A 54,359-nucleotide genomic window follows, 5' to 3' on the forward strand; every position below is an offset into this window, starting at 1 on the left:
ATGATTATTAGGTAGTTACAAGGATTTTAAGCACATTTTTGTCATATAGCCCAAATTGTTCTCTGCAAAAATAGACATATTTATTAAAGCAACAACATAAATAATGACATTTTAACTATTTTTAATTTTAGAAGAGATGTTTTTGTATCTATGTATAATTATTGATAGAATGGTTCTCTCTGATTTGACTATGCATTTTTTAGTAGCATACTTTAGATAGCCAATTAGTTTCTGTCTATAGACTAGCAATCTACATTGAACAAATCTATCTAAAATGGTAGTATTAATTCTTACGAATTATTTTTATGAAACACGTAATTAACACATTCGTCAAGTATCTTAGAACCTAAAAGCTTCATAACCACAAAATAGGCTACAATAGCTAAGCTTATACGTACTAATAAAAGCACAATCAGATTGTGAATGCCAGTTGTAGTAAAATAAACGGCAGCCATAATCGCAGCCGAAACAACCATATATGGAACAATATCCAGCAATACGTCCCATAAACGGATAGAGATTTCGCGATGCGCAAAGTATTGCCAGACAAACAACCAAAGCACAGTTACCACTGTATAAGCACTTACCATGAACAACATTCCCTCGCTATTGCACAACAAAACAAGCAACAACTGAACCGCAATCAGCGAAGTTGTTACCCATAAATATACATCTGATTTGCCGCGACTGATCATTAAGTTCTGATATAATGTATAAAAAGGTAGGAAGGCACCACTAATACAAAGTATGCGAAGGAGCGGAACACTCTCTGCCCACTTCTCTGCAATGAGCACAATAATGAACTCTTGTGATACCATACCTAATCCAAACATAGCAGGAAAAGCCAAAAATGCAGTGAAACGAAGCATTTTTCGGAAAACAAAAGTCTGCCTTTCACGTTCTGATTTCATCTCTGCCAATATCGGTTGTGCCACTTGTGAAGTGGTACCTGATATTATTGTACTTGCCATTGTGTCCCATTTGAACGCTTGAGAGAAGTTTCCTACAGCGTTAGCAGTATATAATCGTCCGAAAATAAACGTTAATAGGTTCTGACTAATAACGTTAACTACCGATGTAATCAGTATTTTGTAGCTGAAAGAGAACATGCGACGCACAGGACCAAAGTCTATTTTCTTCAGCGAAGGCCGCCAAGGAATAAGGAAAAAGCGCCCTAAACTTGTCAAAGTAATATACAAAACCTGCTGCCAAGCTAAACTCCAATAGCCATAACCCTGTATTGCTAACACAACACTAACAATGCCTGAGATAAGCAAAGAGGTTACTCGCAGAATCGTTGTTTCCTTTACCATGATATTCTTAAATAGATATGCCGTCGGTGCAGTGCCGATAGCAGAAAATAATAAGGAAACAAATAAAAAGCGAGAAAGGTTTACCAATTCAGCATGATGGAAGAAATTGGCAATAAGAGGAGCGCTAAAGAAGAGTACAATATAAGAAAACCAGCTTACAAATGTACTGAACCAAAACACAGAATTATAGTCGTTATCGGTGGGATTCTCAAGGTTTGCTATTGCAGAAGTAAAGCCACTTTCTTGTAATGCACCTGCAATAGCTGTGAAAACTGCTAACATTCCAATCAGCCCATAGTCAGATTTAGAAAGTATACGAGCCAATAAGATGCCAATAAGCGCATTAAGAATTTGCATTGTACCATTGTTCAATGCTCCCCAAAACAACCCTTTTGCTGTCATTTCTTTTAATGTCTGTCCTGCCATTCTACCCTTATTTCCGCACAAAATGTGCTTATGTGTTCAACTTGTTCTGTCATTATATAAGTTGGTTTACTCTCCTTTATAATATCTTTCCACATCTTTTTCAATACATTCGGATACCAAACCCTTAATACTTTGCCCAGCTTCTATGCGCTCTCGTATATCTGTGCTACTTATATTGATAAGTGGAATGTCTAATAAAGTAACATTGACGGATGGTATTTTGCTGCATTTTTCTTCGGTTTCATCGTTCTTTCTTGGGTAAACGGCAACACGATAATTAGCTAATATATCTTCTGCGTGATACCACTTGTCGAAGGTTTGCCAGTTGTCGCCACCGATAAGAAGAACAAATTCATAGGTTGGGAAGTCGGAAGAAAGTCGTTGTAGCGTGTCCCAAGTATAAGAAGGCTTCGGTAATTGAAACTCGTAATCACAAGCTACCATACCTTTTTGTCCTGCTAATGCGCTCTTAACTAATTGCAATCGCAGCTTATCGTCGAGCAATTTGTCGTTAATTTTAAATGGATTCTGCGGTGAAACCATGAACCAAACCTCATCTAAGCCCACTTGTTGTAGGAATATTGCCGCTAACTTAATGTGCCCTTTGTGAATAGGATTGAACGAACCGCCGTATATTCCAACCTTCATTATAGTCTTATGCTTCTACGAATTGCTTAATAATATTGTATGCTTCCTCCTTAGCCTTGTCCAAATCGTCGTTCACTATGATATGGTCGAACTTATTAGCAAAGGTCAATTCGTATTCCGCCTTGGCTATTCTGCTCTCTATTGCCTCTGCCGAATCGGTCTGTCTGCCCTCCAATCGTTTGCGAAGTTCGGCTATTGAAGGAGGTTGTACAAACAAGCTGAGCGCCTTATCGCCATAAAATTGTTTGATATTACAGCCGCCTTTCACATCAACATCGAAGATAACATTTTGTCCTTCAGCTGCCTGTGCCTCCACTTGACTTTTCAATGTGCCATAGAAACGGTCGGTATAAACTTCCTCATACTCTAGAAACTCGTTGTCTTCTATCTTCTTTTTAAATGCTTCGGGGCTTAAAAAGATATACTCAACCCCGTGTTTTTCAGTACCACGAGGTGCACGTGTAGTACAGCTGATAGAAAAAGCCAACTTCAGTTCAGGGTGTTCGTTCATCAACCATTGTACGATGGTACTTTTACCAGCCCCAGAAGGTGCCGAAAATATAATGAGTTTTCCTTGCATCAGTTATCTTTTTATAGTGCGTTCAGCACTTGTTCTTTTATCTGTTCCAGCTCATCTTTCATCTTAACCACGATGTTTTGCATCTCAGCAAGGTTACTTTTAGAGCCAGTTGTATTGATTTCGCGTCCCATTTCCTGCGCAATGAAGCCCAGTTTCTTGCCAATGCCGTGTCCTTCTTCTGCAATAGTCTCGCGGAAGTAGTTTAAATGGTTTGTCAATCTTTGCTTCTCTTCGCTTATGTCCAGCTTTTCTATATAGTAAATCAGTTCTTGTTCCAGACGGTTCTTGTCGTAATCCACCTTTGCTACCTGTTCCAAACCTTCTATTATCTTCTCTTTAATCTTTAGAACACGGCTTTCCTCGTAGGGCTCTATGCTTTTCAGAAGTGCTTCTATATTGTCTATCTTTTCGTGGAACTTACGTTCGAGCGCTGCTCCTTCCTGTTTACGGAAGTCTAAAAGACTTTCTATTGCTATCTCAATGGCTTGCTTTGTTGTCTCCCATTCTTCTTCATCGAGCACCTCTACTTCAGTTTTCGTTGTTACATCTGGCATGCGTAACAAAGTAGTAAACCAATCGGCAGGCTCTGGAATGCCCGTTTGTGCTGCTATATCCTTTATCTGATGATAATAGTTTTCTACGAGTTTGGCATTGATAGGTGTAGCATCGAGCGCTGAATCTTTCTCTACCCACAACGAAAAATCGACCTTTCCACGCTCTAAACGTTGAGCAATAGTTTGCCTTATTTCCATTTCTTTCTCTCTATATAGAGGAGCAATGCGAGTTGAAAGGTCAAGGTTTTTGCTGTTTAGCGACTTTACCTCTACGTTTATTTTCTTTTCTTTGTAGGTTACGACGGCTTTGCCGTAGCCTGTCATAGATAGTATCATAATTCTAAAGTTTTATAAATGCAAAATTACAAAAAAGAGCTGAAAGCACCAAATTGCCATCAATTCCTTTTAAAAGTTGATGAATTGTAACAGCTTAAAGGCTTCTTACTACTGCTATAGCCACATGCGCCATAGGTAAAAGTCTTGAAAATCGGTGAGCATATGGAAGAATAGTCCTATTCCAATAGGACGAATCCACCACGGCAGTTTTAGTTTCTCATAGGGAAGTATACTCAGAAGTGCATAAATACCTGCCATAAAGTAGGAGTGGAGTGGGTGAAACCCTACGCTACAACGATATGGATTGAACATAGGTGTAGCCAGCAAGTGGTCTAAATCGACAAACATTGTTGCCAACATAATCCAGAATGCCTTTATTCTATGCTCACGTTTAAAGAATTGTGCAAACAGTAGAGGTGCAAGAAAATGAAGCCCATAGTGCACAATAGCCCTTAGTAATGCAATTGACATATTTTATCTCAAATCGTTACAAAGATGCAAATTTAGTCTATTTCAATAGAAATCCCATCGTTTTACCAAAAAGTTAGGATATTTTTACGTTCGGATTTACTCATAGAGGGAATGGTATTAGGGTTGCTCTTTATTTGCAAATAAAACTTAATATAATGGTGTTTTTAGTGTGAAATGTTAATTTTCAGAATGCAAGAAAAAAGCTTCTAAAAAGTGAACGGCAAGCTTTCGAAAGTCATTTCCTATGCCGTTGTTTTGCAAAACAGGTACTATTGGAATGCAAAACAATCGGTTTTATCGCACAAAATAGGCACTTTTGCATTGCGAAAGAGGCTCTCTTGAAGAGTAAAAAGGCGTCAATTGGTTCGTAAAAATGTCCATTTTATAACATAAATGCTGTTATAACATTGCACACTTATACCCAATTGATACACAAAAGCTTATGAATCAATAAATTATAATAGCACGCCAAGAATGCCATTATTTATCAATCACTTTTTCAAAGCACGGAAAATAGGCCGTAATTCCGAATATAAAGCACTAAAAAATTAACATTAGTACGATATATTTAGAAATATTAAGAAATGCAATATCTCTTGTTAGAGGAACAGGAAAAAGCTGATGAGGTTTCGCAGATAAAAGTTTAAGATAAATAGAATCGCCATGTTTGTTCACAAATAATTTGTGAACTATCTGTAAAAATGAACTCTTTTATTTGCTCTTTCCTTGATTAAAGTGTATCTTTGCAAAAGATAATCTTATTAATAAAGGGGGCGTTGATGATAGTTGGCAACCTCTATGATACACACCTAATTACATACACAGAATATGATTCTATTTTTCTTGGCTTCTTATGACACAGTAATTGCTACTGAAATCGACCACAATCCTGCACAGGAAGAGGTTGAAAAGTTAAGTTGGCTTTATGGCAACGCAAAGTTATTGAACGACAAAGAATTGTCGGGATACTATCTTGGGCCGCGCAGAGAGATGATTACTCCATGGAGTACTAATGCCGTTGAAATCACCCAAAACATGGGAATAAGTGGTATTTCACGTATAGAAGAATATTTTCCTTCGCAGTCTATGGAAGCAAATCCAGACAGAATGATATTCCGTAACTACGATGGATTGAACCAAGACATATTCACTGTGGACCTTCAACCAGCCGAAATACAACACGTTGATAATCTTGAGAAGTTCAATGAAGAGGAAGGTTTGGCCCTATCTCCAGAGGAAATAGAATACTTACACAACGTTGAGAAACAGAATAACCGTCCATTAACCGATTCAGAAGTGTTTGGTTTTGCACAAATAAACTCTGAACACTGTCGCCATAAGATATTCGGTGGTGAGTTTGTTATAGACGGAAAGGTAATGGAAAGCAGCCTTTTCAACCTTATAAAGAAAACTACTAAAGAGAACCCAGGAAAGATATTATCGGCTTACAAAGATAATGTGGCTTTTGCAGAAGGCCCAGAAATAGAGCAATTTGCACCCAAAAGCCAAAGCACATCGGATTTCTTCCGTGTTAAAAGCATTGATAGTGTAATCTCATTAAAGGCAGAAACCCACAACTTCCCTACTACAGTAGAACCTTTTAATGGCGCTGCGACAGGCACAGGTGGCGAGATTCGCGACCGAATGGGCGGTGGTGTCGGCTCTTGGCCTATTGCTGGAACGGCTGTTTATATGACTGCTTACCCACGTTTGCAGGACGAAAACGGCAAAACACCAGCACTGCGAGACTGGGAAGACATACTTCCTGTACGCAAATGGTTGTACCAAACACCGCAACAAATACTTACAAAGGCTTCTAACGGAGCAAGCGATTTCGGCAATAAGTTCGGTCAACCACTGATTGCAGGCTCTGTTTTGACATTTGAACACCAGGAAAACGGCGAGAAATATGCTTACGACAAGGTGGTGATGTTAGCTGGAGGAGTTGGCTATGGTACAAAACGCGACTGCTTAAAGAAGGAACCACATCCAGGAAACAAGGTTGTTGTAGTGGGTGGCGATAATTATCGCATCGGCCTTGGTGGCGGTTCTGTATCGTCGGTAGATACAGGTCGCTATTCAAATGGTATCGAATTGAATGCTATTCAGCGTGCTAATCCAGAAATGCAGAAACGTGCTTACAACCTCGTTCGCGCATTAGTAGAAGAAGACGAAAACCCTGTTGTATCTATTCACGACCATGGTTCAGCTGGACATCTCAACTGTTTGAGTGAACTGGTAGAGGAATGTGGAGGCAAAATAGATATGGATAAGTTGCCAATAGGCGATAAAACACTGAGCGCAAAGGAGATTATTGCCAATGAATCGCAAGAGCGTATGGGTCTGTTAATAGATGAAAAGCATCTCGATCACGTGCGTCGCATAGCTGAACGCGAGCGTGCTCCGATGTATGTAGTAGGAGAAACAACTGGCGATGCGCACTTCTCGTTTGTTCAAAAAGACGGTATTAAGCCGTTTGATCTTGACGTTGCACAAATGTTTGGGCACTCTCCAAAAACCATTATGAAAGACGAAACAGTGGAACGCAAGTACACTGACGTTACTTACAATATAGAAAAAATTGACGATTATGTTACTCGTGTGTTGCAATTAGAGGCTGTAGCTTGCAAGGATTGGCTTACCAATAAGGTTGACCGTTCTGTAACTGGACGCGTAGCACGCCAACAATGCCAAGGACAAGTGCAATTGCCACTTTCCGATTGTGGTGTGGTTGCACTTGACTATCGTGGCTATAAAGGTATTGCAACAGCTATCGGACACGCTCCACAAGCTGGTTTGGCATCGCCAGAAGCAGGTTCTGTGCTTTCTGTAGCAGAATCTTTGACTAACATTGTATGGGCTCCTCTTGCCGATGGCATGGACAGTATCAGTCTTTCAGCGAACTGGATGTGGCCTTGTCGTGCACAAAAAGGAGAGGATGCACGCCTATATAGTGCAGTGAAAGCATTGTCAGACTTCTGCTGTGCTATCGGTGTGAACGTACCAACAGGTAAGGATTCGCTATCACTTACGCAACAATACCCTAACGGAGAGAAGATAGTATCACCTGGAACAGTTATTGTTTCAAGTGGAGCAGAGGTAAGTAACGTGCGTCAAGTGGTTTCTCCGGTGTTGGTAAACAACAAAAGTACGCGATTATACCATATTGATTTCAGCTTCGATGAGCAGAGATTAGGTGGTTCAGCCTTTGCACAGAGCTTGGGAAAAGTAGGTTCTGATGTTCCTACCGTAAAAGAACCTCGCTACTTCTGCGATTGTTTCGATGCGATTCAAGAGATGATTCGCCGTGGTTGGATACTTGCTGGACATGATATTTCGGCTGGTGGTATGATAACAACGCTACTCGAAATGACCTTTGCAAACCCTGAAGGTGGTCTTAATATCAACTTGCACGATATACAGGGCGACGACATTGTTCGTAAGTTATTTGCTGAAAACCCAGGCGTAATCATTCAGGTTGCAGACGAACACAACGACGAAGTGAAGGCATTCTTGGAGGATAATTGCATTGGTTTCGCACGTATTGGTTATCCAAATACCAAAAATCGCACACTAAGCATTGCTGATGGAGCTTGGAAACACGACTTTGATATCGATGCTTTGCGTGAAGCTTGGTACGAAACATCTTACCTATTTGAGCGTAAGCAGGCTGCAAATGGTATGGCAGAAAAGCGTCACGAGAATTATAAAAAGCAACCTATCGAGATGAAGTTCAACGATAACTTCACAGGTAAGTTACAACAATATGGTCTCAATCCAAATCGTTGGAAGGACAATACACCTATAACACATCAGACTCCGAAGGCCGCTATCATTCGAGAAAAAGGTACAAATGGCGACCGTGAAATGGCTTATAGCCTCTATTTGGCAGGCTTTGAGGTGAAAGATGTTACGATGACAGACCTTATTTCAGGCCGCGAGACACTCGAAGAAGTCAATATGATAGTGTTCTGCGGTGGATTTTCGAACTCAGATGTACTTGGTTCAGCGAAAGGTTGGGCTGGTGCTTTCCTCTATAACCCTAAGGCTAAGCAGGCGCTCGACAAGTTCTATGCTCGTGAAGATACTCTTTCGCTTGGTATTTGCAATGGTTGTCAGTTAATGGTTGAGTTGAATCTCATCAATCCCGAGCACAAACATCGCTCTCGACTAACCCATAATGATAGCCATAAGTTCGAAAGTTCTTTCCTCGGATTGAACATTCCAGAGAACAAAAGTATTATGTTAGGCTCGCTAAGTGGAAACAAACTTGGTATCTGGGTGGCGCACGGAGAAGGAAAGTTCATGCTTCCTGAACCTGAAGACCGCTATAATATTGTTGCAAAATATAACTACGCACAATATCCAGGTAACCCAAATGGCTCGAATTACAACGTGGCTGGTATCTGTTCTAACGACGGAAGACACCTCGCAATGATGCCTCATCTTGAACGTTCGGTATTCCCTTGGCAACAAGCATGGTATCCATTAGATCGTCGTAACGACGAAGTTACACCATGGATAGAAGCATTTGTCAATGCGCGCAAATGGGTTGAGGAACGAATTAAATAATAATGTTAGACAACAAAAACAAAGAACTAAACAACGCAAGCCTGTCTTCTTCTGTATCAAACGGAAGAGGTGGGCTTGCTATTTATTGGAATGCCTTCAAGACATTCTTTAAGATTGGCGCCTTCACGTTAGGCGGTGGCTATGCCATGATATCTATTATAGAGAACGAAATAGTAGAAAAACAGAAGTGGATAAGTAAGGATGAGTTTGTCGACCTACTTGCTGTGGCTCAGACTTGCCCTGGTGTGTTCGCTATAAACATAAGTACTTTCATAGGATATAAGCTCCGTAAGACACCAGGGGCGTTCTGTACAAGTTTGGGAACAGCTTTGCCATCGTTCCTTATCATACTTCTTATTGCAACGTTCTTCCATAGTTTCATGGACGTTTCATGGGTTGCAGCGATATTTCGTGGTATTCGTCCTGCCGTTGTAGCACTCATTGCAGTGCCCACATTTACTCTTGCGAAGAGCGTAAAGATAAATCTTGCAAACTGTTGGATACCGATTCTTACTGCATTACTTATTGCCTATTTAGGCGTAAACCCTATTTACGTGCTCATTGCTGCCGCAGCAGGTGGCTATTTGTATGGTAAATTCATAACCCCAACCGAAGAATTATGATTTTCTTAGAACTCTTTTACACATTCTTTATTATTGGTTTATTTGGTTTTGGAGGCGGTTATGGCATGCTTTCCCTTATTCAGACAGAGACAGTGATACACCATCAGTGGCTAACATCGGCTGAATTCACCAACATTGTGGCAATTTCGCAAATGACGCCTGGCCCGATAGGGATAAACTCGGCTACTTATTGTGGTTACACAGCGACTCATAATGCAGGTTTTACAGGTGGAATGGCTGTGTTAGGTAGCGTTACTGCCACCATCGCATTGGTGTTGCCGTCGTTTATTTTAATGATTCTTATTAGTAAGATGTTCTTAAAATATATGAAGACTCCATTGGTTCAGTCTATTTTTATGGGCTTGCGTCCTGTTGTGGTAGGCTTGTTAGCAGCTGCAACCTTGCTGCTTTGCAATGCTGAAAACTTCTCGCGCCCAAACATAAACCTATGGCACTTCTGCATTAGCATCGCTCTTTTTGCTGCCACTTTTATTGGAACGATGTTCTTAAAGATAAATCCAATCCGTATGATTTGCTTTGCTGGCTTTGCTGGATTGGTGCTTTTATATTAGACAAAACCAACATTTAGACTATTAAGGATAGAACTTTAACGAAAGAATAAAAATAAAAAAGATTATGTTTAAACTAAAGCAAGTCCTGTTATTTACGGTCTTAGGCATGGCTATATCGGCCTATGCACAAGCTCCTAACAATACGGGAACGTACTACAAGGGCGCAGATGGTTTCTCAGGAAAGACACTAAAGACAAAGCTATACCAGATTATTGGTAAGCTACACACTACCGATTACAACGGATTGTGGCAAACTTACAAGACAACTGACGTACGTCCAGACGGCAAACTATGGGATATGTACTCTAAAACTACAAGCTATGAGGTTGGAGGAAGTATGCAAGGACACTCTTCGGGCGGCGAAGGCGGTGGTTACAACCGTGAACACTCTATGCCAAAGAGCTGGTTCAACAAACAAACTCCTATGCACAACGATGCCTTCCACGTAGTTCCTGCAGACGCATATGTTAATAGTGTGCGCAGTAACTTCCCTTATGGCGAGAACAATGGAGAGATGTTTACAGGTAAAGGCAACTTCGGAAAGAAGGGAAAGTGTACAACTCCAGGTTACAGCGGTACGGTTTTCGAACCTGGCGACGAGTATAAAGGCGACTTTGCACGTATCTATTTCTACATGGCAACGGCATACGAAGCAGCCATTGCAGGCTGGTCTGCGCCTATTATGAGTGGAAACGAATACAAACCATACGTTAAATGGCAGATGGATATGTTGATGCGATGGGCTAAAGAGGACCCTGTGAGCAAGAAAGAGATACTGCGCAACGAAGCAGTTGCTAAGATTCAAGGCAACAGAAACCCATATATCGACTATCCAGGATTGGAAGAATATGTATGGGGAAGTAAGGTTGACCAGAAGTTTAGCTACGATAATTATGTCAGCCCAACGCCTGCAAACCTTAACGATGAGGGTGGTGTGTATCCAGGACAAAGTGGAAGTAAAGACCCGACAGAGCCAGAAGATCCAACCCAATCTAACGATACATATACGTTTAAGAAGATAACTAAGAGCATCGAACTAACGATGGGAAAAGAGTATCTCATAGTTTGTGAAGCCGAAAATACAGCTTTGAGCAAACCAGATGGTACCAAAACTGCAAAGTTCTATGCTCCTGCTAACGTAGAAATAAAGGGTTCTACCATCACCACAAAGGTTGATGGAAAGAATACTCCACACAGAATTAAGATAAGCGGACAGGAAGGTGAGTATGCTTTATACGATATTGCATCGGATCTTTACTTGGTAAACAGAACGAAAAAGAATGTATTGGATGGTGTAAAAGAGGAATCTGCAACATGGAATATCACCTTTACAGCAGAAGGAAATGCAGACATTAAGTCTACCTTATCAGAGTATCGGTCTATCTTCTATAACCCTCAGATGGCACGTTTTGCAACATATACCACAACAACGCAGAAGCCAGTACAACTCTATAAGTTTGAGAAGGTTGTAACAGGCATATCGTATGTAAATGCAACAACCAGTCAGAGTAAAGATGGTATCTACACACTTCACGGACAAAAAGTCAGCAATAACACCAATACAGCAAATCTTCCAAAAGGCGTTTACATCGTTAATGGAAAGAAAGTGTTGGTAAAGTAAAATACAACATATAAGCTGTTTTAAGGCTACAACTTAATGGATAAAAGGCAACACACGATATTTCTGTTGCTAATCACCATAAAGTTGTAGCTTTTTTTATTGTATTCAACTAAACAAAGTAATTGAAAAGATGTCGTAAAGTAGTTATTACGAAAAGATAAAGCGAGCCATTTTTCAACTTCAAAAGTTGTCTTTTGCAGTTCTAACTTTCCTATTCAAACACCTTATTCGTATTGAGAAAAACTGCATTATACACATGAAAAAGTTTTACATGACGTTGTGTTGTGCAACTATCTAACTTTCAGTAAATTACAATAGTGCCTGTTTTGCACTGCAAAAGAGCCTGTTTTGCACGATAAAAGTGCCTATATTGCAACGCAAAACAGGCACTATTACAATGCGAAACCGAAACGATTGTATTTTAATCGATTTTTGTTAAGAAATCAGATCCACTCATTATGCACTTTTACACCTTTTAATTAAAAGATTAAAGGTGGCATAAATAGGATAAAAACACCTTGAAAATGAAAAATAAGGGCATAGATCTTCATATTTAACATAGTGCGAATAGAATTATAAGAAAAATGATGAATAATTACCGAAAAATAATTACCTTTGCGCAATTAGCGAATAATAATTTTTAATCTAACGTATAATAATGAAACTGAAACATTTCCTTTTTGCAGCCTTATTCTTCGTTGTAGGAATGGCAAACGCACAACAGTTTGGCCCAATTCCCGTGAATAAGAATGTAAGGCAGGGTAAGCTCAGCAATGGACTGACTTATTACATCTTGCGCAACAACTGGCCTGAGAACGTAGCCAACTTCTATATTGCGCAGCGTGTTGGCTCTATTCAAGAAGAAGAACCACAACGTGGTTTGGCTCACTTCCTTGAACACATGGCTTTCAATGGCTCTGAACACTTCCCAGACTCTACTTTGTTGGAGTTCACACGCTCACTTGGCGTACAGTTTGGTAGCGATTTGAACGCTTATACCTCTATCGAAGAGACTGTTTACCGCATTAGTAACGTACCTACTAAGCGTCAGTCAGCACTCGATTCTTGTTTGTTGGTGTTGAAAGACTGGTCTAACGGTCTGACACTTGACGATAAGGAAATAGACAAAGAGCGTGGTGTTATCCACCAAGAGTGGCAGTTAGGTCAGAACGCAATGATGCGTATCTACGACCGTTCATTGCCAAAACTCTATCCTAACAACAAGTACGGACTTCGCTTGCCTATCGGTTTGATGAGTGTGGTAGACAACTTTAAGTATCAAGCACTCCGCGATTACTATCATAAATGGTATCGTCCAGACAATCAATGTATCATTGTTGTAGGTGATATAGACGTAGATCACACCGAAGCACAGATTAAGAAGCTATGGGCTAATGCTACTGTGCCAGCTAATGCAGCGCAAGTAACAAAGCTTCCGGTTGAAGATAACGAGCAAGCTATCTATGTTTTCGACAAGGATAAGGAGATGCAGAACACTAATATCGGTATTTTCATGAAGCACGACGTATTCCCTGAAGAAATGAAATCAAGTCAGGCGTACTATATCGACAGCTATATGAAGACGATGATATCTATGATGTTGAACCAGCGCTTCAGCGAAATGAAGCAGAAAGCAGATTGCCCATTCACCAGCGCACATGGTTACGACGGCAATTTCATGCTCTCAAGCACCAAAGATGCGTTCTCATTGAGTTGTAGTGCTAAGGAAGGTAAAGACATAGAAGCACTCAAAGCTATTTATCGCGAGGCTCTCCGTGTACGCCAATATGGTTTCACTCCTTCTGAATTTGAACGTACAAAGCAAGAACTTCTCTCTCAATTGGAGTCTGAATACACCAATCGTGATAAGGTAACTAGTAGCCAGTATGGCGACGAATTGCGCGACCACTTCTTGAAGAACGAACCAATCCCAAGTAAGGAAGACGAGTACAAGATTATGAAGCAGTTCATTGAGATGCCAGCTCTCAACTATCAAGTAGTTAACGAGTACGCTAAAGAACTTATTTCTGATAACGATCGCAACCTTGTTGTGTACATCTTCTCACAGGATAAGCCTGGAAAGGTAGATGCAACTGAGGACAAGATGGCACAAGCTATTAAGGAAGTGCGCGCAGAAAAGATTGAACCATACGTTGATAACGTCAAGTCTGAACCTCTCTTGGACGTTAAGAAGTTGCCAAAGGCTGGTAAAATCGTTAAGGAAACAGAGAATAAGAAACTCGGTTATAAGGAACTTACATTAAGCAATGGTGCTCGTGTTATCCTTAAGAAGACTGATTTCCAAGCTAACGACGTTCGTTTCTACGCTACAGCTAAGGGTGGAAGCAGCTTATATGGTAAGGCTGACTACGACAACCTTAAGCTCTTCAACTCTGTTATGGGTAATAGCGGACTTGGAAACTTCTCTAAGCAAGAGCTCACAAAGGCGCTTTATGGTAAACAAGCAAGTGCAAACTTGGGACTTGGTACATACGAACAGACTGTAAGCGGCCAATCAATACCAAAGGATATCGAAACAATGTTGCAGTTGGTTTACCTCAAGTTTACAAAGGTTACCAAGGATCAACAGGCATTCGACGCTATGATGAAGCAGTACGAAGAGGCTTTGAAGCACAAAGACCTTTCTCCTGAGAGTGTATTTGGCGACTCTGTTTCGGTTACTCTCTACAACCACGAACTTCGTTATGCTCCTCTTTCTTTGAAGACTCTCAAGGGAGTTAACCTCGATCGCATACTTCAGATTTGGAAAGAGCGTTTTGCTAACCCTGGACAGTTTACCTATTACTTCGTAGGAAACTATGATGAGGCTGCTCTCCGTCCACTTATTGAGAAGTATATCGGTAGCTTGCCAAAGGGTAAAGCAGAGAACTGGAAGGAAGTTCCTGGCTTCGCTAAGGGCAAAGTGTTGAATCATTTCACCTTCAAATCAGAGACTCCAAAGGCTATGAGCGTAGAAGTATGGCATCAACCTACGAAGTACACAATGGAAAATATTGTACTTGTAGATGCTGCAGCACAGGTATTGTCTATGGTTTACTTGAAGGATATTCGCGAAGACCAAGGTGCTGCTTACTCAGTAGGTGCAGGTGGCTTCTTGAATAGAACTGCTGATAAGACCTTTGCAGTAATTCAGGCACAGTGCCCAATGGACCCTAACAAGGCTGAATTGGCTGTTAAGCTCCTAAACGAAGGCATTAAGAACAACAGCGTGAAGGTTGATTTGGATAAGCTTCAGAAGGTTAAGGACTTCATGCTCAAGCAGGCTGACATCAGTGCAAAGAGCAATGGCCACTGGCTTAACGTTCTTGACGAGTATGTTAGAAATGGTGTAGATATTCAAAACGGATACAAAGCTGCTGTTGAAGCTTTAACTCCAGAGAAGATTGCAGCATTCTTGAAAGGATTGCTCGCTACTGGCAACCACATCGAAGTGGTGATGACACCTGCAAAATAAGAATAGTTGCGCAAGTCTTGCAATGGTAAGACTTGTGCAATAAGCACATTCAATTATACAGAAGCCCACGATTTGCAAAAGCAATCGTGGGCTTTTCCTATTTAAAGACCAACACATTAATGGTTTGAAGACTTATTCTTTCCCTTTCTCTTTAACCTCTTTTCGCACCTCCTTTACACCCTTTTAGCTTACTACTAAACACTTTTTCTAAACGATATATAACACCTATCGTTGGGGGTGTATACACACCTATCATTGCAGATGTATATACACTTACGTTCATAGGTGTATATACACCTACAAGCACAGGTGTTATACATCTATAACGATAGATGTATAACACTCTTAATACCAACTCTTTAATATGTGGTTGATAAGTTGTTGAAAAGGTGCAGCCATGCTTCAACAGTGATGTATGGGCTTACACCACGGATAGAAGACGAACAAATGCCATGTGCGAGGTATGAATTTACCTTACTAATAAAGTGTGAAAGCAATTACAAAGAAGTCAAAACAACCGATAGAATGAGCCGAAATTATGTTCTTCTCATACAAAAAAATCTCACCCCTGCTATCTGCAGAGGTGAGATTATAAGTTTCAATAAAGTGTTTTATTTACACCTTATATATATTAGAGCTGTGGACCAGCTGCTACGAGAGCCTTGCCAGCCTCGTTAGTTTCGTACTTCTTGAAGTTCTTAATGAAGCGAGCTGCAAGGTCTTTAGCCTTCTCTTCCCACTGAGTAGCGTCTGCATATGTATCGCGTGGGTCAAGAATGTTAGTGTCAACACCTTCCAACTTTGTAGGAACAGTGAAGTTGAAGTAAGGAATTTGCTTTGTTGGAGCAGCATCAATAGAGTGGTTCAAGATTGCATCAATGATACCACGAGTATCCTTAATAGAGATACGCTTGCCTGTACCATTCCATCCTGTGTTCACTAAGTAAGCCTTAGCACCGCTCTTTTCCATCTTCTTAACCAATTCTTCAGCATACTTAGTTGGGTGAAGTTCCAAGAAAGCCTGACCGAAGCAAGCAGAGAATGTTGGAGTTGGTTCAGTAATACCACGCTCTGTACCAGCCAATTTAGCTGTGAAACCAGAGAGGAAGTAGTACTTAGTCTGCTCAGAATCGAGGATAGATACTGGAGGAAGAACACCGAAAGCATCAGCACTCAAGAAGATAACCTGCTTTGCAGCTGGGCCGTGAGATTCAGGACGCTGAATGTTCTTGATGTGATAGATAGGATAAGAAACACGAGTATTCTCAGTAACGCTCTTATCTTTGAAGTCAATCTTACCATCTTTGCCAACAGTAACGTTCTCAAGAAGAGCGTCGCGGCGGATAGCGTTAAAGATATCTGGCTCTGATTCCTTGTCAAGGTTGATAACCTTAGCGTAGCAACCACCTTCGAAGTTGAATACACCATTATCGTCCCAACCATGTTCGTCATCACCGATGAGCTTACGCTTAGGGTCGGTAGACAAAGTAGTCTTACCTGTACCAGAAAGACCGAAGAAGATAGCTGTGTTCTCTCCGTTCATATCTGTATTAGCAGAACAGTGCATAGAAGCGATACCCTTCAATGGCAAGAAGTAGTTCATCATAGAGAACATACCCTTCTTCATTTCACCACCATACCATGTATTTACGATAACCTGCTCCTTAGAAGTTACGTTAAACATAACGCAAGTTTCTGAATGCAAACCAAGTTCTTTCCAGTTTTCAACCTTAGCCTTAGACGCATTGTAAACGATGAAGTCTGGTTCTTGTTCGAAATCAGCCTCTGTCTTAGGACGGATGAACATATTTGTAACGAAGTGAGCCTGCCAAGCAACTTCTACAATGAAGCGAATCTTCATGCGAGTGTCCTTGTGTGTACCGCAGAAACCATCTACAACAAACAAACGCTTGTTAGAAAGTTCTTTCTTTGCAATATCCTTAACAACAGTCCATGCTTCCTTAGATGCACGATGGTTGTCGTTGTGATACTCTTCAGAATCCCACCAAACAGTGTCGCGAGAGTTCTCGTCATCAACGATAAACTTATCTTTAGGAGAACGACCAGTGTAGATACCAGTCATTACATTGATTGCGCCAAGCTCAGTTTCTTGACCAACTTCAAAGCCTTGAAGACCTTCTTTTGTCTCTTCATTGAACAATACTTCGTAAGAAGGATTGTAAACAACTTCTGTTGTACCTGTGATACCGTACTTAGAGAGTACGCTTTTATCAAATTTTGCCATTTGTTATAATATAATATTGATATTAAACTTCGTATCTTATAACGACTTTAATTTAAAGTACCGCAAAGGTAATAATTTTATGATGCAATGCAAAATGATACATATAAAAAATGCATTGATAAGACGTTCGTATGGTTAAAGAAATTAAAAAATAATAAGGCGAGCAGATATTTGCTATTCAGACGTTGCAAATAATAAACTATTTTCTTAATTTTGCCACAATTTTGGGCGCATAAAAACAGCTCCCCCTATATAACCATACTATTAAAAAGAAAAAATGGAAATCATTAACTTCTCGGAACAAAACTCCATTGTTAACCAGTACATGGCAGAGATCCGTGACAAGGACTACCAGAGAAACCGTCTCCTTTTCCGCAATAATGTTATGCGAATAGGAGAGTTTGAGGCATTCGAAATCTCTAAAACACTTCAGTATGAAATGAAGGAAGTGCAGACACCATTAGGCGTTTCAAAGATTAACGTACCTGTTGATAAGATTGTGCTTGCCACTATCTTCCGTGCAGGACTTCCTTTCCACAACGGCTTCCTTAACATTTTCGACCATGCTGGAAATGCTTTCGTAAGTGCATATAGAGAATACAAGGACAAGGAACACCACGAAGTGGGCATTCACGTTGAATATTTGGCAACTCCAAATATAGACGGCAAGACACTTATTATTGCTGACCCAATGTTGGCAACTGGTGGTTCAATGGAGCTTGGCTATAAGGCTATCCTCTCAAAAGGAACTCCTCGTCACGTTCATGTTGCTTGTGTTATTGCATCTCCAGAAGGCATTGATCATGTTAAAAAGACCTTCCCCGACAGCAATACCACCATTTGGTGCGGTGCAATAGACGAAGGTTTGAACGAACATAAGTATATTGTACCAGGCTTCGGTGATGCTGGCGACCTTTGTTACGGAGAGAAACTCTAAGTACAAATAATAAAATCACACTATTGCAATGGTCAAAACAGACCATTGCATGATTTGTTTTTTCTATAAAATAAAGTGGAGTAGCAACGTAAAAAGCTACTCCTTCTTACTTTATTTTTTCTTTTTCATTCTCTACAACCCCTTTTCAGTTAACCACAAAATAGTATTTCTCTAATTGCAAATATATCCTAAATTGCTATCATTTTTGTTAAATACTAACGCATTAACTCTCAAATTACGGGCACTTTTCTACTCTTTCACCTATTTGTTTGCAAATAATGCCAGCATTTGTGTGCTACTATAAACTGCTTATATACACTATATTGCGTACTTATTGGGTAGTATTGTGCAACGCTATCTTCGTTTTTGCACGACAAAACAAACACTTTCATGCGCATACGAACCACTTTTTCGTTGTCAAAGCAGCAATATTGGTTTACGAAAGAGCTTGTTTTATCATGTAAAAGTGCCTGTTTTGCAGTGCAATAGTACCTATTTTGCATCGTAAAACAGGCGCTTTTGCTTTCTCGAACCTATTTTTTTAGTTCAAATTTTTCTATTTCCTGCTTTCTGCTTGTGTTAATTTTATCCTTCCATTTGCTTGAATATAGAACAAAAAATAAGAAGTGGTGTAAGGTAGAGTAGGAGCTATTTGCATGTCATCTTATAGATGAGTAGTTCAATTCTTAGTATTTTCTTATTGAATAAAGGCTTAAAATTTACTTTAAAATTACTACTTGTGCATCAGTAAACAAAGCGTAATATAATTTAATCACAAATGAAGTGTGTGCCGATAGTATCCATCGCAATATTTAGAAATAATTATTTTAAACCTATACAAAACAACTATGAGTTCATTTATTCTGTACAAGAGGTAGACGTAAAGTTCTTTGAGCTTATCATGAAAGATATAATAAAGGCCGCAGTGCAATGGTGGATACAAAATAGAGATAGGCTTCGTAATCCCTTAATTGCGTACTGGACTGACGTGGCTAAATAGTTCTTATTAGTTTTGAAGGTATTACTAACAAAACAGCAACGGCTCTGTGTATAGAACACAGAGCCGTTGCTGTTGTATAATGTAAAGGATAATTAAGTCTGAAAACCTTATTTTAATACAGGCATTAAGCTTTTTCTATTAAGCAAACAGCGTAGGCTGCCATGCCTTCTTCCCTACCAACGAAACCCATTCGTTCAGAAGTAGTGGCCTTGATAGATATATCGTCCTCATCGCAACCGATTATTTCAGCCATGCAAGCCTTCATTGCTGGTATGTGCGGGTTTATCTTTGGACGCTCAGCACATACTGTTGCATCAATGTTTCCTACACGATAACCTTTCGTTGCAATCAGTTCTATGGTCTGACGGAGTATCACCTTAGAATCTATATCAAGGGTTTCGTTCGCCGTATCGGGGAAATGATAGCCAATATCGCGCATGTTGGCAGCACCTAATAGTGCATCGCACACTGCATGAAGCAGTACATCGGCATCGCTATGGCCCAGTAAGCCGAGCGAGTGGTCAATCTTTATTCCTCCTAAATAGAGCGCACGACCTTCTACAAGCTTGTGGACATCGTAGCCCATTCCTATTCTTGCCATGTCAATGTGGTTTTATAGGTAAGCAAGTTTCCTTGTTTAAGGATTATCTTCTATTGAATAAGTCCTTCAATCCATCCATATCGAATGTCAGCGAGAAGCGTAAAGTCTGGTCGAGCGGATTGCTCTTAGCAGTTGCAATAACGTATCCTGCATCGAGAGAGAATACGCTCATCTTGAAGCCAGCGCCCACAGTGAAGTACTTGCGGTTACCTTTGTTCTCGCTTTCGTTATGGTAACCCGCACGAAGAGAGAACTTATCGTTATACACATATTCTGCTCCAATACTCCAATTTATCTCTTGTAGCTCTTCCTTTGCACCACCTGGCGCATCGCTTAAGCTCTTAAAGATACCTGAAATAGACGATACATCGTAGTATTCCTTCTGCAAACGGTCTTGATAATCAATTTCCGACTCGTCCGTTCTACGCTGTGGATATGTAGGAACCAACAACTTATTGGCATCAGCAGCAATGGTAAAGCGGTTGAATTCATCAACCGGAATCATCAGAGACGCACCCAAACGCAAATTGGTAGGGATAAATTCAGCGCGGTTATCGCCACCGAAAGTAATCTTTGAACCAATGTTTGAGATATTCATACCTAAGCCTAACTGGCATTCGCGGCTACCTAAATTGATGTAATTCTGATAGTATGCAGAGATGTCAGCTGCGAAAGCAGAACCCGGAGCAGTTTCTTCGTTGAAGTCGTAAGTAAGGTCTGAATATATCCAACGCACTGCTGCACCCAATGAGAACTTCTCGCTCAACATCAAAGAGTATGCAATATCAGCAGAAAGTTCGTAAGGTTTAATGACCATTGCAGCTGAGCCATCGGTGCTTCCGTTCGCCTGAACCTCGCCTAAAGAGAAGTAACGTAGAGAACCAGACACTGCGCTATAGTCGCCAATACGATAGTAACCAGAGAGATAAGCAAGGTCCATGTCGTTCACTAACTGGCGCAACCAAGGTGTATAGTTGAGTGAAACACCAGCACGAGAGATATTAAACGGATACTTAGCAGGGTTCCAGAACTGTGAGTTTACGTCTGGATCGGTAGCTACACCTACGTCTCCCATACCAGCTGCACGAGCATCTGGTGCTATCATTTGCGAGGTAACGGCATGGTTTACTGGGTTGAAAATATCTTTCTTGTCCTGCGCCAATGCAGCCGAAGCAACTAAAGAGAGCAAGAACAGGCTTAATATTCTATAAGACTTCTTCATTCTTTCTGTATTGATTTCTGTTTGTTTGCGTGATAGTCTAATCTCTATGTTTGCGTAAACGTTCGAGAACAATCGTTCAAGAACTTCATTAAAACACAAACGTAGGGTAGACCTTATTTATTGTTTATAACGATGAGTTTCTTTGCTTTCGACTCTTTTACATTACCACCACAGCTTAATCTAACTCGATAAAGGTAGACGCCTGTTTGTAAACGCGCGCCAGAATTGATGGTTAAGTCCCAATTCACGGTGTAGGCGTTACCTGTTGATAAGCCACTTTCGACATGTCGCCACAGCAATCGACCCGATGTATCAAGCACTTCAAGCTCTACATCTACATTCGAACCAACATAATTGTGAGTTACAATGAAAGATGTTTCGGTCTTGGCAGGGTTGTTTGTACAGTTCACATCTTCGATATCTGGTGCCAATCCCTTCTCTACAGTGAAGTCGAGAGTAGCTGTAGAAGGATTGTTAAGAACGTCCCAAACACGGAACTTCAACTGATGTCGTCCTTCAGAAAGCTCTGGAATGCTGAAGTAAGTAGTTCCTTTTGTATAGCTTCCGAAGTCGAAACGGAAGTTATCGTTAAGGTCATAAGTGCGCATCATGTTGCCATCGATGATGAGTTGCATATTGTGTCCGACACCATTGCCTGCTGCGTTGATGCCGTCTGCATCGCTAATCTGTGCTACAAAGTAAGGTGTGCTATTCACTTTTCCACCATTTACAAACGATGGAGTGTTGAGATAACAATAGATAGAAGGTCCTATTGAATCGTTGCTTACCTGCACTGAGCCATTAATATCGAAATTATCTTCGGCTCCATTTGCTAATAAAGTACGGTCGTTGCTAACTGCATAGACATTGATAAGACCTGTTCCGTTAGCATAATTCAAGTCGCGAGGCACTGCAAAAGTAAAGCTAAACTCACCATTTCGAACGCTGTCTGAACCATTATATAGTACCTTCTGACGGTCGTAGTAGTTGAAAGGTGCACTCGTATTATCTTCTTGTGCCTTGCAAGTAATAAGTTCTTTTGTATCACGAACAGTTGCAGTCATCAGCCCATTAAAGCTTGTTACCTTATTAGAGTCTTTCGCTATATGCCCCTTCACAGTGGTAATAGTACCTCCTTTCAGCGTTATTTGCTGACCAGAGCTTAGTGCTATGCCATTGATAGAGTCGATAACAACATTGAGCGTAGGCAAATTAAGCGATAAAGCAGGGTCGCCCAAAAGGGAATACTGCAGTTTATTGCGTGTCTTATCCTTCTCACTATTTATCATATCAATCTTTGCCAAACGCTGTGCCTCGCCCACTGTGGTTGGTTTATCATTTTTAAAGCTCAGCACGTGCTTCATAAAAGCGGTGTTTATGTGCTTATTGTAACTTGCATATACAGTTCTAGTTGTTCCCCAAAATGCCCATGCACCACCTTTTTTATTTAATACTGCTTCTTCTCCAATGGTTGGAATGATGCCATCGAAAGGCATAATGTCGCAACTTGCAGTTATCCAAAGCGGCAGATTAGCGTTGGTAAAGTTTTGAAAATCGGTTATGCGTAGAACAGCTTCGTGGGATATTTGTATTTCAGAACCGTGCCCAGCATAGTCCATAACGAGTGCGCCTTGAGCCTGTTGTTGCTTTATGATAGAGCTAACTTCAGGATATGAAAAGCCAGTAGAGTTACCAATACGGTTATAAGCGTCCCACATTACTTTTTTAACCATATAGTTCGGGTAGGCTCTCATAATGGTTTCTGCAGTTTCATTAACGTCGTTCATGTGGAGATTGTCGTTTCCATCGTCGCCCATAAACATGATAACATTCTGCCAATCACCCGCGTTCTTGTTGCTAGCGTAGTTGATTGTCTTGTCAACCATGGTCTGTGCGTCTGCAATAGTGGTAACAGGGAAGCGTCCAACCCCAATATCTTCCTTGTCACTGCTAGTTAAGTTCACGCCTTCTCCCTCGTCCATGAGTGTGTACCAGCCGTCGTTGACGTAGCAATCGGTTAAACTAAAGGAGTTATCGCTTTCGTATGCGAGTAGATAATCGTTTACATCAAACTTCTTACATTCAGGAGTTATCATTCGATTATCCCATACACAGTCGCCAAAAAGTAGGAGCGAACTTGGTATTTCCGCTTCTGTTGTAGCACGGTCGTATAGCATTTTCATATAACGACGATAGGCCATAGCGTCTGGAGTGCCGCTTGAGAACTCGTTAAATATCTCGTCTGCAGGTACAATACGTACCTTCATGCCATCACGTTTCTCGTGTAAAGTTGCTAAACGCTGTGCTTGCACCAATAGTTTTTGACTGGTTGGAATGATAATAACAAGGTCTACTGGAGTGTGACTGTGCAAGTCTTGATTGGTAATATTGTACACATATTCTGGCACAGGGAATGTTCCTTCTGCCAAATTAGGTGCAGCACGTGGAGTATCGTAGGTCATTGACACGTAGTCAAGGCGTGCAGGACCTCCTGAAAGTGTAGTTATTTTGATAGAATCTACAGGGTTCAGATTAGTCAGTTGGTATCTTCTTTCAGCTTCTGCACCATAATCGAACTCGCCAGTAGATAGTCTTAGCTCGTCTTTTTTCTCACCATTTACTTCTACTTGTACTGTTGTACTCCCCTTGCCAGCCGTGACGCTGATGGCAAGTGTACCATTAGTAGCCTTCGCCACATTCGTTAGAGTGTATGTATGCGACTTCCCTACAGGGATAGGAGTGTTCTCAAAGAACCGTCGTCCACCTGGAAACCAACTAAAGTTGTCTATTTCGTGCAGACTGTGATAGTCGTCTGCGAGAGGATAAACCGATGCGAGAAAGGCGTCAGCATCTACCGTTAAAGGTGCTTCGGCGCTTTCTGTAATGAAGTAATAGCCATAGTCGGAATAATGATTGCGGGTGCGTATAACTTCGGTATTGCTTTCCCAGCTTAGTGGTCCGCGTCCATAGAAGAGGCGTTTGCCACCAATATAGCAGCTTGGAACTTCTTTTAAATCATCTAATTTCTTCAATTTCTCTACCGATAACTTTTCGTTTTGTAAGTTACCACCATATCCATAAATGCGCACTTTGCTTAAATCGGAGAAACCAGCACGGCGCACCACATCGGCAGTAAGATTGTAAATGCCATTGGCAGGTACGCGAATTTTTGCCCATTTTCCTGTTGATAACACTGAATGAGCCGCATAAATCTGTGAATTTGAAGTCGCTGCAGCATGGTTAGCACGCATCTGGCGTGCATTACGAGGCTTTGAAGTGAGTGCAACCATGAAGCTAACCATGAATTGTTTCTTGCCGTTTCGCTCTACAATAGGGACAAGTGAGAATTCAAGAATACCTTTTTTGCGTGACACTACAATTTGCTGTTCGATCTTAGGTAAGGTAGGTAATGGAGCACCCGACAGTGTATTATAGCGTGCAATATCCGCTGCGTTCATGTCAAGGAACTCAGGATATCGTATTTCTAACTGATAAATAGAATCCGAATAGTTTTCTCCGATGGGGATAGCATAGGCGAAATGCGGAATCACAGAGTCTATTGTAACATCTTCAACGGTAAGATTGAAGAAGCGTTGCTTTTGTGCTTGCGATGAAACAGCAAGCAAAAGAAGAAGAAAACTTAAAATTCTACGTTTCATAGGTGTCTTCGTTTGAAGTTGGAGAGAGCTCTCCAACACGTTATTTGCAATTAAAGTCGAGGACTTTTCGGTCTTCAACGTAACCTTCTAAATGGTCATTTATAGCCACAGAGGCACACCCTGTGGGACAACCGGTATAGAGGATGTCGCCCGTTTTCAGGGTAAAGTACTGGCTAATGTAGCTGATTATCTCGTCAACCTTATGTAGCATGTCGCTCGTACAGCCTTCTTGAACAGTCTTGCTATTGATGTCGAGGTGGAAATGGATACGCTGAATGTCTAAGAATTTATCTTTATCAATCCAGCTTCCTAATACTGCTGCACCATCGAAGCTTTTGGAAAGTTCCCAAGGAAGACCCTGTTCTTTCAGCTTTTTCTGCAATTCGCGGGCAGTAAAGTCTATTCCTACCGTAACAGCATCATAGTAACGATGAGCAAATCGTTCTGGTATGGTCTTACCTAACCGACAGATACGCACCACCAATTCGGTTTCATATTCTATTCTTCCTAAGTCATCGGGAATGAAAAATGGTTTGTTGTCCTTCAGTAACGACGAATCAGCTTTCAAGAATATCACCGGTTGTTCTGTCTTATTTAACGTTCCATGTAGCGATTTATTGTGCTCGTAATAGTTCATTCCTATTGCAAATATCTTCATTTCTTATTTGTTTGCGATTTTCTTATCCTTTATATTGATAAATAGATAACAAATTGCTGATGTGCAATTGCTATTTATTTAATCTGCAAACTTACATAAAAAAAATCGTAATCGAACGTTGATAAGATAAAAAATACATACTCTTTTGAATCCTTTATTTCATATTTTCACACTTTAAATAACTCTTGCGAGTGAGAGAGAGAGAAGTTATTTTTCTATGTCTGTAATGTGGGAATTTATGTATAAGTAACTGATATTAAAAGTTTCATAATACTTGTTCTTTTTGTAAAGATAGTACATGTGGTAAAGTCGCAAATATACTATTACATTGCAAAAGCGCCTGTTTTGCAATGCAATATAGGCACTTTTATCGTGCAATATAGGCTCTTTTACAATGTAAAACAATAGGTATTGTAATTCATTGATACACTGCTGGTTCCAAGAAATTGGATGTAGTATAAAATATTTACAACTTTATTTTTATCCATTGACTTGCAGTTTGAGGGTTAAGAATTGTGGAAAGGTAAAAAATAAGTATCCGAATACTTAATACACAATGATAATAAGATGTTTCTTATTATCTTGAAATTAGTTTCAAAGAAAAATCTTTGAGGGTAGAAAAGAATAGATTGATGGAAATGAAAAAAGGAATCGCAAGGGTAAAAACCGCTTGGATTCCTTTTCTATATGTTTATAGAAGCTTTTACTTCTATGTATTTTGCTTATTCTGCTGAGAGTGTAAAGCGTTTGTAAGCAACCACTGCAAGATCCTTATCTTGGCTCTTCAACCAGTCTGCAACATTTACTTTGTCGCCTTCTGTGAACTGGAACTCTTGGTCAACAAGGCAGTTATCCTTGAAGAACTTGTTGAGACGACCCTTAGCAATGTTCTCAATCATGCTTTCATTCAAGTTAGCAGCCTTTTCAGCAGCTACAGTCTTCTTAATCTCAATAGCCTTGTCTGCATCCTCACGTGTAAGCCATCCCTTGTTGATATTAGACTCAATGTGGTCGTCACTGTCAACTAAGTTTGCGTTGATACCAGCCTTCTTGATTGCTGCAACAACAGCCTTTTCAACTTGCTCTTCCTTAGTTTTCTGGATAGCAACCTTATATTCTTCGTCCTTAACTTCTTGTGGAACTGAAGCTTCGTCCAAAGCTACCGGTTTCATAGCAGCTACCTGCATAGCTACTTTGTGACCTGCATCTTCGTTATTCTTATTGAGTTGAACGATGGTAGCGAGAGTATGCTTACCCATATGGTCATAAACATAGAGGTTTTCGCCCTCAATGAAGTTATAACCATCAAGTTCCATCTTCTCACCTGTGATACCAGAACGCTGTTGAACAGTAGTAGCAGCATCGTCACCGTTAGCCAACTTCAAAGCTTTAACTTCATCAAGTGTCTTAACTCTTGCAGCAACTGCAGCGTCAAGAATTTCTTGTACCATAGCGATAAAGTCCTTACCGTTAGCAACGAAGTCTGTTTCGCACTTAACAGCTACCATGGCAGCAAAGCCATCAACAGCCTTTACAAGTACACAACCATTTGAAGTTTCACGGTCTGAACGCTTAGCTGCAATAGCCAAACCACGTTCACGAAGAATTTCTTTTGCCTTATCGAAGTCGCCTTCAGACTCGTTGAGTGCATTCTTCACGTCAGCAAGACCTGCGCCAGTCATAGCACGCAGCTTCTTTATATCTTCAATTGATACAGCCATTTTCTATTTTTCTTTTATATTATGGTTAAAAAAATATAGACGTTGAGGAGCGTTAATGGATTATTAATAAATCCATAAGCGTTCACCAACGCCTATTTTATAATGTCTAATAATTATTCTGCAGCTGGTGCTTCTTCCTCGTTAGCAGCTGCTTCTTGAGCAGCAGCCTTGCGTGCAGCACGCTTTGGTTTTGCTTCAGCTGCTTCTTCAGCTTGCTCTGCAGCGGCTTTCTCATCAGCTTTTTCAGCCTTACGCTCTTCAAGACCTTCTGCAATAGCAGCGCAGCAAGCACCAAGAATAACGTTTACAGAGTCTTTCGCATCGTCGTTAGCTGGAATAACGTAATCGATATTCTTAGGATCAGAGTTTGTATCAACGATACCAAACACTGGGATTCCCAAACGATTAGCTTCCTTAACAGCAATGTGCTCTTTCATTACGTCAATAACAAAGAGCGCTGAAGGCAAACGAGTAAGGTCTGCAATAGAACCTAGGTTCTTCTCAAGCTTTGCACGTTGACGTGAAATCTGAAGGATTTCGCGCTTTGAGAGGTTAGAGAATGTACCATCATTCATCAATCTATCGATGTTCGTCATTTTCTTAATTGCCTTACGAATAGTAGGGAAGTTGGTAAGCATACCACCTGCCCAACGCTCGTTAACGTATGGCATATTAACCGATGCTGCCTTTTCAGCAACAACGTCCTTAGACTGTTTTTTAGTAGCAACGAACAAAATCTTCTTTCCGCTCTTAGCGATTCCCTTGAGAGCTTCAGCAGCTTCGTCAATCTTAACAACGGTTTTGTGAAGGTCGATGATGTGGATGCCATTACGTTCCATATAGATATATGGTTTCATAGCTGGGTTCCACTTACGATGGAGGTGTCCGAAATGACAACCAGCCTGCAATAATTGGTCAAAATTTGTTCTTGACATTGTCTTCTTTTCTTTTTGTTTTGTTTACTTTCTTTTTAATTCTTTCTTGGCGAATGAGCTTCGCCTGGCTCGTTAGAATCAATCAATGAGTAGTTCCCGATTTTGAAATCTCACTGATTTAGATACTAAACTCAAGCGCATTTCAATACTGTTGAAAACGCAAAGCAAATCTCTTGGCTACGTTCCACAGTATATATAATAATGTGTTTAACGCTTGCTGAACTGGAAGTGAGCACGTGCTTTTGGCTGTCCTGGCTTCTTACGCTCAACCGCACGGCTATCGCGTGTCAGGAATCCATGGTCCTTCAAGTTCTTCTTATCTTCTGGGTTAATCTCTACAAGTGCGCGTGCAATTGCAAGACGGAGCGCTTGGCTCTGACCTGTAAAGCCACCACCATTGAGGTTTACCTTAATATCGTACTGACCTTCTACACCGAGCAGCTGCAATGGTTGTTTAACAACGTACTGCAAAATTGCTGATGGGAAGAAATCATTAATATCTTTTTTGTTGATTGTAATCTTGCCTGTACCTTCTGTAAGGTATATACGAGCAACGGCGCTCTTGCGGCGTCCAATTGTGTTTATTACTTCCATATCTTTCGCCTTTATTATTTATACTGGTTAATGTCTATTGACTTTGGCTTCTGTGCCTCGAGTCCGTTCAACTCTGTACCTTCAAATACATAAAGGTTATTAAGCAAATGACGACCGAGGATTCCCTTTGGTAACATACCTTTTACTGCGTGGCGCACCATTTTCTCTACACCATTCTTCTTTGTGCGAAGTTGTGCTGGGGTGTTGAAACGTTGTCCACCTGGGTAACCAGTATAGTGGGTGTAAACCTTATCGGTTTCTTTCTTGCCTGTAAATCTAACCTTATCGGCATTGATAATGATTACATTGTCTCCACAATCAACGTGTGGAGTAAAAGTTGGCTTGTACTTTCCGCGAAGCAACTTAGCGACTTTAGAGCAGAAACGACCAACAACCTGGTCTGTAGCATCTACTACTACCCACTCTTTCTTAGCTGTTTCCTTGTTTACGGAAATAGTCTTATAACTTAAAGTGTTCATTTTTAATTTTAAAATTTTACTACTAAAAAACGTTTTTAATTCTTGCTCGTTGGATTCACTAACCATGCAGCCCGGCCAAAAGCGGCACTATTAACACACAACGTGCTGAGAGCTCTAAGTTCACCCTCGAAATAATCGGTCTGCAAAATTACTCATTTTTTATCAGCTACGAAATGTGTAGCCGCATGAAAGTATTTGTATTAAATATTATTAACATAGTTTAGGTGTTGTAAAACCTTTATCTTTGCATCAGCTTATTATTTCTTTGAACAATAAAGTGCAGTCAGATTAGAAGTGATAAGCAATGCCTAGTTTCACTTCAAAGGTTTCTGCATGAACCTTTTTATGGTAATAGTATCGCGTGTTCCTTATATAATAAGAACTGGAAATCATGGCGCTCATGCGTTTATTGAGGTCGAATTCCCATATTGGTTTCAGCACAAATAAGTCGGAATTGCCCTTATCTCCTTGTGCATTCAAATATAAAGGGTCGATGGTTCCAAGTTTATCCTCGTCGTATCCCTTCCATGTATAGAGGTGATAGAAGTCAGCATGCATGATGAAACGTCCTAATTTGCGGAACTCCATAAAGGTTTTTGTCTTCACAGAGAATCCCGAGCCCATGTTGTAATCGCGGTCTATCACATTATAATAATCGCTTTTTGTACCTCCAAGTAATATTCCCGATAGAAAAACGCGTTGTTCCAACTTCGCTAAACCACCCATGTTGAGGAACGAAATTAGCACACCCGGTCCAAGACTGGCAGCTTCCGAGATGCGATAAGGAGTTTGATTGCTACCTTCTTTTACAGGTTTTGAATTGTAATAGTTAAAGTGTTGGAAGATACCAACCTGTGCTTTAAAGTTCTTTCCTGTGAAAACGGGTGCAGCCCACAAACGTCCCAGCATGTGAATAGCGTTTATAGAAGATTGTTCTCCAACTACTCCTATTGTTGTTTCCAGCGAAAAAAAGTCGTAAGGCTTGCTGGTTTCTTCGTTCAAAGGGTCGCCATATTCCAAGAAGAAGTTTAGAAACATATTGTGGTCGCCACGAAACATGGCACCGTTATCAGCTAAATAGCGAGCTCCAAGCGAGATAGAGAAATCTATTGGCAGTGCTTCGTAATCGTGATATTTGTAGTATTGATTCTTCACACGCCATGCTTTGCCCGTTAAAATTCGGTCTAATCCGTTCATAGGGTCAATGATTGTAGCACCAAACTCTCTTAGGAAGCGACGGAACCCTCTGCTTCTATCGTTCAGTAACAGGCGTGATATGCGGTGCGTAATTTCGCCAAAGCATATTCCTCCCATCGTTGTTGCCATGACATCGTTAATAGCTGGTGGCTCTGTTTCGCCCATAAACTCCCACATTAGCGAGCCTCCCAAAGCGTAAGGCGCTGATTGCCAGAACGACAGATTGTGGGAACGTGCTGAATTAAAATACAAATTACCATGATAAGGGTGGGCAAACAAGTTGGTAGAAAACTTATCGTTATCCCATACAAAGCCTTCTTTAAAGTTGTCAACAATATGCCTAAAGTAAACTTTAGCAAAGTCACGTTTCAGTACAAACCTATCAAAGCTATGCACAAGAGCGTTGATTCCCGTTGCTTGAACTGCCGCTAACCATGGTCGTTTTTTTTGTTCATTAGGGTCGTTGTTGGCATATTGGAGGTTATGAATGTGCAAAGCCGAGTCGTTTTCCATTAATGTTTTGTATCGTTTTGCTATGCTTTGTTCGGTAGAACCCATTGTCCCGCCATACGAATGCGTACTCTCTGGTTTAAACCGCATAACCAATCCTGCCTCCAAAAGTACCTTATTTCTATAAAGTTTGTGTCCTCCGTAGTAATGTGTAGTACCAACTCCAGTTGAAACGAATGCGCCTAATTGATTGTTTATACGATAGTCTAAGTTGATACGACCCTGTAAAGAGTAGAGTCGTTTAGGCTTATTGGAAGACTCTTTCTCGAAGGTTTCTATGTGCGAAAAGCCTAAATCACCGCTCAACATCCACTTGGACGATAGTGTTTTATAGCGACCTATTCGGTAAGTCAGTGCACCTGAAAAGTCGTTATCGAAGCCCATGTAGTGTGTTCCTAAGGAAAGTAGCGAGTAAGTGTTTCGGTTTCTGAAGCGTAAAGCCATATTTATGGTGGCTACATTGCTCCAGTAAGCCAATACATCTATCTTTGTTTGCGGTCCAATGTTCACCAATCCAATCTTGTTTGTCAATGTGTCGCGACTATAATTGATAATACCAATCTGCAAACCCTTAGGTTGTTGTAATGCAATATTGAGCAATCCAATCTGTAAACCAGTTAGTGTGTCAGCGTAATTGTAGGTTCCCAACTGCAAACCGCGCATTGTTTCCGATGCAATATTGGCCAATCCGCCTATCTGTACACCCTTTTTCACTCCCATAGCAATATTCGTAAAAGGGCTGAATTGCAGTCCTCGGAAGGACGATTCGGTAATATTGGCAAATCCAGACAGCTGAACTCCGTCTATATAACGCGCTACATTGGAGATGCCTGCCACTTGCCAGCCACGCATTTTTCCTCCAAATACATTCATTCCTAACGATGTTTGCACACCTTTAAGGCGTCCGCCACCAGCTGTAAATAGTCCTGCAATGCCCACACCCTTCATCTCTTGTTCGGTGATACTGCTTATTCCGCCTATCTGAAGACCATGTAGCGTATCCACAGCAGAGAATATGCCGACGTTTACACTACGCCAACGCGACGAGTCAGCTGCATTATGACCTACGCCTAAAGCCCAGTTGAAAAAGTTTCGCTTACGCATTTGCGTATCGGTTTGCGCATATAGAGTAGCTGATGTTACCATTAACAAGATAACAACTGCCCACGTTCTTCTATTAATTTTGATAAAACGGGTCGATTCTTTTGGCTTCATAAACAACGAAAGGATACTATTATCGTGAATAAATAAGAAAACTTCTAGTTAGGAACTCCGTGCAAAGATAATGAAACAAAACTAAAAAACCAAAACAAACGTATAACTTTGTTTAATAAAAAATAGTTATTTGGTAGAATTTGAATTTTAGCGATACACATTATTATATATAGGGTAAGAAAGTAAAAACAATGTAAAGATTTCGGATAATAAGTCTTATGGTGTAACGCTTTTATTATCAATGCATTACAATAGAGGCTGTTTTGCATTGCAAAAGTGCCTATTTTACCGAGCAAAACAGGCGCTTTTGTTTCGCAATATAGGCACTATTGCAAAACGAAACAATTATTATCGTTTTCCATTGTAATTTTCTTTACAAAACGAAATAGAGAAAATTACTCTTTATTTTAGCTTTTCTATAAAGCTATTCAGAATGATAAGATAGACTCAAATTGTAATGAACGTTCTTTATGCAACATAGTCTGTATTCTCAATGCAATAATTTTGCGCTAAGAATACAGACTATGTTGTTTAGCAAATCTGTACAGGCGATGCCGCCTATATTATATTATGAAAAGGTTATACATTCTGTTTGTCCTTGATAATCGTTACCGATAGTGCGCCAGCAAATAGGGCAACACCTGCTACAATCAGCATATTGCTTTGCACAGAACCTACAAGGTGCAGAACAACACCGCCAAGCGCAGCTGCAATAATCTGCGGTATACAGATGGTTCCGTTGAACAAACCGAGGTAAGCACCCATGTGTCCGTAACCTTCAAGAGCATTGGTAACGAAAGTGAAAGGCATGGCAAGAATAGCAGACCAAGCACAACCGATGAGTACGAAAGGTACGAACATAACGTATTGGTCGTGAATGAAAGGAGCCATAACAAAACCAATACCACCCAAGATGAGCGAAAGCGCATAAGCAAACTTTCGATTTTTAAAGGTTGGCAATGCCATAGCCCAAAGCACCGAGCCTATAGCTTGAACGGCAAAGAGAATACCTACCCAGTCGCCAGCCTTTTGGTAGTTTTCCGTTGCAGTGGCATTGATGGCGTTCATGTCCACACCAAAGCAGTTCGGAGCAATGGTTCCATTAGTGTAAGTCCACATATACATGAAGGCAAACCAAGAGAAGAATTGAACCAAACCTACCTTCCAGAATGTTGAAGGTGCATTTTTAAGAAGTTGTATCCAATTCGATTTCGTTTCATTTGCAGCCTCATTAAGGTTATGATACGCTGCATATTCCTTCGGAGGCATCTCCTTTACCTTCATCGCAGTGTATAGAACGCACAACATAAGAATTGCAGCACCTATGTAGAACGAGTAAATTACCGAGTCAGGGATTATACCTTTCGGTGCTATTCCCGAAACACCTATAGCCGCAAAGATAAAAGGAAACGCATAGCCAACGAGCGAACCAGCGTTGCTAAGGAAGCTTTGGATAGAGTAGGCCAAGCCCTTTTGCTTTTCGTTTACCTCGTCGCCAACAAGCATTTTAAAAGGTTGCATCGCCATGTTGATGCTTGTATCAAGAAACATCAAGGCGATTAAGCCGAACATCATAGCCGTAGAAACAGCCATACCGAACGAACCAGAGTTGGGCAAAAGACACATAACGATGGTGGCAACAAATGCGCCCACAAACAAATAAGGTATGCGGCGTCCAAAGCGAGTCCATGTCTTGTCAGACAAAGTTCCTACAATCGGTTGCACAAGGATACCCATCAGTGGTGGTAAAATCCAAAAATAACTTAGGTTATGTGGGTCTGCTCCTAATGTAGCGAATATACGTGAGATGTTCGCACTTTGTAAAGCGTAAGCTATTTGCACGCCGAAGAAACCAAAACTAAGGTTCCAAAGCTGCCAAAAACTTTTGTTGGGGCGAGTCTTTAATTCTGTATCCATAGTTGAAAGTGTGTAAGTTGCAGTTTATTTATTTGTTTTTGATTTGTTATATGCTGTTATTTTGTTGTACCTCTGACAATAAGTCGTGTTCTCACAATGCGCTTTTCGATAGAGTTGATAGGCAGTGCTCCTTCCACTTTGTCTATCAATATGCTTGCAGCCTCTTCTCCAACACGTGTTCCGCGTTGCTCAACTGTTGTCAGCATAGGGTCACACGACATTGCGTGAACGCCATTGGTAAAACCGCAGATAGAAATATCTGCGGGAATTCGCAAGCCCATTCGTTTGCACGAATAGAGAACACCGAGAGCCGTTTCATCGTTTACGGCAAAGAAAGCGTCAGGCGGATTCTGAATGTTCATGAGATCGGGGGTGATTGATTCCGCATCGCTACGGTTGTCACACATACGAATAAGCTGTTCGTCGGGCTGTATTCCGTGTTTCAGCAAAGCGTCTTGATAACCATTAAAACGATTCTTCCCGATTTCCAAATTTAAGGACATTCCGTAGTAAGCGATACGTTTGCAGCCAGTGTTTATGAGATAGTTAACTGCTGCAAACGCTCCCATATAATCGTCAATAACCACACGACTGGCATTAACACCAATGCTTACGCGATCGTAAAATACGAGCGGAACGTGTTGTTCTACAAGGAATTTAAAGTGATCGAACTTTGTTGTGTTCTTTGCTTGCGATACAATTACACCACAAACCTTGTTCTCGTAGAACGATCTGCATATCTCTACTTCGCGTTCATAGCGCTCGTCGCTTTGTGCAACCATTAGCTGATAGCCACGAGCAGAGGCCTCTTCTTCGATACCTGCTAATATAGATGAAAAGTAATAGTGCGTAAACTGTGGCACAATTACTCCTATAATTTTTAATGGTTGCACTTTACTTTTGCGCAACGCTTCGGCTATTAGGTTTGGAGTAAAGTTATGTTCACGGGCATAACGCTTTATTTCTTCTCGCTTTTCAGCAGAAATACGTGGACTATCCTTTAATGCACGTGAAACAGTTGCAACGGAAACACCAAGCTCCCGCGCAATATCTTTCATCGTTACAGTTCCACTTTTCATCATATTCAGGTGAGATTTGTTTCTGATTTTACTATTTCTATGGCAAAAATACATATTTTTACATTAATGTTTGACACAAGTCAAGATTTTATTTTCATATTGATGATGCAATCGTTTGCACGTTTTAATTTATGTTTTTAACGACCAAAAAGTGCTAATATAAAATTATCGGCCTATCTTTGCAACAATAAACCCTATATTTTAAAGGTAAAAAGAAAGCCATATTGGCCTATTACAGAGATAATAATTTACTCAATATTAATACTTTAACAATAAAACGATGACGCAGGTAAAAAGCAAAATCCCTGTCAGGATAATGACGCTAGTTTTGGGTCTATTCCTGTCTATCAGTGCGTTTGCACAATCAACAATCAAAGGTATCGTACAAGATGCTTCTGGCGAACCTATTATTAGTGCAACAGTTCTTATTACAGGAACTTCAAATGGTGCGCAGACTGACCTTGATGGCAACTTTGAGCTCAATGTTGCACCAGGTACTCAACTAACTATTTCTTACATCGGTTACATTAAGCAGCAAGTTGCTGCGAAGGATGGAATGGTGGTTGTTCTTCAGCCAAATGCTGCACAACAAATGCAAGAAGTTGTAGTGATCGGTTATGGTGCTGTGAAAAAGAGCGATCTTACAGGATCAGTTCTCGCAATGAAACCGGACACAAAAAACAAGGGTCTTGTGGTTAACGCACAGGACATGATGCAAGGTAAGATGGCTGGTGTGAACGTAACAAGCGATGGCGGTACTCCTGGTGGTGGCGCACAGATTCGTATTCGTGGTGGTTCTTCTTTGAATGCATCTAACAATCCGCTTATCGTTATTGATGGTGTTGCAATGGATAATACTGGTATAAAGGGTATGGCAAACCCTCTTTCTATGGTGAATCCACAGGATATTGAAAGCTTCAACGTTTTGAAAGATGCTTCTGCAACAGCTATCTATGGTTCTCGTGGTTCTAATGGCGTTATCATTATCACAACAAAGAGAGGTCGTGCAAACCAACCTATCGCTGTTTCGTATGGTGGTAGTGTAACTGCTAGCATTAAGAAAAAGACAATTGATGTTATGAATGGCGACCAATATCGTAAATTCATTACCGAAATGTTTGGTGCAGGTAGCAAGCAAGTGGCTGCACTTGGCACCGCTAATACAGATTGGCAAAACGAGATTTATCGTACAGCATGGGCTCAAGACCATAATATTACCATAACTGGTTCAGTTGGTAATAGTGCTAATTCATTGCCTTTCCGTATATCTGCAGGTTATACAAATAACCAAGGTATCTTGAAAACATCTAACTTTGAGCGTTATACTGCTTCTGTTAACTTAAATCCATCATTATTGGATAACCACTTAACCATGAACTTTAACGTGAAAGGTATGTTTGCAAAGAATCGCTTTGCTGATGGTGCTGCTATTGGTGCTGCTGTATCTTTCGACCCTTCTCAAAGTGTTTACGACTATACATCAGCTGATGCTGCTAACTTTGGTAACTATTTCGAATGGCGTGGTGCTGGTCTTGCTACAAACGAAGACCCAACATGGCCAACTACTTTGAACACTCAGGCAACAAAGAACCCTATGGCTATATTGAATTTGAAGAACGACCGCTCTCGCAGCCGCGACGTAATAGCAAATGCAGAGTTCGACTATAAGGTTCACGGATTTGAAGACTTGCGCTTGCACGTTACTGCTGGTGCCGACATTGCACAAGGACAGCAGGATACAGACATCGCACCAACTTCTCCATTGGCTTCTTACTATGGTTACAATGGTTGGAGCAAACAGTTGAAGCGCAACCTCACTTTCAACGCATACGCACAGTACTATCACGACTTTAAGGACGCTGCGAAGAACCACTTCGACATTATGGCGGGTTACGAGTGGCAACATTTCTGGAAAAAAGACAAGAGTCGCGCTAAACAATACTATCCTTCTACCAACTCAAAGGCTGGCCAAATCTACTACGATAGTGGTAAAGACTACAACAAAGACGGTATTTTGGAAGATTATGTATATTCTACTGAGAATTTCCTCGTATCATTCTTCGGTCGTGCTAACTGGAGTTTGATGGATCGTTACTATGTTACAGCAACCTTCCGTGCCGATGGTGCATCACGTTTCCAAAACCATTGGGCTAATTTCCCTTCATTCGCATTTGCTTGGAAAGTTAAGGACGAAAACAAATTCCGCGACATTAAGTGGTTGAGCGACTTGAAACTCCGCTTAGGTTGGGGTATGACGGGTCAGCAGGAAGGTATTGGCGACTACAACTACTTCGATATATATCAAACAGGTAGCGGTACAAATAACGAATATCCAGTAACAGACGATGGAACTGTTGTTCGCCCACAAGCTGTAAACAAGGCTTTAACTTGGGAAACAACTACAACTTACAACGTCGGTCTCGACTGGGGTATATTCAACCAACGCCTCACTGGTAGCATTGATTGGTACTACCGTAAGACCACAGACCTCTTGAATAACAGTGTTACAGTTTCTGCTGGTTCCAACTTCCGCAACCAAGTTCCTTCTAACATCGGTTCGTTAAAGAACACTGGTGTTGAAGCAGCTTTGCGTTGGAGAGCTATCGAATCAAAAGATTGGTATTGGACTATCGATTATAACTTCACATACAACAAGAACGAAATTACCGACCTTACAGGTGGTAAGGACCCTAACTTAGTTGTTGCAACGGGTGGTATTTCAGCAGGTACTGGCGGTAATGTACAAGCACACGCAGTAGGACACCCTGCCTCTTCATTCTACGTTTATCAACAGATTTACGACAAAGATGGTAAGGCTATTGAGGGTGCAGTTGTAGATAGAAATGCTGATGGTCAAATTACTGAAGCTGATAAATATTTCTATAAGAGCCCAATGGCTCCTGTAACAATGGGCCTTTCTTCTCGTTTAGAGTATAAGAGATGGGACTTTGGTTTCTCTCTTCGTGCTAACATAGGCAATTATGTGTTCAATGACTTAATGGCTGGACGAGCTAATGTTTCTCCTGCTGTTGTATGGGCACCAACTGAATTCTTGTCAAACCGACCAATCGCATCAGTTAAAGACAATTGGCAGACAAGTCATACTACAGCTATTCTTTCAGACCGTTGGGTACAAAATGCCTCATTCTTGAAGCTTGACAACATTACATTGGGTTATAGCTTTGCCGACCTCTTCAAGACTGGTGGCTGGCATGGTTTGAGCGGACGTGTTTATGGTACTGCTTCCAACCTGCTTACACTTACAAAATATAAAGGTATAGACCCTGAAGTATTTGGCGGTATTGACAATAACCTTTATCCTCGCCCAATGTCATTCATTGTAGGTCTTAACTTAAATTTCTAATTCTATTTAAAAAACAATAACAATGATACAATATATTAAGAAAATAGCTCCTGTAGCAGCTTTGTTGCTTTCCTTGAGCATTACTTCTTGTGTAAAGGATTTGGATGTAAAACCAATTGACCCAAACCTCCAAACGGAGATAAATCCAAATCATTTGTTTAATAAGTGCTATGCAAACTTTGCTTTAGCAGGAAACAGCGGTCCTGATGGTGATTGCGACATCGATGGTCTTGACGGAGGTACAACAGGTTTTATCAGACAGTTGTTCAACTCTAATGAACTTACTACCGATGAGGCAATCTGTTGTTGGACACAAGACGAAGGTATTCCAGAGTTTAACTTCAATGCTTATGGTAGCTCTCATCCAATGCTTAAAGGATTCTATTATCGCCTTTACTTTGGAGTTACTATTTGCAATCAATATATTAGTAACTTTGGTGATTTGGATAAGCAAAAGACCGCAGAAGTACGTTTTATCCGTGCACTCGACTACTATTTCTTGATGGATGCGTTCGGCAATATTCCTTTCACAGAAGTAGTTTCTGCTAAAGCCGCACCGCAATACTCACGCAAGCAGATGTATGATTATATTGAAAAGGAACTCTTGGCTATCGAGAATGACTTGATGGAACCTCGAGCAAAGAAATCTACTGATGCAAACTATGGTCGTGTAGACAAGGCTGCTGTATGGATGTTGCTTTCTCGCCTCTACTTAAATGCTGAAGTTTATACTGGTACAGCTCAATGGCAGAAGGCTGCAGACTATGCTAAGAAGGTTATCAATTCACCATATCAATTATATACAGGTGCAACAGTAAACGGCTGGACTGCTTATCAACAACTCTTTATGGGTGATAATGGCGAAAACGGTGCATCTGTTGAAGCTATCTTCCCTATCCTTCAGGACGGTAAGCGCACTGCTGCTTATGGTGGTACAGTATTCTTGATTAACGCTTGCTACGACAAGGCTGCAACAGTAAACATCAATGGTTCAGCTGGTGGCAACCTTTACGATAATGCAAACTGGGCGGGTGTTCGTGCTCGTAAGGACCTTATCGACAAGTTCTTCCCCAACAACAATGCCCCTTCAGTTACTGGAGCAGTTATGCCTACAGAAGCTGGCGATGATCGTGCATTGTTCGATGGTGTAGACAGAACTATCACACAAGAGAATTCAAAAGACCTTTCAGTATTTACTAAGGGCTTCGCAGTAGTGAAATACAACAACTTCTACTCAACAGGCGCAACTGCAAAAGACCTCCGTTATGCTGATACCGACTTCTTCTTGTTCCGTGTAGCAGAGGCTTATCTTACCTATGCAGAGGCTACGGCTCGCTTAAATGGTGGCCAAACTACAACAGAAGGTACTGATCTTATCAATCAACTTCATATTCGTGCTCATGCAACAGCAAGAACTTCTGGCGCTTATACACTTAATGATATTCTGAATGAATGGTGTAAAGAGTTCTACTTTGAAGGCCGTCGCCGTGTAGACTTAGTTCGTTTTAACAAGTTTGGTGGTAATGTAAACTACAACTGGGCTTGGAAAGGTGGTGAACTTAACGGACGTAACTTTGCTACAACACGCAATGTCTTTGCAATTCCAAATAGCGATATCATCGTAAACAAGAACTTGATACAGAATTCTGGTTATTAATTCAATATAAGTTGAGGAGGAAACTCCTCAGCTTTTACAACACAAAAGATAAGAATAGTATGACAAATATATTAAAGTCTGCGTTGCTGTTACTCTGCTCTGTTTGCTTCTTTACAGCATGCAGCGACGACAATGACGAAAACCCAGTGATAAAGACGCCAACAACTTTCCACTTAAATACGCCCGCACTTGCGGCAAGTGGTGTTTACGATTTGGCAAATTCTAAATCTATCGAGCTTACTTGTTCACAGCCGGACTATGGTTATCCTGCTGTAACTAAGTACACTGTAGAAGTTGCAACCAGCGCTGATATGTCAGATGCAAAGAGTATGGCAACAACTTTCACTACTGCTAAGATGGAAATAGATGCTGCTGAGTTGGCAAGTTTGCTTACTGATTTGCATGTAGCAAAGGGCTTGAGAGAAGAGCAATTCCCTATAACAGCTCCTGTTTACATTCGTTTAAAGGCTGTTCAGACAACTGCTGATGGTCATGAAATAGAAGGAACATCAATTATTTCTAATGTTATTACATTAAGTAATGTATATTTGACCTTCTCTCTTCCTCCTGTAACAACACCTGAAAAGCTTTATCTTGTTGGTAACTTCAATAAGTGGTCCTGGGATAGCGCATTGGAAATGACACCTGTACATAGTGCAACCAATATTTTCTGGCATCTTGTTTATATTGACGGACAAGGCGAAAGTGCTGGTGTTAAGTTCAATAGCAATAAAGCATGGGACGGCAATGATATTGGCTTCAGCAAGATTACAATTAATCCTGCAAGCGAAAAAGCCTCAAATATAGTTAACGCTAATGGTAATATAGGTTCATCTCAGGCTGGTTGGTACTTAATGATTGTTGAGTGCACTGTAGAAGGTCGCGACATTAAATATAACGTAACCTTCAACGAACCTAAGGTTTATCTCCAAGGATTGTGTACCGCATCGGGTGGTTGGGACCTTCTACCAGAAAACCTCTTCACTGTTCCTACAACGGCTGACGGCGAATTTGTATCTCCAGCCATTGGCAATACAGTTTCAGGTGGTCCTACAGCCGGCGACCCAGGTGTACGTATCTGCGTGAAGATACCAGGTTCAGACTGGTGGAAGTCAGAGTTTATCATCTACAACAATAAGATTTCTTATCGTGGCTCAGGTGGCGATCAAACACCGCGTGTTGCTGGTGCAGTTGGTCAGAAGATATACTTGAACTTCACAAAAGAGACCGGTGAAATAAAGTAATAACAACTTATTATCATTTTAGAAAATAGATATGAAGAAATTATCATTATATATTACACTCGCACTTGTAAGCCTCTTTTTGGGGGCTTGCAGTGGTGAGTACGAGCCATGGGGCAACCCTCAGTCATATTCAGAAGAAGGCTCAATTACTATTCCAGGTATAAAGGCAAATGCTGTTGCAACGCAAGACTTAGCCAATGCAGGAGAAAAAGTTTCTCTTTTCACCCTTACTACAGCTGAACTCCCTGATGGTTACACTTTGCAAAATGCTCGTATACAACTTTACCCTGAAGATCTTGATGGTGCAACCGCTACTACTATCAACACAACGATAGAAGGAATGGCTACTAAAACAGAGGTACAAGCAATGGTAGAGAAGTACTTTGGCAAGCGTCCAGTAGCTCGTAAGTTCAAAGCACACGTATTTCTAAATGCTGTAAAAGATGGTCAGGCAGCGCTTATTGATGCTGGTACCATTGCAGTAACGGTTATTCCAGATGCTCCATTTATTGATTCAGCTTACTATTTGATTACCGATGCTTCGTCATGGAGCAAGAACAATGCTAAAGTATTCAGCCATAGCGACGCTGATGTATATAAAGATCCTGTATTTACACTCTTTATTACAACTACAGCACCAAACACTCGTTGGAAGATTGTTACAAAAACAAACTATGATGGCGATCTTTTAGCTGAAGGAAAGACTGGTGTTCTCGGTACAACTGTAAAAGATGACACCAGCATGGAAGGTACACTTACCACAACAAACCCACAAGCTGGTATGATTAAGAATGCAGGTATGTATCGCATTACCATCAATATGTTGACCTACACATACAAGATTGAGAAGTTAAACTTCACAGAATTCCTCTACATGGCAGGCGATGCGAACTCATGGAGCCACTCTGATATTCTCCATGGACCAGCATTCGATGGTAAGTATCATGGTTATATGTACCTCACACAGAACGGCTTTAAGTTCTCAACACAACCAAACTGGAATGGTACAAACTATGGTAAGGGCTTCAGTACAGATGGTGGTGCTGACAACATTATGATGACAGAACCTAATGGTTTCTACAAGGTTGAATTAGATTTGCAAGCTCTTTCTTATAAGCTTACACCTATTACAACCATCGGTATAGTTGGTGATGCAACAGGAAGCTGGGACAATGACGTCGTAATGTCTTACGATGCAGCAACTCACAAATGGGTAGCACAGCATGTAACTCTCTCAAATGGAGAAATAAAGTTCCGCGCTAATGGTACATGGAACATCAGTTGGGGTGGTACAGACCTTACTAAGCTTACATCAAATGGTGGTGCTAACATTGCAGTTACAGCTGGAACATACACCATTAAGTTGAAACCATCTTATGATGGTAACACTGTAGCTGAACTTATTGCAGAATAAACCGACTTCAAATACTTTAAATTTATTTTTTTAAGAGGGGAGAATGCACCTGCGTCCTCCCCTTTTATTTACACAAAAGCAATGTTGCAACCGTTTGTTCCTACTATTTTGAGTAGTCAATGTCAAAGGTTGTGCAAAACAATAAAATAACTCTGAATATTTACGAAACCATAAATAACTAGGACAAACAATATCAAATTATGAATATGAAACGTACCTCAACTCTGTTTACGGCTTTGCTTCTTGCAGCAACCATGTTTGCTCAAGGCTGGAAAGCCAACTATGGCGGCGTAATGCTGCAAGGCTTTTATTGGGATTCATATCAGGATACGAAGTGGACAAACCTCGAATCGCAGGCCAAAGAACTATCTGAATATTTCGACCTCGTGTGGCTTCCACAAAGTGCGCAGGCTCGTAACACAACCTCAATGGGCTACGACGACTACTATTGGTTTACTAATTACAATAGTTCTTTCGGTACAGAAGCTGAACTGTTGAGCCTCATTGGCACTTTCAAAGCGAATGGAATCAAGACCATTGCCGATGTTGTTATCAATCACCGTGCAACTACTGCTGGCTGGTTCGACTTCCCAACTGAGACATATAATAATGTAACGTACTCCATGACATCGAAAGATGTTGTTAAAAACGATGATGGAGGTGCTGCACTAACACAAGCACAGAAGGACGGTGTACAGCTTAGCGACTTCATGGACACAGGAGAAGACTGGCCTGGAATGCGCGATCTCGATCACAATAGCACGAATGTGCAGACCATAGTAAAGGCATATTTGCAGATGTTAAAAGATAAATTCGGCTACGCGGGCTTCCGTTACGACATGGTAAAGGGCTACGCTGGCAAATTTACAGCGCTCTATAATAATGCAACGAAGCCAGAATTCTCTGTTGGTGAATACTGGGACGGTGATATAAATAAGGTGAAAGCATGGGTTGAAAGCACTAAATCGAATAATGTTCCTACGAGTGCTGTGTTCGATTTCCCTATTCGTTACACTGTTCGCAATGCTGTAAACAATGGTAATTGGGCCGCTTTAGATGGCGTTGGCTTGGCTAAGGAGGCAGAATATGCCCGCTATGCTGTTACCTTTGTAGAGAATCATGATACTGAAGACCGCGGTGGCAACAGTCATCAAGACCCTATTCGTAAAGATACATTGGCAGCGAATGCCTATATTCTTGCTATGCCAGGAACACCAACCATATTCTTGAAGCACTATCAAGCTAATAAAAATGACATCAAGAATATGATTAGCGTGCGCAAGTTGATAGGCATTAACAACGAAAGTAAGGCTGTAAAATACAGCAGTAGTTCCGATTTCTATGCCTTTACCACTACTGGAACAAATGGTAATATGCTTACTGTACTTGGTCCAGCAAAGAGTTTCTCTAACACAAACCGCTGGGTTAAGCTCACAGGAGGATACCATTGGGCTTACTATGTAGAGAAGAACAAAGCCAATTTTGTATGGGCAAGTCTTGCAAGCGGCACCTATGACGGTGAACAAAGTGTAACGCTGACGGCTGTAAGTAACGATGCGAATGCACAAATAGTGTATACAACCAATGGAAACGAGCCTACGGCAAGCAGCGCAAAGGCTACAAACGGTCAAGCATTGACTATCCCTGTAGGTACAACTGTGCTGAAAGCAGGATTACTTGTAGATGGTGTTGTAAAGAACATCATTACCCGTAACTACAACATAGTAGACTTTAAGCCTTACAATATCAAGGTGTATGTAAATGCAGACAATGCCGATGGCGCTTGGGCAAATGCCAAAATGACCAGCGCTAACCCTTCTATCAACTTCTGGATATGGGGCGGAACCCACAAAACAGCTAAGGGCTCATGGCCTGGTGATATTGTTACGACAACCGAAATGGCAGACGGCAAGAAGTGGTTTGTGAAGGAATTTGCTATTACAACCTCTACTGACGTCGTGAATTTTGTATTCAGTGTCGGTGCAGGATCGCCTCAAACAGTAAATATTGAAAACATAAAAGCAACTACTTTTATCAATATTTCAAGCGAAAAAGAGGGTGAAAAGAATAAGGTAAACGTTGTTTCTACGGGTATCGATAATGTTGTTGCAGAACGTAATGGGACTAACGACCCTTATTATTACACGCTTTCAGGACAGCGTATAGCTAAACCAGCACAACGAGGAATATATATCCACAACGGAAAGAAAGTATTAGTGAAGTAAAAGATTAACGATTTATAAAAGATGTGGCGACTCTACAACGAAAATGTAGAGTCGCTACATTGTTTTTGTTTCATAGGTTTTGAAACGAATAGGCTTTACTATAGAGCTGTTGAAATTAGGTTAAGCTGCTTAATATTACTGGTTTCTTCCAACTAAAAGGAGTTGTTTACTAATACCGCTATAAACCCTTTGAACATTATTTTATGTAGGCAAAGAAGGTTGAAGTCTTGTTAATATTTTTCAAAAGCATAAGTCTTGTGTAATAGTCTTATTATCAATGTATTGTAATACCCATTGTTTTGCGTTGTAAAAGTGCCTGTTTTACACAACAAAAGTGCCTGTTTTGCAACGCAAAACAGGCACTTTTGTAATCTCAAACCGATATTATCGTTTTTTCAAGATATTTTCTTTACAAAATAATAGTAGTATTTTGCAAGAGCTAATGCTTACTTAATAATACTATTATAGAATGGATCGAACTCAATAGTTATAACCTGTTGGTCTTTCACAGGGCGTCCGTCCTTTGCTGCAGGTGTCCATTTGGGCATGCGTTTTACCAAGCGTGCCGCCTCATTGCGGAAGTTTTTGGTTGCAATATCCATTGCTTTAGCCTTCTTAGCCTCTGATAACTTATCGTATTTATGGTTGTTTGCCTTCACGTCAGTAATGTTAAGAACACGTACTCCCGTAATTGTTCCGTCCATTTCTACACCAAACGATACTTCAACTTTAGCACTAAAGCGCATCTTGTAAGTCTGTAGATCGTACTCTTGATGGCTTTTTAAGTACGTTTCCATCGCCTCTCTGCCGCCTACATAGGTTGATTTGACATCTACTGACGACATTTTCATACGTGGTTTCAGCTCCTCTAAAGTGGCACGAAGCCTTTCAATCTCGACCGTTCCCAGTACAATCTTTCCGTAAGGGTCTATCAAATACATGGTAGGAATCCAATCAACATGATATAAACGGTCTATTTTGGTTTCTTTCTTCCACTTTTTCAGTTCGCTTACATGTGTCCAATTCATTTGATATTTGTCCCAATAGGTGTTCACCCAAGCCTCTTTGTTCGTGTCAAACGATATACCTATGATGCGAACATTGTAGTCCATGAAGTCGCTCCATAGCTGTTTCATGGCTGGAATGTCCCTTCTGCAGTCGGGACACCAAGATGCCCAGAAGTCCAAAATAACATAGTTACCACGGAAAGCACGGAGTTTAATGTCCTTTTCGTCGGCTGTACGCAATGTGAAATCGGGGGCAAGAGTACCTGGTTTCAGTAAGTTGGTGGCATATTTGCTGTCTAAGTCCTGCGCCATAGCAGTGGCAAAAGTTGCCAAAAGAAGCATTGCCGATAGAATAGTTCTTTTCATTTTATTTTTGTTTTAATTGTTTTTATCTATTGTCAGTTGGTGTTTGCACCTGTGTTTTCTTTATATATTCCCTGTGCGAATGTTGTTTCTCTATCTCTAAAGTCTGGTCGCAATATTCTACTACCGCTGGTCGGTGGGTAATAAATATTATGGTTTTGTCGTGCTTTGAGAGGATATTCTGCAAGAGTTCTCGTTCTGTTTCGGGGTCAAGTGCAGATGTTGCTTCATCGAAAAGCATGATACTGCGGTTGCGAAGTAAGGCGCGTGCTATCGAAATGCGTTGAGCTTGCCCCTCGCTGAGGCCCCCTCCCTGTTCAGTACATAGCGTATTGAGTCCATCGGGAAGTTCTAATACGAAGTCGGCACAGCTCTGTTTCAATGCTTCTTCCATCTCTTCGTCAGTAGCATCAAGCTTTCCAAGACGTAGATTGTCTCGAATACTACCACTCATCAACGTGTTTCCTTGTGGTACATACACGAAATTGGTGCGCAGAAGTGGACTTAATTCGCGGCTTTCTTTTCGGTTATATATTTCCACCTTACCACTATTGGGGTGCAGAAGTGCTAAAATCATGCGCACCATAGTAGTCTTTCCTGAACCAGTTTCACCCAAAATGGCTGTACAAGAGCCTGGATAGAAGTCGTAGTTAAGGTGTTCTATAACGTTATCTTCCGAGTCTTCGTATGCAAAAGCCACATCAGTGAAACGAACGCCGCATGGTGATGCCATCTCAATGGGCTCTCCTTGTTCTTCCAAAGGATTTTCTTCTAACTCCATCAAACGCTCTGCGGCTGTGAAAACAGAAACAAATTGAGGAATAAGGTGAGTGAGTTGGCGCGCAGGACTTTGTATCTTGTTTACCAATTGTAGGAAAGCCGTCATACCACCAAAGGTCAGAGTGCCTGATGAAAGCCTTGTTGCAGCCCATGCGAAGGCGACAAGATAGCCAGTAGAAAAGCCTAAATTGAGTACAAGATAAGAGAAAACAGAGAACTTTGTACGGCGTACGACATTTGTTCGTAGTACGCTTTGTGTATCTTCCAGCCTATCTACCGCCACGCCATCGCCCTCTAAGGTCTTAATAAGCATACGATGCTGAATCGTTTCTTGCAGAATGCTTTGTACTTTAGAGTCAGATGAGCGCACTTCGCTGGTTAGATGGCGCATCTGTCGTACGTAAACTCGACTGAAAAGAATAATGATAGGAATCATTATAACAATGACAATTGCAAGGCGCCAGTCCATTAAAAACAAATAGCTGAAGGCGCCAATAAAGAGCGCTAACGTTGAAAGCGAGTTAGGAATAACCTCCGTTAAGAAGTTTACAACGTTTGCAACGTCAGTCTCTAAGCGGTTTAGCACATCGCCAGAATGGAGACTTTCCTTACCATTCCATTTAGAACGCAAGATACGATCAAGCAATTTCTGTTGCATTCGGTTCTGTGCTTTAATCCCTAAGAGGTTGCGAATCCAAACAGAAGCTATGTTTAAGCCAAAGTTGCAAAGTATAAGTGCACCCATTAAGAGTACTGCTATGAGAATCTTACCCTCTATTTCGTGCGATGCAACATCTATGGCGTGTTGAACAGCCCATACCGATGACAGAGAAATAATAACACCTAAAAGTCCTACCAGTGCGTTAAGTATAGCCTGTAATCGGTTACCTCGCCACGCACGCCAAAGCCAACGAAAGATGTCTCTAACGTTGTATTTGGTCTTTGGAGTATTGAAAAGTGATTTTATTCCCATTTGTTATTTAGCTAATATCGCCTCTGCTTCGTCTGTTGTTCAGTACTGTTGTTATCTTTTTATTTCCGTAAATCAGCGCCCCACATAAGCTTTGTGCGTAGCGTAGAGAAGTAACTATGGCAGCGACGCTTAACTATTCGAGTTACGAAAGGCGCTTTCCGAATAGTCAGTGTTGTACCTTCTTTTAACTTTACAGAACGTCCGTCAATGGCAACAAGGTAGTTATGGCTACGGCTTTCCACCTCTAAATGTATCACAACGTCGTCGCTAAACACAATAGGACGGAGATTTAAGCTATGCGGAGCAACGGGTGTGAGGCACAAAATGCCTCCTCGTGGCACAATGATAGGTCCGCCATTCGATAGAGAATAAGCCGTGGATCCTGTTGGAGTGCTTACTATTAAGCCGTCAGCTTGGTACGTTACCAAGTATTCTCCATCTATACTAGCATGTAATGTAATCATAGAAGCGTTGTCGCGCTTTAGTATTGATATGTCGTTTAAGGCATAAGGAGAGGTTCCTATCGCTTCGTTTTCCGACTCAAGTTTGATAACTGAACGTTCGTCAATGTCGAAATTGCCATTGTAAATATCATCTAAAGTCTCTTTAAACTCGCTAGGTAGCACGTTGGCAAGAAAGCCTAAGCGTCCCATATTCACACCAATGATGGGGATTTTCTTTGCTCCTACCTTGCTGGCAGCCCTCAAAAACGTTCCATCACCGCCTAAAGAGATGGCATAATCAGTATCAAAGTCGTCGCCTTTGAATATGTTCGAAACTTTAATTTCGTTGTTTAAAGCTTTACATAGGCTGGCATAAAAGTTCTCTTCCACAAAGATTTGAGCTTCGCATAGGGTAAGATAGTCAAACACTTCCCGTAGATGGGTGGTTTCAAGTGCTTGCCTTTCATTGCCAAAAATGGCGAAACTAAGTTTCTTTTCTGCCATAGAAATTTTATTTTAAATATGTTCCAGCCTTTAAATGCTGCCCATTATAAATCTTTTCTCTGCTACTTTTTCGCCATTTCATGAATATTATTGTATATTTGCATTTGCGTTTTTAAGCAGCGAAACGTATTGTTAAACATCTTTATGGTTGCTGTGCCAAAAAGGTTTAAAGTAACGTTTTCTCTTGCAAAAATAACTAAATAAGTTGGAATGTTAAAGATTTAAACGAAAAATATATGGCAAAAGCATATGAATTTCTTGCTAATGGCTTTGAAGATATAGAAGCTTTAGCACCTGTAGATATTCTCCGTAGAGGAGGCGTTGAAGTGAAAACAGTGAGTATCTCTGACAGTTTGATGGTGGAATCGGCAAATGGAATAATCGTAAAAGCTGACCTTTTATTCGATGAAATCGACGATTTTTCAGATGCGGATATACTGATGTTGCCTGGTGGAATGCCTGGTGCAGCTAATCTAAACCTACATGAAGGTTTACGAAAGTTACTTGTTGAACAGAATGGAAAAGGCAAACGACTGGGTGCTATTTGTGCTGCTCCAATGGTTTTGGGGTCTGTAGGTGTGCTAAAAGAGAAACGCGCTACTTGTTATCCTGGTTTTGAAAAGCGACTGACTGGTGCTGAACATACAGGTGAATTGTGCACAATAGATGGCAATATTACTACAGGAAAGGGACCTGCAGCTGCATTTATCTATGGATTTGCTATATTAGAGCAACTCACTTCTGCAGAAACTGCACAGGAAGTGAAGGACGGAATGTTGATTTCAGAACTTATAAAGCTTCATTAAACAATTCACAAAATACCATCAGACCATGAATTATATCATCATAGTAGCAGGCGGAAAGGGATTGAGAATGGGAAGCGAACTGCCCAAACAGTTTCTGCCAATAGGTGGGAAGCCAGTGTTAATGCATACTATTGAGCGTTTTTGCGAGTACGATGAGGATATTAAAATAATCCTTGTACTACCCAAAGATCAACAAGGAATGTGGCTAGAGCTATGTCAAAAGCATAGTTTTAACATTGAACATCAGATAGCTGATGGTGGGGAAACACGTTTTGAGTCGTCTAAAAATGGTTTGTCGCTAATCCCAGAAGGCGATGATGGTCTTGTTGGGTTCCACGATGGAGTTCGTCCTTTCGTATCGGTGGATACTATTAAGCGCTGTTACGATGAAGCACAGCGTACATGTGCTGCTGCACCAGTGATGCCTATAACGGATAGTTTGCGCGAAATGGAAAAGAACGGCAATACAAAAAGCGTTCAACGGGCTAACTATTGCAGCGTACAAACGCCACAGGTGTTTAATATAGCGATGGTTAAGATGGCATTTGCGCAGCCTTATCAAGAATCGTTCACGGACGATGCCACTGTAATGGAGCAGTTTGGATGTAAGATTTCATTAGTAGAAGGCAACCGAGAGAATATTAAAATAACAACGCCATTAGACTTGAAGTTGGCTGAAATACTTGTAAATGAGAACTAAACTCAAGGATAAAAGATTTTAATGGATATACTTCAACAAGACATAATGTACCTTACGGGGGTTGGGCCGCGTCGCAGAGAGATTCTAAAAAAGGAACTCGGCGTCTGTACCTATCGTGATTTGTTGGAGTATTTTCCTTATAAGTATGTAGACAGGACAAAGGTTTACCACATATCGGAGCTTGTTCCAGATATGCCATTTGTGCAAATTAAAGGACAAATTCTTAGCTTTGAAGAGTTTGATATGGGGCGACGGAAGAAACGTATCGTTGCTCATTTTACAGATGGACATGGGGTTTGTGACCTCGTTTGGTTCAATGGAACTCAGTATATCTACAAAAACTACTTTATAGGGAAGGAATATGTGGTCTTTGGAAAGCCTACCTTATATAATCAACGCTTTCAGTTCACGCATCCAGATATAGACGATGCTTCAGAGTTGCAACTCAATAACATGGGTATGCAGCCTTTTTACACGACCACTGAAAAGATGAAGAAAGCGGGAATGACATCGCATGCCATTGAGAAACTTACAAAAACGCTTCTTGAGAAATTGGCTACGCCATTGCCGGAAACACTTCCAGACTTCATAACACAACGGTTACATCTCATCTCACGCAACGATGCGATGCGTAAAATTCACTATCCTAAGTCGGTAGATGATACACAACGAGCGCAGGTTCGCTTGAAATTTGAAGAGCTTTTCTACGTTCAGCTTAATATATTAAGGTATGCTAGCGACCACAGACGGAAGTATCGAGGCTACAACTTTACGACGGTTGGTACGCAATTCAATTGGTTTTACTCTCACAACCTGCCCTTTGAACTTACCAATGCGCAAAAGAGGGTAATGAAAGAAATACGTGGTGATATGGGGAGTGGACAGCAAATGAATCGTCTTTTACAGGGTGATGTAGGTTCAGGAAAGACCCTTGTCGCACTTATGTCTATGCTTATTGCTGTTGATAATGGCTTTCAAGCATGTTTAATGGCACCTACCGAAATCCTTGCCGAGCAACATTTGCAAACATTAAAAGACTTTTTGCAAGGTATGAATATACGCATAGAGCTGCTTACAGGTATTGTAAAAGGAAAGAAACGTCAGGAAGTTATGGACGGACTTATTGATGGCTCCATTCATATTGCTGTAGGAACACATGCAATTATAGAAGATAAGGTACAGTTTAATAATCTTGGCTTGGCTGTTATTGATGAGCAACACCGCTTTGGAGTAGAGCAACGTGCAAAGCTATGGAGCAAAAACGAGAATCCGCCACACATTCTTGTAATGACTGCAACACCTATTCCGCGCACATTGGCAATGACCATTTACGGCGATTTAGATGTAAGTGTGATTGACGAACTGCCCCCTGGACGTAAGCCAATTGAAACGATTCACAAATTCGACACGCAGACAACGAGTCTTTACGATGGTATTCGTAAACAGATAAATTTAGGCAGGCAGGTTTACATTGTATTCCCATTGATAAAGGAAAGTGAGAAGATAGACCTCAAAAACCTTGAAAGTGGTTACGAAGCTCTAAAGGAAGTGTTCCCCGAATATAAGATGAGCAAGATTCATGGTAAGATGAAAGACAAGGAAAAAGAAGCCGAAATGAAGCTCTTTGTGGAAGGAAAGACGCAGATTCTCGTCGCTACTACTGTTATAGAAGTAGGTGTAAACGTTCCGAATGCAAGTGTAATGGTTATCTTAGATGCGCAACGCTTCGGCTTATCGCAGCTCCATCAGTTGCGTGGTAGGGTAGGACGAGGTGCTGAACAAAGCTATTGTATATTGGTGACGAGTCAAAAACTATCCACTGAAACACGAAAACGCATCGACATAATGTGTGATACGAACGATGGTTTCGAGATTGCTGAAGCTGATTTGAAGCTCCGTGGACCTGGCGACCTTGAAGGAACGCAGCAGAGTGGAATCGCCTTCGATTTGAAGATTGCAGACATTGCTCGCGATGGACAATTGGTACAACTTGCTCGTGATGAGGCAAAGAAGATAATAGACAACGATCCAACTTGTTCAAAAAGTGAATATAGCATACTATGGAATAGGCTAAAAGAGTTAAGAAATGCTAATATTAACTGGGCGGCTATTTCATGATTGCCTCTTATAAAAAGTACTTCAAACTCCTAAAACAGGGGGATAAAACGTAAATATACAAATATATAACAAAAGCAACGAGCTGGTTTTTAGATACAATAAAAACTGTTAAGAAAGGGAAGACTTTAGAAGAAATTACTTATCTTTGCAACGTTCTTAAAGTATTTAGTTGGTCTTTTGTATTGTTCAACTACGTAAGAACAACATATTGGATACGCAGTATTTATCCAATTTGATTTGTATTCGTAAACTGAAATTAGAGAATAAATGACTTTAAAGAAAATAATTAGAACATTAGGTTTATCGGCTTTGATAGGTTTTGTAGCAACTCCAGTTTGCGCGCAAGACTTGATAGCACGCCAATCGCCTGTAGATAGACGTGCAAAATCCTTAGATACAATGGTCATTAATCGTCTTCAAGAGGCAGAAGAGTTTGAAAGTCCATCTTCAATGCTATATAATGACTGGAGTAATTCAAAGACTCATGCACAAGGATACCTACCTGATGTATATAAAATAGACTTGCGTGGTTTCCATATGCCTACACCAAGCCGAGTTGTTACAAGTAACTATGGCCGCCGTTGGGGACGTGCACACAAAGGTCTTGATATTAAAGTATATATTGGAGATACCATACGTGCAGCCTTCTCTGGTAAAGTTCGTATCGTAGGATACGATGCAAGAGGATATGGAAAGTACGTTATTATACGCCATAATAATGGTTTAGAAACCTATTACGGACACCTTTCTAAGCAAATTGTTTACGCTAATCAAACGGTAAGAGCAGGCGAGCCTATCGCACTTGGTGGTAATACAGGACGCTCTACAGGTTCTCACCTTCACTTTGAGACACGTTTAGCAGGTATAGCAATTAACCCAGCGCTACTCTTCGACTTCCCAAATCAAGACGTAACGGGCGACTTTTATGTCTTCCGCAGACAAACGTTAGATAGCGAATCAGCACGTGCGACCGCACTACGTGGTACTGCTGCAAGTCCAGGATACTCACGTGAGAACATTCAAGGCGTCGGACGTAGCACTACAACGTTCAATAATAGCAGTTCTGTTAATACTGATTATTCTAATCGTAACAAGCCAACTGCACAGCAGCAAAGCAATAGTCAGATTCTCTACCACAAGGTTGCAGAAGGCGAAACGCTCGAATCTATTGCACGTCAGCATGGCATTAATAAAGAGCAATTGTGTAAACTGAACCACTTGGGAGTATATACGAAGCTCGTTCCAGGCCAGATTTTAAGATACAGCTAAGCACTTTCTAACAAAGAAAAAGCTATAAGATACATGAGAGCTGAACTCTATTACGGAGTTCAGCTCTTTTTGTTGTTCCTAATTAGTATCTATCTTTTTGAATATCTCAACCTTTTTGACTGTTACTTCATTCCTTTTTCAGAACCTCTTATAGAGATAGTAATATGATAAAAATGTTGTAAATATTTTTCAAATAGTTAAGTGTGGTATAACATTCTATAAGCTAACGTGTTACAATACCCATTGTTTTGTGATGTAAAAGAGCCTATATTGCACGATAAAAGAGGGTGTGTCAAAATTGATACATCCTCTTTTTTATGCACAAAGCTCCG

35 protein-coding genes are annotated in these 54,359 nt (G+C 40.8%); 15 read left to right on the top strand and 20 right to left on the bottom strand.

Annotation, left to right across the window (positions count from 1 at the left end; genetic code table 11):
• Positions 1-290: 290 nt before the first annotated feature.
• The 5 genes from HXN26_RS03385 to HXN26_RS03405 form a co-directional block, all read right to left on the bottom strand.
• Positions 291-1,739, bottom strand: a complete 1,449-nt coding sequence (locus tag HXN26_RS03385; RefSeq protein ID WP_273158709.1) for a lipopolysaccharide biosynthesis protein — start codon at positions 1,737-1,739, stop codon at positions 291-293.
• Between the two features lie 66 nt (positions 1,740-1,805).
• Positions 1,806-2,387 carry a nicotinate (nicotinamide) nucleotide adenylyltransferase gene (nadD, locus tag HXN26_RS03390; RefSeq protein WP_273158711.1) on the bottom strand — a complete coding sequence of 194 codons (582 nt, stop codon included), beginning with the start codon at positions 2,385-2,387 and terminating at the stop codon, positions 1,806-1,808.
• A 7-nt stretch (positions 2,388-2,394) separates the two neighbouring features.
• The gene (gmk, locus tag HXN26_RS03395; RefSeq protein ID WP_273158713.1) at positions 2,395-2,967 is read right to left on the bottom strand and encodes a guanylate kinase; all 573 of its coding nucleotides are present in this window, start codon (positions 2,965-2,967) and stop codon (positions 2,395-2,397) included.
• Positions 2,968-2,978: 11 nt separating this feature from the next.
• The gene (locus HXN26_RS03400) at positions 2,979-3,857 is read right to left on the bottom strand and encodes a YicC/YloC family endoribonuclease (RefSeq protein WP_273158715.1); all 879 of its coding nucleotides are present in this window, start codon (positions 3,855-3,857) and stop codon (positions 2,979-2,981) included.
• A 114-nt stretch (positions 3,858-3,971) separates the two neighbouring features.
• On the bottom strand, positions 3,972-4,328 hold the full coding sequence (locus tag HXN26_RS03405; RefSeq protein WP_273158717.1) for a DUF6122 family protein: 357 nt from the start codon (positions 4,326-4,328) through the stop codon (positions 3,972-3,974).
• A gap of 828 nt (positions 4,329-5,156) precedes the next feature.
• Between HXN26_RS03405 and purL the strand changes: the two genes are divergently transcribed.
• The 5 genes from purL (at position 5,157) to HXN26_RS03430 (ending at position 15,191) form a co-directional block, all read left to right on the top strand.
• Positions 5,157-8,900, top strand: a complete 3,744-nt coding sequence (gene purL / locus HXN26_RS03410; RefSeq protein ID WP_273158719.1) for a phosphoribosylformylglycinamidine synthase — start codon at positions 5,157-5,159, stop codon at positions 8,898-8,900.
• Positions 8,901-8,902: 2 nt separating this feature from the next.
• Positions 8,903-9,523: a chromate transporter gene (locus HXN26_RS03415; protein ID WP_273158720.1), complete on the top strand. Its 621-nt coding sequence runs from the start codon at positions 8,903-8,905 to the stop codon at positions 9,521-9,523.
• Positions 9,520-10,095: a chromate transporter gene (locus HXN26_RS03420; protein ID WP_025001481.1), complete on the top strand. Its 576-nt coding sequence runs from the start codon at positions 9,520-9,522 to the stop codon at positions 10,093-10,095. Before HXN26_RS03415 ends, HXN26_RS03420 begins: the two co-directional genes overlap by 4 nt.
• 64 nt (positions 10,096-10,159) lie before the next feature.
• Positions 10,160-11,716 (top strand): HNH endonuclease signature motif containing protein, encoded by a 1,557-nt coding sequence (locus tag HXN26_RS03425; protein ID WP_273158722.1) that lies wholly within the window; start codon positions 10,160-10,162, stop codon positions 11,714-11,716.
• A 658-nt stretch (positions 11,717-12,374) separates the two neighbouring features.
• The gene (locus tag HXN26_RS03430) at positions 12,375-15,191 is read left to right on the top strand and encodes a M16 family metallopeptidase (protein ID WP_273158724.1); all 2,817 of its coding nucleotides are present in this window, start codon (positions 12,375-12,377) and stop codon (positions 15,189-15,191) included.
• Between the two features lie 631 nt (positions 15,192-15,822).
• On the opposite strand, the gene pckA is transcribed toward HXN26_RS03430, so the two are convergent.
• Positions 15,823-17,436 carry a phosphoenolpyruvate carboxykinase (ATP) gene (pckA, locus tag HXN26_RS03435; RefSeq protein WP_273158725.1) on the bottom strand — a complete coding sequence of 538 codons (1,614 nt, stop codon included), beginning with the start codon at positions 17,434-17,436 and terminating at the stop codon, positions 15,823-15,825.
• Positions 17,437-17,713: 277 nt separating this feature from the next.
• Here pckA and upp point away from each other — a divergent pair, with 277 nt between their 5' ends.
• Positions 17,714-18,373, top strand: a complete 660-nt coding sequence (gene upp / locus HXN26_RS03440) for a uracil phosphoribosyltransferase (RefSeq protein WP_025001484.1) — start codon at positions 17,714-17,716, stop codon at positions 18,371-18,373.
• A 1,124-nt stretch (positions 18,374-19,497) separates the two neighbouring features.
• Here upp and ispF read toward each other — a convergent pair.
• From ispF to HXN26_RS03495, 11 genes are all read right to left on the bottom strand, one after another.
• The gene (gene ispF / locus HXN26_RS03445; RefSeq protein WP_025001486.1) at positions 19,498-19,974 is read right to left on the bottom strand and encodes a 2-C-methyl-D-erythritol 2,4-cyclodiphosphate synthase; all 477 of its coding nucleotides are present in this window, start codon (positions 19,972-19,974) and stop codon (positions 19,498-19,500) included.
• Positions 19,975-20,017: 43 nt separating this feature from the next.
• Positions 20,018-21,196, bottom strand: a complete 1,179-nt coding sequence (gene porV / locus HXN26_RS03450) for a type IX secretion system outer membrane channel protein PorV (RefSeq protein WP_273158728.1) — start codon at positions 21,194-21,196, stop codon at positions 20,018-20,020.
• Positions 21,197-21,309: 113 nt separating this feature from the next.
• Positions 21,310-24,855, bottom strand: coding sequence for a type IX secretion system sortase PorU (gene porU / locus HXN26_RS03455; RefSeq protein ID WP_273158730.1), 3,546 nt, complete (start codon positions 24,853-24,855; stop codon positions 21,310-21,312).
• A gap of 40 nt (positions 24,856-24,895) precedes the next feature.
• On the bottom strand, positions 24,896-25,513 hold the full coding sequence (locus HXN26_RS03460) for a fumarylacetoacetate hydrolase family protein (protein ID WP_273158732.1): 618 nt from the start codon (positions 25,511-25,513) through the stop codon (positions 24,896-24,898).
• A gap of 722 nt (positions 25,514-26,235) precedes the next feature.
• The gene (gene tsf / locus HXN26_RS03465) at positions 26,236-27,234 is read right to left on the bottom strand and encodes a translation elongation factor Ts (RefSeq protein ID WP_273158734.1); all 999 of its coding nucleotides are present in this window, start codon (positions 27,232-27,234) and stop codon (positions 26,236-26,238) included.
• A 113-nt stretch (positions 27,235-27,347) separates the two neighbouring features.
• The gene (gene rpsB / locus HXN26_RS03470) at positions 27,348-28,169 is read right to left on the bottom strand and encodes a 30S ribosomal protein S2 (protein ID WP_025001492.1); all 822 of its coding nucleotides are present in this window, start codon (positions 28,167-28,169) and stop codon (positions 27,348-27,350) included.
• 207 nt (positions 28,170-28,376) lie between these two features.
• On the bottom strand, positions 28,377-28,763 hold the full coding sequence (gene rpsI, locus HXN26_RS03475) for a 30S ribosomal protein S9 (protein ID WP_025001493.1): 387 nt from the start codon (positions 28,761-28,763) through the stop codon (positions 28,377-28,379).
• Positions 28,764-28,777: 14 nt separating this feature from the next.
• Positions 28,778-29,242, bottom strand: a complete 465-nt coding sequence (rplM, locus tag HXN26_RS03480) for a 50S ribosomal protein L13 (RefSeq protein ID WP_025001494.1) — start codon at positions 29,240-29,242, stop codon at positions 28,778-28,780.
• A 288-nt stretch (positions 29,243-29,530) separates the two neighbouring features.
• On the bottom strand, positions 29,531-32,164 hold the full coding sequence (locus HXN26_RS03485) for a DUF3943 domain-containing protein (protein ID WP_273158737.1): 2,634 nt from the start codon (positions 32,162-32,164) through the stop codon (positions 29,531-29,533).
• A gap of 579 nt (positions 32,165-32,743) precedes the next feature.
• Positions 32,744-34,081, bottom strand: coding sequence for an MFS transporter (locus HXN26_RS03490; protein WP_273158739.1), 1,338 nt, complete (start codon positions 34,079-34,081; stop codon positions 32,744-32,746).
• Between the two features lie 56 nt (positions 34,082-34,137).
• Positions 34,138-35,163, bottom strand: coding sequence for a LacI family DNA-binding transcriptional regulator (locus tag HXN26_RS03495; RefSeq protein ID WP_273158740.1), 1,026 nt, complete (start codon positions 35,161-35,163; stop codon positions 34,138-34,140).
• A gap of 277 nt (positions 35,164-35,440) precedes the next feature.
• Here HXN26_RS03495 and HXN26_RS03500 point away from each other — a divergent pair, with 277 nt between their 5' ends.
• The 5 genes from HXN26_RS03500 to HXN26_RS03520 all read left to right on the top strand — a co-directional run bounded on the left by HXN26_RS03500 (position 35,441) and on the right by HXN26_RS03520 (position 45,064).
• Positions 35,441-38,524, top strand: coding sequence for a SusC/RagA family TonB-linked outer membrane protein (locus HXN26_RS03500; RefSeq protein WP_273158741.1), 3,084 nt, complete (start codon positions 35,441-35,443; stop codon positions 38,522-38,524).
• A gap of 22 nt (positions 38,525-38,546) precedes the next feature.
• Positions 38,547-40,181: a RagB/SusD family nutrient uptake outer membrane protein gene (locus HXN26_RS03505; RefSeq protein WP_273158743.1), complete on the top strand. Its 1,635-nt coding sequence runs from the start codon at positions 38,547-38,549 to the stop codon at positions 40,179-40,181.
• A gap of 59 nt (positions 40,182-40,240) precedes the next feature.
• Positions 40,241-41,425: a SusF/SusE family carbohydrate-binding protein gene (locus tag HXN26_RS03510; RefSeq protein ID WP_273158745.1), complete on the top strand. Its 1,185-nt coding sequence runs from the start codon at positions 40,241-40,243 to the stop codon at positions 41,423-41,425.
• A gap of 31 nt (positions 41,426-41,456) precedes the next feature.
• The gene (locus HXN26_RS03515; protein ID WP_273158746.1) at positions 41,457-42,839 is read left to right on the top strand and encodes an Outer membrane protein SusF domain-containing protein; all 1,383 of its coding nucleotides are present in this window, start codon (positions 41,457-41,459) and stop codon (positions 42,837-42,839) included.
• Between the two features lie 206 nt (positions 42,840-43,045).
• Positions 43,046-45,064, top strand: coding sequence for an alpha-amylase family glycosyl hydrolase (locus HXN26_RS03520; protein WP_273158760.1), 2,019 nt, complete (start codon positions 43,046-43,048; stop codon positions 45,062-45,064).
• Positions 45,065-45,510: 446 nt separating this feature from the next.
• Here the strand turns inward: HXN26_RS03520 and HXN26_RS03525 are convergent, their stop codons facing one another.
• From HXN26_RS03525 to HXN26_RS03535, 3 genes are read right to left on the bottom strand one after another with little or no spacing between them, the layout of a single operon-like run.
• Positions 45,511-46,437, bottom strand: a complete 927-nt coding sequence (locus HXN26_RS03525; protein WP_273158748.1) for a redoxin domain-containing protein — start codon at positions 46,435-46,437, stop codon at positions 45,511-45,513.
• A gap of 22 nt (positions 46,438-46,459) precedes the next feature.
• Complete coding sequence (locus HXN26_RS03530; protein WP_273158749.1) at positions 46,460-48,187, bottom strand: ABC transporter ATP-binding protein; 1,728 nt, start codon at positions 48,185-48,187, stop codon at positions 46,460-46,462.
• 59 nt (positions 48,188-48,246) lie between these two features.
• On the bottom strand, positions 48,247-49,134 hold the full coding sequence (locus tag HXN26_RS03535) for an NAD kinase (RefSeq protein WP_273158751.1): 888 nt from the start codon (positions 49,132-49,134) through the stop codon (positions 48,247-48,249).
• A 236-nt stretch (positions 49,135-49,370) separates the two neighbouring features.
• Between HXN26_RS03535 and HXN26_RS03540 the strand changes: the two genes are divergently transcribed.
• The 4 genes from HXN26_RS03540 to HXN26_RS03555 all read left to right on the top strand — a co-directional run bounded on the left by HXN26_RS03540 (position 49,371) and on the right by HXN26_RS03555 (position 54,027).
• Positions 49,371-49,940: a DJ-1 family glyoxalase III gene (locus tag HXN26_RS03540; protein ID WP_273158753.1), complete on the top strand. Its 570-nt coding sequence runs from the start codon at positions 49,371-49,373 to the stop codon at positions 49,938-49,940.
• Positions 49,941-49,965: 25 nt separating this feature from the next.
• Complete coding sequence (locus tag HXN26_RS03545; RefSeq protein WP_273158754.1) at positions 49,966-50,640, top strand: 2-C-methyl-D-erythritol 4-phosphate cytidylyltransferase; 675 nt, start codon at positions 49,966-49,968, stop codon at positions 50,638-50,640.
• Positions 50,641-50,661: 21 nt separating this feature from the next.
• Entirely contained in the window at positions 50,662-52,758 is a 2,097-nt protein-coding gene (gene recG / locus HXN26_RS03550) for an ATP-dependent DNA helicase RecG (protein ID WP_273158755.1), read from the top strand.
• Between the two features lie 267 nt (positions 52,759-53,025).
• A complete protein-coding gene (locus HXN26_RS03555) occupies positions 53,026-54,027 on the top strand; it encodes a M23 family metallopeptidase (RefSeq protein WP_273158757.1) in 1,002 nt (333 codons plus the stop codon).
• The last annotated feature ends 332 nt before the right edge of the window (positions 54,028-54,359 follow it).

Origin of the sequence: Prevotella aurantiaca (assembly GCF_015262605.1) — a bacterium.
In the GTDB taxonomy this organism is placed as follows: domain Bacteria; phylum Bacteroidota; class Bacteroidia; order Bacteroidales; family Bacteroidaceae; genus Prevotella; species Prevotella aurantiaca.

Bases quoted from the DNA above. Each gene is read 5' to 3' on its own strand.
- HXN26_RS03385 (WP_273158709.1), bottom strand. From the start codon at position 1,739: ATGGCAGGACAGACATTAAAAGAAATGACAGCAAAAGGGTTGTTTTGG.
- nadD (WP_273158711.1), bottom strand. From the start codon at position 2,387: ATGAAGGTTGGAATATACGGCGGTTCGTTCAATCCTATTCACAAAGGG.
- gmk (WP_273158713.1), bottom strand. From the start codon at position 2,967: ATGCAAGGAAAACTCATTATATTTTCGGCACCTTCTGGGGCTGGTAAA.
- HXN26_RS03400 (WP_273158715.1), bottom strand. From the start codon at position 3,857: ATGATACTATCTATGACAGGCTACGGCAAAGCCGTCGTAACCTACAAA.
- HXN26_RS03405 (WP_273158717.1), bottom strand. From the start codon at position 4,328: ATGTCAATTGCATTACTAAGGGCTATTGTGCACTATGGGCTTCATTTT.
- purL (WP_273158719.1), top strand. From the start codon at position 5,157: ATGATTCTATTTTTCTTGGCTTCTTATGACACAGTAATTGCTACTGAA.
- HXN26_RS03415 (WP_273158720.1), top strand. From the start codon at position 8,903: ATGTTAGACAACAAAAACAAAGAACTAAACAACGCAAGCCTGTCTTCT.
- HXN26_RS03420 (WP_025001481.1), top strand. From the start codon at position 9,520: ATGATTTTCTTAGAACTCTTTTACACATTCTTTATTATTGGTTTATTT.
- HXN26_RS03425 (WP_273158722.1), top strand. From the start codon at position 10,160: ATGTTTAAACTAAAGCAAGTCCTGTTATTTACGGTCTTAGGCATGGCT.
- HXN26_RS03430 (WP_273158724.1), top strand. From the start codon at position 12,375: ATGAAACTGAAACATTTCCTTTTTGCAGCCTTATTCTTCGTTGTAGGA.
- pckA (WP_273158725.1), bottom strand. From the start codon at position 17,436: ATGGCAAAATTTGATAAAAGCGTACTCTCTAAGTACGGTATCACAGGT.
- upp (WP_025001484.1), top strand. From the start codon at position 17,714: ATGGAAATCATTAACTTCTCGGAACAAAACTCCATTGTTAACCAGTAC.
- ispF (WP_025001486.1), bottom strand. From the start codon at position 19,974: ATGGCAAGAATAGGAATGGGCTACGATGTCCACAAGCTTGTAGAAGGT.
- porV (WP_273158728.1), bottom strand. From the start codon at position 21,196: ATGAAGAAGTCTTATAGAATATTAAGCCTGTTCTTGCTCTCTTTAGTT.
- porU (WP_273158730.1), bottom strand. From the start codon at position 24,855: ATGAAACGTAGAATTTTAAGTTTTCTTCTTCTTTTGCTTGCTGTTTCA.
- HXN26_RS03460 (WP_273158732.1), bottom strand. From the start codon at position 25,513: ATGAAGATATTTGCAATAGGAATGAACTATTACGAGCACAATAAATCG.
- tsf (WP_273158734.1), bottom strand. From the start codon at position 27,234: ATGGCTGTATCAATTGAAGATATAAAGAAGCTGCGTGCTATGACTGGC.
- rpsB (WP_025001492.1), bottom strand. From the start codon at position 28,169: ATGTCAAGAACAAATTTTGACCAATTATTGCAGGCTGGTTGTCATTTC.
- rpsI (WP_025001493.1), bottom strand. From the start codon at position 28,763: ATGGAAGTAATAAACACAATTGGACGCCGCAAGAGCGCCGTTGCTCGT.
- rplM (WP_025001494.1), bottom strand. From the start codon at position 29,242: ATGAACACTTTAAGTTATAAGACTATTTCCGTAAACAAGGAAACAGCT.
- HXN26_RS03485 (WP_273158737.1), bottom strand. From the start codon at position 32,164: ATGAAGCCAAAAGAATCGACCCGTTTTATCAAAATTAATAGAAGAACG.
- HXN26_RS03490 (WP_273158739.1), bottom strand. From the start codon at position 34,081: ATGGATACAGAATTAAAGACTCGCCCCAACAAAAGTTTTTGGCAGCTT.
- HXN26_RS03495 (WP_273158740.1), bottom strand. From the start codon at position 35,163: ATGATGAAAAGTGGAACTGTAACGATGAAAGATATTGCGCGGGAGCTT.
- HXN26_RS03500 (WP_273158741.1), top strand. From the start codon at position 35,441: ATGACGCAGGTAAAAAGCAAAATCCCTGTCAGGATAATGACGCTAGTT.
- HXN26_RS03505 (WP_273158743.1), top strand. From the start codon at position 38,547: ATGATACAATATATTAAGAAAATAGCTCCTGTAGCAGCTTTGTTGCTT.
- HXN26_RS03510 (WP_273158745.1), top strand. From the start codon at position 40,241: ATGACAAATATATTAAAGTCTGCGTTGCTGTTACTCTGCTCTGTTTGC.
- HXN26_RS03515 (WP_273158746.1), top strand. From the start codon at position 41,457: ATGAAGAAATTATCATTATATATTACACTCGCACTTGTAAGCCTCTTT.
- HXN26_RS03520 (WP_273158760.1), top strand. From the start codon at position 43,046: ATGAAACGTACCTCAACTCTGTTTACGGCTTTGCTTCTTGCAGCAACC.
- HXN26_RS03525 (WP_273158748.1), bottom strand. From the start codon at position 46,437: ATGAAAAGAACTATTCTATCGGCAATGCTTCTTTTGGCAACTTTTGCC.
- HXN26_RS03530 (WP_273158749.1), bottom strand. From the start codon at position 48,187: ATGGGAATAAAATCACTTTTCAATACTCCAAAGACCAAATACAACGTT.
- HXN26_RS03535 (WP_273158751.1), bottom strand. From the start codon at position 49,134: ATGGCAGAAAAGAAACTTAGTTTCGCCATTTTTGGCAATGAAAGGCAA.
- HXN26_RS03540 (WP_273158753.1), top strand. From the start codon at position 49,371: ATGGCAAAAGCATATGAATTTCTTGCTAATGGCTTTGAAGATATAGAA.
- HXN26_RS03545 (WP_273158754.1), top strand. From the start codon at position 49,966: ATGAATTATATCATCATAGTAGCAGGCGGAAAGGGATTGAGAATGGGA.
- recG (WP_273158755.1), top strand. From the start codon at position 50,662: ATGGATATACTTCAACAAGACATAATGTACCTTACGGGGGTTGGGCCG.
- HXN26_RS03555 (WP_273158757.1), top strand. From the start codon at position 53,026: ATGACTTTAAAGAAAATAATTAGAACATTAGGTTTATCGGCTTTGATA.